Source organism: Chryseobacterium ginsenosidimutans (assembly GCF_039536845.1).
Classification (GTDB): Bacteria; Bacteroidota; Bacteroidia; order Flavobacteriales; family Weeksellaceae; genus Chryseobacterium; species Chryseobacterium ginsenosidimutans_B.
The window spans coordinates 1-57,671 of the sequence record NZ_BAAAZJ010000005.1 but is presented as its reverse complement, the minus strand read 5'-3'; the positions used below and the strand labels follow the sequence as shown (position 1 = coordinate 57,671).

At 33.9% G+C, this 57,671-nt stretch carries 57 protein-coding genes and 1 tRNA gene (1 of these 58 running past the window's edge); 34 read left to right on the top strand and 24 right to left on the bottom strand.

Going from position 1 to position 57,671, the window contains the following annotated elements:
- From ABD745_RS07220 to ABD745_RS07190, 7 genes are all read right to left on the bottom strand, one after another.
- Window positions 1-345: the start of an acetyl-CoA C-acyltransferase gene (locus tag ABD745_RS07220; RefSeq protein WP_344827395.1), read on the bottom strand. 837 nt of this gene lie to the left of the window's left edge; only the first 345 of its 1,182 coding nucleotides appear in the window; its start codon is at window positions 343-345; its stop codon lies off the left edge, out of view.
- An 84-nt stretch (window positions 346-429) separates the two neighbouring features.
- Window positions 430-2,823 carry a 3-hydroxyacyl-CoA dehydrogenase/enoyl-CoA hydratase family protein gene (locus tag ABD745_RS07215; RefSeq protein WP_344827392.1) on the bottom strand — a complete coding sequence of 798 codons (2,394 nt, stop codon included), beginning with the start codon at window positions 2,821-2,823 and terminating at the stop codon, window positions 430-432.
- A gap of 13 nt (window positions 2,824-2,836) precedes the next feature.
- Complete coding sequence (locus ABD745_RS07210; RefSeq protein WP_047402308.1) at window positions 2,837-3,286, bottom strand: MarR family winged helix-turn-helix transcriptional regulator; 450 nt, start codon at window positions 3,284-3,286, stop codon at window positions 2,837-2,839.
- Window positions 3,287-3,452: 166 nt separating this feature from the next.
- Window positions 3,453-4,376, bottom strand: a complete 924-nt coding sequence (locus tag ABD745_RS07205; RefSeq protein WP_344827390.1) for an ABC transporter ATP-binding protein — start codon at window positions 4,374-4,376, stop codon at window positions 3,453-3,455.
- 101 nt (window positions 4,377-4,477) lie between these two features.
- A complete protein-coding gene (locus tag ABD745_RS07200) occupies window positions 4,478-4,855 on the bottom strand; it encodes a GxxExxY protein (RefSeq protein WP_344827387.1) in 378 nt (125 codons plus the stop codon).
- Between the two features lie 229 nt (window positions 4,856-5,084).
- Window positions 5,085-6,056, bottom strand: coding sequence for a FecCD family ABC transporter permease (locus ABD745_RS07195; RefSeq protein ID WP_344827384.1), 972 nt, complete (start codon window positions 6,054-6,056; stop codon window positions 5,085-5,087).
- 24 nt (window positions 6,057-6,080) lie between these two features.
- Entirely contained in the window at window positions 6,081-6,641 is a 561-nt protein-coding gene (locus ABD745_RS07190; protein ID WP_344827381.1) for a TlpA family protein disulfide reductase, read from the bottom strand.
- A gap of 31 nt (window positions 6,642-6,672) precedes the next feature.
- Here ABD745_RS07190 and ABD745_RS07185 point away from each other — a divergent pair, with 31 nt between their 5' ends.
- The 3 genes from ABD745_RS07185 to ABD745_RS07175 are packed head-to-tail and all read left to right on the top strand — an operon-like array spanning window position 6,673 to window position 9,495.
- Window positions 6,673-7,797, top strand: coding sequence for a ferredoxin--NADP reductase (locus ABD745_RS07185; protein ID WP_344827378.1), 1,125 nt, complete (start codon window positions 6,673-6,675; stop codon window positions 7,795-7,797).
- A complete protein-coding gene (locus ABD745_RS07180) occupies window positions 7,794-8,411 on the top strand; it encodes an ElyC/SanA/YdcF family protein (RefSeq protein WP_047402096.1) in 618 nt (205 codons plus the stop codon). Before ABD745_RS07185 ends, ABD745_RS07180 begins: the two co-directional genes overlap by 4 nt.
- Before the next feature lie 49 nt (window positions 8,412-8,460).
- Window positions 8,461-9,495 carry a GNAT family N-acetyltransferase gene (locus ABD745_RS07175; RefSeq protein ID WP_344827374.1) on the top strand — a complete coding sequence of 345 codons (1,035 nt, stop codon included), beginning with the start codon at window positions 8,461-8,463 and terminating at the stop codon, window positions 9,493-9,495.
- Between the two features lie 6 nt (window positions 9,496-9,501).
- On the opposite strand, the gene ABD745_RS07170 is transcribed toward ABD745_RS07175, so the two are convergent.
- Both ABD745_RS07170 and tamL read right to left on the bottom strand, forming a co-directional pair.
- Entirely contained in the window at window positions 9,502-10,209 is a 708-nt protein-coding gene (locus ABD745_RS07170) for a class I SAM-dependent methyltransferase (RefSeq protein WP_344827371.1), read from the bottom strand.
- A gap of 26 nt (window positions 10,210-10,235) precedes the next feature.
- Window positions 10,236-12,833, bottom strand: coding sequence for a translocation and assembly module lipoprotein TamL (gene tamL / locus ABD745_RS07165; RefSeq protein WP_344827368.1), 2,598 nt, complete (start codon window positions 12,831-12,833; stop codon window positions 10,236-10,238).
- On the opposite strand from tamL, the gene ABD745_RS07160 reads away from it, so the two are divergent.
- Window positions 12,819-13,544 carry a TrmH family RNA methyltransferase gene (locus tag ABD745_RS07160; RefSeq protein ID WP_344827366.1) on the top strand — a complete coding sequence of 242 codons (726 nt, stop codon included), beginning with the start codon at window positions 12,819-12,821 and terminating at the stop codon, window positions 13,542-13,544. The two genes, tamL and ABD745_RS07160, sit on opposite strands and share 15 nt — an antisense overlap.
- Window positions 13,545-13,620: 76 nt before the next feature.
- Here ABD745_RS07160 and ABD745_RS07155 read toward each other — a convergent pair whose 3' ends face one another.
- The 5 genes from ABD745_RS07155 to porQ form a co-directional block, all read right to left on the bottom strand.
- A complete protein-coding gene (locus tag ABD745_RS07155; protein WP_344827363.1) occupies window positions 13,621-14,118 on the bottom strand; it encodes a phosphoribosyl-ATP pyrophosphatase in 498 nt (165 codons plus the stop codon).
- 3 nt (window positions 14,119-14,121) lie between these two features.
- Window positions 14,122-14,430, bottom strand: a complete 309-nt coding sequence (locus tag ABD745_RS07150) for a phage holin family protein (protein WP_344827360.1) — start codon at window positions 14,428-14,430, stop codon at window positions 14,122-14,124.
- A gap of 82 nt (window positions 14,431-14,512) precedes the next feature.
- Window positions 14,513-14,857 carry a YtxH domain-containing protein gene (locus ABD745_RS07145; protein ID WP_344827358.1) on the bottom strand — a complete coding sequence of 115 codons (345 nt, stop codon included), beginning with the start codon at window positions 14,855-14,857 and terminating at the stop codon, window positions 14,513-14,515.
- Window positions 14,858-14,953: 96 nt separating this feature from the next.
- A complete protein-coding gene (gene cmk / locus ABD745_RS07140) occupies window positions 14,954-15,628 on the bottom strand; it encodes a (d)CMP kinase (RefSeq protein ID WP_344827355.1) in 675 nt (224 codons plus the stop codon).
- A gap of 93 nt (window positions 15,629-15,721) precedes the next feature.
- Entirely contained in the window at window positions 15,722-16,714 is a 993-nt protein-coding gene (gene porQ, locus ABD745_RS07135) for a type IX secretion system protein PorQ (RefSeq protein ID WP_344827353.1), read from the bottom strand.
- Between the two features lie 425 nt (window positions 16,715-17,139).
- Here porQ and pyrH point away from each other — a divergent pair, with 425 nt between their 5' ends.
- Window positions 17,140-17,847: a UMP kinase gene (gene pyrH, locus ABD745_RS07130; protein ID WP_047402086.1), complete on the top strand. Its 708-nt coding sequence runs from the start codon at window positions 17,140-17,142 to the stop codon at window positions 17,845-17,847.
- A gap of 139 nt (window positions 17,848-17,986) precedes the next feature.
- Complete coding sequence (gene frr, locus ABD745_RS07125) at window positions 17,987-18,541, top strand: ribosome recycling factor (RefSeq protein ID WP_344827350.1); 555 nt, start codon at window positions 17,987-17,989, stop codon at window positions 18,539-18,541.
- 55 nt (window positions 18,542-18,596) lie between these two features.
- Here the strand turns inward: frr and ABD745_RS07120 are convergent, their stop codons facing one another.
- From ABD745_RS07120 to ABD745_RS07105, 4 genes are all read right to left on the bottom strand, one after another.
- Complete coding sequence (locus tag ABD745_RS07120; protein ID WP_344827347.1) at window positions 18,597-19,223, bottom strand: hypothetical protein; 627 nt, start codon at window positions 19,221-19,223, stop codon at window positions 18,597-18,599.
- A 99-nt stretch (window positions 19,224-19,322) separates the two neighbouring features.
- Window positions 19,323-20,783, bottom strand: coding sequence for an LptF/LptG family permease (locus ABD745_RS07115; protein ID WP_344827344.1), 1,461 nt, complete (start codon window positions 20,781-20,783; stop codon window positions 19,323-19,325).
- A gap of 121 nt (window positions 20,784-20,904) precedes the next feature.
- Window positions 20,905-21,552, bottom strand: a complete 648-nt coding sequence (gene lolA1 / locus ABD745_RS07110; protein WP_344827341.1) for an outer membrane lipoprotein periplasmic chaperone LolA1 — start codon at window positions 21,550-21,552, stop codon at window positions 20,905-20,907.
- A gap of 73 nt (window positions 21,553-21,625) precedes the next feature.
- Window positions 21,626-24,184: an FtsK/SpoIIIE family DNA translocase gene (locus tag ABD745_RS07105; protein WP_344827338.1), complete on the bottom strand. Its 2,559-nt coding sequence runs from the start codon at window positions 24,182-24,184 to the stop codon at window positions 21,626-21,628.
- A gap of 443 nt (window positions 24,185-24,627) precedes the next feature.
- On the opposite strand from ABD745_RS07105, the gene ABD745_RS07100 reads away from it, so the two are divergent.
- The 3 genes from ABD745_RS07100 to ABD745_RS07090 all read left to right on the top strand — a co-directional run bounded on the left by ABD745_RS07100 (window position 24,628) and on the right by ABD745_RS07090 (window position 29,216).
- Entirely contained in the window at window positions 24,628-27,885 is a 3,258-nt protein-coding gene (locus tag ABD745_RS07100) for a cytochrome c biogenesis protein (RefSeq protein ID WP_344827336.1), read from the top strand.
- 186 nt (window positions 27,886-28,071) lie between these two features.
- On the top strand, window positions 28,072-28,941 hold the full coding sequence (locus tag ABD745_RS07095; RefSeq protein WP_344827333.1) for an SPFH domain-containing protein: 870 nt from the start codon (window positions 28,072-28,074) through the stop codon (window positions 28,939-28,941).
- 86 nt (window positions 28,942-29,027) lie between these two features.
- Window positions 29,028-29,216: a type II toxin-antitoxin system antitoxin gene (locus ABD745_RS07090; protein ID WP_047402078.1), complete on the top strand. Its 189-nt coding sequence runs from the start codon at window positions 29,028-29,030 to the stop codon at window positions 29,214-29,216.
- A 151-nt stretch (window positions 29,217-29,367) separates the two neighbouring features.
- Here ABD745_RS07090 and ABD745_RS07085 read toward each other — a convergent pair whose 3' ends face one another.
- Window positions 29,368-29,568 (bottom strand): hypothetical protein, encoded by a 201-nt coding sequence (locus tag ABD745_RS07085; protein ID WP_344827329.1) that lies wholly within the window; start codon window positions 29,566-29,568, stop codon window positions 29,368-29,370.
- Window positions 29,569-29,705: 137 nt separating this feature from the next.
- Here ABD745_RS07085 and amaB point away from each other — a divergent pair, with 137 nt between their 5' ends.
- The 25 genes from amaB to ABD745_RS06960 all read left to right on the top strand — a co-directional run bounded on the left by amaB (window position 29,706) and on the right by ABD745_RS06960 (window position 53,909).
- Window positions 29,706-31,256 (top strand): L-piperidine-6-carboxylate dehydrogenase, encoded by a 1,551-nt coding sequence (gene amaB / locus ABD745_RS07080; protein WP_344827326.1) that lies wholly within the window; start codon window positions 29,706-29,708, stop codon window positions 31,254-31,256.
- A gap of 105 nt (window positions 31,257-31,361) precedes the next feature.
- Window positions 31,362-32,687 carry an L-lysine 6-transaminase gene (lat, locus tag ABD745_RS07075; RefSeq protein ID WP_344827323.1) on the top strand — a complete coding sequence of 442 codons (1,326 nt, stop codon included), beginning with the start codon at window positions 31,362-31,364 and terminating at the stop codon, window positions 32,685-32,687.
- A gap of 63 nt (window positions 32,688-32,750) precedes the next feature.
- Complete coding sequence (locus ABD745_RS07070; protein WP_047402074.1) at window positions 32,751-32,978, top strand: DUF2007 domain-containing protein; 228 nt, start codon at window positions 32,751-32,753, stop codon at window positions 32,976-32,978.
- A 209-nt stretch (window positions 32,979-33,187) separates the two neighbouring features.
- Window positions 33,188-33,700, top strand: a complete 513-nt coding sequence (locus ABD745_RS07065) for a GNAT family N-acetyltransferase (protein ID WP_344827318.1) — start codon at window positions 33,188-33,190, stop codon at window positions 33,698-33,700.
- A 116-nt stretch (window positions 33,701-33,816) separates the two neighbouring features.
- On the top strand, window positions 33,817-34,272 hold the full coding sequence (locus ABD745_RS07060) for a hypothetical protein (protein ID WP_047402072.1): 456 nt from the start codon (window positions 33,817-33,819) through the stop codon (window positions 34,270-34,272).
- Between the two features lies 1 nt (window position 34,273).
- Window positions 34,274-35,461 carry an efflux RND transporter periplasmic adaptor subunit gene (locus ABD745_RS07055; protein WP_344827314.1) on the top strand — a complete coding sequence of 396 codons (1,188 nt, stop codon included), beginning with the start codon at window positions 34,274-34,276 and terminating at the stop codon, window positions 35,459-35,461.
- A gap of 1 nt (window position 35,462) precedes the next feature.
- Entirely contained in the window at window positions 35,463-38,609 is a 3,147-nt protein-coding gene (locus ABD745_RS07050; RefSeq protein ID WP_344827310.1) for an efflux RND transporter permease subunit, read from the top strand.
- An 81-nt stretch (window positions 38,610-38,690) separates the two neighbouring features.
- The gene (locus ABD745_RS07045; RefSeq protein ID WP_344827308.1) at window positions 38,691-40,106 is read left to right on the top strand and encodes an efflux transporter outer membrane subunit; all 1,416 of its coding nucleotides are present in this window, start codon (window positions 38,691-38,693) and stop codon (window positions 40,104-40,106) included.
- A 199-nt stretch (window positions 40,107-40,305) separates the two neighbouring features.
- Window positions 40,306-40,379 (top strand) — tRNA-Ala (locus ABD745_RS07040).
- 37 nt (window positions 40,380-40,416) lie between these two features.
- Window positions 40,417-40,794 carry a hypothetical protein gene (locus tag ABD745_RS07035; RefSeq protein ID WP_344827305.1) on the top strand — a complete coding sequence of 126 codons (378 nt, stop codon included), beginning with the start codon at window positions 40,417-40,419 and terminating at the stop codon, window positions 40,792-40,794.
- A gap of 141 nt (window positions 40,795-40,935) precedes the next feature.
- Window positions 40,936-41,508, top strand: a complete 573-nt coding sequence (locus ABD745_RS07030; RefSeq protein WP_344827303.1) for a C40 family peptidase — start codon at window positions 40,936-40,938, stop codon at window positions 41,506-41,508.
- 150 nt (window positions 41,509-41,658) lie between these two features.
- Entirely contained in the window at window positions 41,659-42,471 is an 813-nt protein-coding gene (locus ABD745_RS07025; protein WP_047402067.1) for a 2,3,4,5-tetrahydropyridine-2,6-dicarboxylate N-succinyltransferase, read from the top strand.
- A 29-nt stretch (window positions 42,472-42,500) separates the two neighbouring features.
- Complete coding sequence (locus ABD745_RS07020) at window positions 42,501-43,670, top strand: glycosyltransferase family 87 protein (protein WP_344827300.1); 1,170 nt, start codon at window positions 42,501-42,503, stop codon at window positions 43,668-43,670.
- 6 nt (window positions 43,671-43,676) lie between these two features.
- Window positions 43,677-44,609, top strand: a complete 933-nt coding sequence (locus ABD745_RS07015; protein WP_344827297.1) for a glycosyltransferase family 2 protein — start codon at window positions 43,677-43,679, stop codon at window positions 44,607-44,609.
- Window positions 44,609-45,385 carry a polysaccharide deacetylase family protein gene (locus tag ABD745_RS07010; RefSeq protein ID WP_344827294.1) on the top strand — a complete coding sequence of 259 codons (777 nt, stop codon included), beginning with the start codon at window positions 44,609-44,611 and terminating at the stop codon, window positions 45,383-45,385. The genes ABD745_RS07015 and ABD745_RS07010 overlap by 1 nt, the downstream gene beginning before the upstream one ends.
- Complete coding sequence (locus ABD745_RS07005; RefSeq protein WP_344827291.1) at window positions 45,382-46,482, top strand: glycosyltransferase family 4 protein; 1,101 nt, start codon at window positions 45,382-45,384, stop codon at window positions 46,480-46,482. The genes ABD745_RS07010 and ABD745_RS07005 overlap by 4 nt, the downstream gene beginning before the upstream one ends.
- Before the next feature lie 240 nt (window positions 46,483-46,722).
- Window positions 46,723-47,580: an ATP phosphoribosyltransferase gene (gene hisG / locus ABD745_RS07000; RefSeq protein ID WP_344827288.1), complete on the top strand. Its 858-nt coding sequence runs from the start codon at window positions 46,723-46,725 to the stop codon at window positions 47,578-47,580.
- Window position 47,581: 1 nt separating this feature from the next.
- A complete protein-coding gene (hisD, locus tag ABD745_RS06995) occupies window positions 47,582-48,874 on the top strand; it encodes a histidinol dehydrogenase (protein WP_344827286.1) in 1,293 nt (430 codons plus the stop codon).
- On the top strand, window positions 48,861-49,886 hold the full coding sequence (hisC, locus tag ABD745_RS06990; protein WP_344827284.1) for a histidinol-phosphate transaminase: 1,026 nt from the start codon (window positions 48,861-48,863) through the stop codon (window positions 49,884-49,886). The genes hisD and hisC overlap by 14 nt, the downstream gene beginning before the upstream one ends.
- Window positions 49,887-49,888: 2 nt before the next feature.
- Entirely contained in the window at window positions 49,889-50,983 is a 1,095-nt protein-coding gene (gene hisB / locus ABD745_RS06985) for a bifunctional histidinol-phosphatase/imidazoleglycerol-phosphate dehydratase HisB (RefSeq protein WP_344827281.1), read from the top strand.
- Window positions 50,984-51,562, top strand: coding sequence for an imidazole glycerol phosphate synthase subunit HisH (hisH, locus tag ABD745_RS06980; protein ID WP_344827278.1), 579 nt, complete (start codon window positions 50,984-50,986; stop codon window positions 51,560-51,562). It abuts the gene before it with no gap.
- Between the two features lie 2 nt (window positions 51,563-51,564).
- A complete protein-coding gene (gene hisA / locus ABD745_RS06975) occupies window positions 51,565-52,278 on the top strand; it encodes a 1-(5-phosphoribosyl)-5-[(5-phosphoribosylamino)methylideneamino]imidazole-4-carboxamide isomerase (protein WP_344827276.1) in 714 nt (237 codons plus the stop codon).
- Window positions 52,279-52,395: 117 nt separating this feature from the next.
- Window positions 52,396-53,148 carry an imidazole glycerol phosphate synthase subunit HisF gene (hisF, locus tag ABD745_RS06970; protein ID WP_344827273.1) on the top strand — a complete coding sequence of 251 codons (753 nt, stop codon included), beginning with the start codon at window positions 52,396-52,398 and terminating at the stop codon, window positions 53,146-53,148.
- Window positions 53,145-53,732: a bifunctional phosphoribosyl-AMP cyclohydrolase/phosphoribosyl-ATP diphosphatase HisIE gene (gene hisIE / locus ABD745_RS06965; protein ID WP_344827270.1), complete on the top strand. Its 588-nt coding sequence runs from the start codon at window positions 53,145-53,147 to the stop codon at window positions 53,730-53,732. The genes hisF and hisIE overlap by 4 nt, the downstream gene beginning before the upstream one ends.
- A 33-nt stretch (window positions 53,733-53,765) precedes the next feature.
- On the top strand, window positions 53,766-53,909 hold the full coding sequence (locus tag ABD745_RS06960) for a hypothetical protein (RefSeq protein ID WP_344827268.1): 144 nt from the start codon (window positions 53,766-53,768) through the stop codon (window positions 53,907-53,909).
- Window positions 53,910-54,047: 138 nt separating this feature from the next.
- Here ABD745_RS06960 and ABD745_RS06955 read toward each other — a convergent pair whose 3' ends face one another.
- The 5 genes from ABD745_RS06955 to ABD745_RS06935 all read right to left on the bottom strand — a co-directional run.
- On the bottom strand, window positions 54,048-54,953 hold the full coding sequence (locus tag ABD745_RS06955; RefSeq protein WP_344827265.1) for a M28 family metallopeptidase: 906 nt from the start codon (window positions 54,951-54,953) through the stop codon (window positions 54,048-54,050).
- A 97-nt stretch (window positions 54,954-55,050) separates the two neighbouring features.
- On the bottom strand, window positions 55,051-56,223 hold the full coding sequence (locus tag ABD745_RS06950; protein ID WP_344827262.1) for a M28 family peptidase: 1,173 nt from the start codon (window positions 56,221-56,223) through the stop codon (window positions 55,051-55,053).
- 103 nt (window positions 56,224-56,326) lie between these two features.
- A complete protein-coding gene (rplT, locus tag ABD745_RS06945) occupies window positions 56,327-56,671 on the bottom strand; it encodes a 50S ribosomal protein L20 (RefSeq protein WP_047402053.1) in 345 nt (114 codons plus the stop codon).
- A 120-nt stretch (window positions 56,672-56,791) separates the two neighbouring features.
- Window positions 56,792-56,989: a 50S ribosomal protein L35 gene (rpmI, locus tag ABD745_RS06940; RefSeq protein WP_002979658.1), complete on the bottom strand. Its 198-nt coding sequence runs from the start codon at window positions 56,987-56,989 to the stop codon at window positions 56,792-56,794.
- 250 nt (window positions 56,990-57,239) lie between these two features.
- On the bottom strand, window positions 57,240-57,671 hold a 432-nt coding region (locus ABD745_RS06935; RefSeq protein WP_344827252.1), incomplete at its 5' end, for an alpha/beta fold hydrolase.

Genomic DNA, 57,671 nt, shown 5'->3' with positions numbered 1-57,671 from the left:
AATAATACAATCAGCCATTCCTGCCTGAATTTTTGCAGAAGCAATAGCAATCGCCTCGCTTCCTGATGCACAATATCTGTTTACGGTAACTCCGGGAACTTTATCTGTGTTTAATCCCATTAAGGAGATCAAACGCGCCACATTTAAGCCTTGCTCAGCTTCCGGCATTGCGTTTCCTACGATAAGGTCATCGATTCTGTTTTTGTCTAATTGCGGAAGTTCAGCCATTAATTTTTCAATTACGGTTGCCGCCATTACATCGGGTCTTGTGAATCTTAAACTTCCTTTTGGAGCTTTTCCAACGGCAGTTCTGAAACCCTTTACTATATATGCTGTCTTTGACATTTTATTCTGTTTTTTTTATTTTTTACACCGGGTTTCACCCGATGCTATTGTTATTTCGCCACTTCGTGGCTCAAAACTTGACGGTTAATTTCTCAAAGGTTTTCCGTTTTGCAACATGTACTGAATTCTCTCCAACGTTTTTCTTTCCCCACAAAGCTGTAAGAACGTTTCTCTTTCAAGATTCAATAAATATTGTTCAGTTACGATTGTGGGTTCAGAAAGATTTCCTCCGACCATTACGTTGGCTAACTTATCTGCAATTTTTTTGTCGTGTGCAGAGATGAAGTTTCCGGTTAACATCTGATCAGTTCCAACATAGAACATTCCCAAAGCATCTTTACCCAAAACTTTCACCTTTTGTTCAATCGGTTGAGTGTAACCTTGTTCAGCCAATAATTTTGCAATTTTTTTAGCTTCTGCAATCTGTCTGTTTTTGCTTACGGAAACGATATCTTTTCCTTTTTCAAGAATTCCCATGTCGTAGGCTTCGTAAGCAGAAGTTGCGACTTTACCCATTGCGATATTCATGAAAGCTTCACGAAGTCTGTTATTTTTAACATCATCACTGTGGAATTCTCTTGAAGTTCTCAAGGTCAGCTCTTTCGTTCCGCCACCGCCAGGAATTACACCAACTCCGGTTTCAACCAATCCGATGTAAGTTTCTGCTGCTGCAACCACTCTGTCGGCGTGCATTGTCATTTCGCAACCACCGCCAAGCGTCATTCCGTGAGGCGCAACAACAACAGGAATAGAAGAATAACGAACTCTCATCATCGATTTTTGAAAATAAGCAATCGCCATATTCAAATCGTCCCAATCCTGCTCGATAGCCATCATTAAAATCATCGCTAAATTCGCTCCAACAGAGAAATTCGTACCTTGATTTCCGATTACTAATCCGTCATATTCTTTTTCAGCTAAATCGATCGCTCTGTTTAATCCATCTAAAACTTCGCCTCCAAGAGAGTTCATTTTAGAACGGATTTCAAAGTTGATAATTCCATCTCCAAGATCTTCAATCGAAGCTCCCGAATTACTCCAAAGCGTTTTGTTTTTTCTGATATTATCTAAAATAATGAAAGCATCCTGCCCCGGAATTTTATTGTATTCTCCTGAGTTTTTATCAACGTAAATGCTTTGTCCTTCGTCATTAACTTTATAGAAAGTTTCTACATTTTTTACCCAGTCTGAAACTTCATAACCGGCATCTTTAGCCAACTCAATACCTTTTTGAACACCAACGGCATCCCAGATTTCAAATGGACCGTTTTCCCAACCGAAACCAGCTCTCATCGCATCGTCGATCTTGTAAACTTCATCAGAAATTTCAGGAACTTTATGCGAAACATAAGCGAACAATGCACCTAAAGATTTTCTGTAAAGCTCTCCGGCTTTGTCTTTTCCACCAATTAAAACTTTAAATCTGTCAATTGGCTTGTCAATATTTTTAGTTAATTCTAAAGTCGGGAAAGAAGATTTACCTTGAAGTTCGTATTCTAATGTATCAAGATTTAATCCGTGAATTTCAGATTTTCCTTCTGCATTTTTCACTTTTTTGTAGAAACCTTGCTCAGTTTTCGAACCTAACCATTTATTATCAACCATTTTCTGGATGTAATCAGGAAGAGCAAAAACATCATTGAAATTATTAGCTTCAGCACCGCTGTTACGAACGCCGTTTGCTACCATCACCAACGTATCTAATCCAACAACATCAGCTGTTCTGAACGTTGCAGATTTTGGGCGACCGATAACAGGACCTGTCAATTTATCAACTTCAGAAACTGTTAATCCAAGTTTTTGAACATTGTGAAGCAAATCCATCATTGAGAAAACTCCGATTCTGTTCGCAATAAACGCAGGAGTATCTTTTGCTAAAACAGTTGTTTTACCTAAAAATTTTGCTCCATAATTCATGTAGAAGTCAATAATTTCCGAATTTGTATCGTTGGTAGGAATAATCTCTAAAAGAGGAAGATATCTCACAGGGTTAAAGAAATGCGTTCCAGCAAAATAATGCTTGAAATCATCGCTTCTTCCTTCCACCAACATATTAATTGGAATTCCGGAAGTGTTTGAAGAAACTAAAGTTCCTGGCTTTCTGAACTGTTCGATTTTTTCGTAAACTGATTTTTTGATGTCAAGTCTTTCAACTACAACCTCAATAATCCAGTCTGTATTTTTTATTTTTGGTAAATCATCATCAAAATTTCCAACCTTGATTCTATCTGCAAATTTTGGAGAATAGAGTAGAGCCGGACTTGCTTTTTTCAGTTTTTCAAAGTTTTCAGAAGCGATTCTGTTTCTTACCGCTTTATCATCTTTGGTCAAACCTTTTTTCTGTTCTGCTTCAGTTAATTCAAAAGGTACGATATCTAAAAGCGAAACTTCTACGCCAATATTAGCGAAGTGAGCCGCAATACCGCTTCCCATAATTCCTGAACCAAGAACCGTTACGTGTTTGATTCTTCTTTTCATTTGATTTATTATATTATTTTTTATTATTTAAATCGACTGCAATTTTCATGATTTCAACCATTACTTCCTTGAAAGTATCCAACTTTTCTGGAGAGATTTTTTCCATCACCCGTTTGTTGAAATTAACAACGACTTCTTTAGACATGTTTCTGGAATTCAGTCCTTTATCTGTAAGTTTAATAATCACTTCACGTTTGTCTGTGGTCGTTTTCTCCTTGTAGATATATCCGTTATCTTCAAGAAGTTTGATTATTCTTGTTAATGAAGTCGGTTCGATAGCCATTTTAGGACCTAAATTAGTACTTCTTGTACCTTCTTTAGGATCAATTTTAAGAAGGGTAAGTGCCTGAACGGCCGTGGAATCATGTTCCTGAGCAAGATCTGTGTACATTTTAGAAACAGCCAACCAGGTCTGTTTTAAAATTAAATCTACATTTTCTATTTTATCTTTATTGTTGTCCATCATTTTTTGCTGTAATGGTTTTTATCAAATTTAGTAAATATTATGCATGCATAGTATTTATTAACGTTAAATTTTGTTAATAACCTGACAGTTAATTGATTAAATTGTATGATTAGCATAATACTATGCATGCATAGTATGTGAATTTAATAAAGAAAGACGAGTATTAGTAGATGGTTTTCACAAAATTAACTATTTCTTCGAAAGATTCATATTGTTGTTTGAAAGAATCATTAGAAATAACCCAAAAGTTGTTTTGGAACTCAAAATTTAATGAAGAAAGGTCTTTTTGGAAGTTTTTTTGAAGCAAAGAATACAACATTTCTTTATAAAAATCAGGTGCAATGATTTTTGGAGCAACAAAATTTTCATTGACTTGAAATAAAGAAGCATTCGTAAGTTCGTCATGTTGAAGCAAAACATCTTCCACAATTCCGGAATATAAATTATTGTCTTTTACATACCAGATTTTGTCTGCAAACTCTTTTGCCAGTCGCCAGTCGTGAGAAGAAAAAAGAATTAGTTTATTTTGTTCTTTGGCTAATTTTCGGAGTGTTTTTAGAATAATAACTTTATTTTTTTCATCTAAATGTGTTGTCGGTTCATCAAGAATAATGATAGGAGAGTTCTGTGTCAAAGCTCGACCGATAAAAGCTTTTTGAAGATTTCCGTCTGAAAGATTTCTTAATAAAGTATGTTTGTACTGATCTAAATCTAATTCTGTAATAATCTCCGAAACTTCTTCTCTGTCTTCTTTTTTAAGCTCAAAATAGAAAGGATAGTAAATATATTTCCCCAATGAAATAAGGTCTTCAACCGTATAATTCTGCGGAATAATTGATTTTGAAAAAACAACTGCGATATTCTCTGCAATCTCTTTAACGGAAAGATTTTTTGTATTTTTATGATTAATAGAAATTTCTCCGCTTAATAAGGGAATCTGATGGAGAATAGATTTGATTAAAGTGGTTTTCCCGACACCATTGTTACCAATCAATAGACATACATCTCCTAAATTCAAATTCGCATTTGCATTTGAAATTAAGGTTTGGTTGTAGCCAATGTTTGCTTGTTTGATTTGTAGGTGCATTTCTCTTTGTTGGTTTTTCGCAAAGGCGCAAAGTTAATTTACAAAAATAGTATTTTAAGGCGCAAGGAATTTGACTTTGTCAAATTTTCATACTGATTAATTTATAAAAAGTTTACGATTCTAGTTACTCCATTTTTAAAAACATCCGATTGAAAGTTTAATAATAATCCTAACTTACAATCTGTCATTTTTAAATAAGTCAAGAGTTGAGCTTTATGAGTTGGATTAATATAGTCAACAGTTTTTATTTCCAAAATCAATTTATTTTCTACGATCATATCTAATCTGAAAGCATTTTCTATTCTCAATTCTTCATAGACAATTGGAAGTAGTTTTTGTTTTTCTACAAATAATCCAGCTTTGGTCAGTTCATAAAACATACATTCTTCATAAACGTTCTCAAACATTCCGGCTCCGAGCTTTTTATGAATTTTTAATCCTGTCTCAAAGACAATCTTTGATAATTCGTTTTCTGTCATTTGTATTGTGGTTTTTATTTTATACTTTGTTGGTTTTTCGCAAAGGCGCAAAGATTGCAATCTCCAAGCTGTTTTTAAGGCGCAAGAAAATCAAAGATTCTCAGCAAGTGTTGTGCCACATTAACTCTGTAATAATTTCGCAATCCTAAATTTTATCGAAGATAAAATCCTTGCGCCTTAAAACATTATTTTTGTAAATTAACTTTGCGCCTTTGCGAAAAACCAACAGCTAAACCTTATTCTGTTTCAAAAGCATCATCAATATCACAGGAATTCCAAATATAGAGCTTATCACATTCAAAGGAATCTGAGTTTTTTCTGCAATGATTGAAAATAATAACATGATCAACATTCCCAAAAACATATTTAAAATCCATTGTTGCCAGAGTTTTGCGGGATTATAGATCAATCTGCAAAAATGCGGAACAATAATTCCTATAAATAAAATAGGTCCCAAAAATGCTGTGATTGAAGCTGAAAGCAGAGAAGAAGCAACGATTATCAGGAGTTTTAAATGATTCAAATTTACCCCAAAACCTTGTGCATAAGAACTCCCCAATGAATTTCCGATCAAAGGTTTTATACTTTTAAAACAAATAAATGATCCTATTAAAACTAAAATTGATAAAACAATAATCTGATTTCTCGTCACCATATTATTGGCTCCGAAAGACCATAAAATATAATTCTTTAAACTTTGATTTTCAGCGTAAAGCTGTAACATAGAAACAAGAGCTCCGGCAAATGCAGAAACCAAAAATCCAAAAATAATTAAATATGATTTATCCTGAAATTTATTTGAAAATGATAATAAAATGAACATCAGCAGTAGACTTCCAATGATGGCAGACAAGCTCAGAAAGCTGTTTTGCAGAAAATCGGGAAGGAGAATATCAGAAGAAAAAAATATATAAAAAGCCACCGATAAGCTTGCCACAGAAGTTATTCCCAAAATATCCGGTCCGGCTAAAGGATTTTGAAAATATTCCTGCATCAAAAAACCGGAAGTCGGAATTGAAATTCCTGCCAAAAGCATTACCAAAACCCGATTAACACGGATTTCAGCAATCTGACTGTTTATTGATTCACTGAAAAAATCATCTATATTTAAACTTAAAAATCCTGTATTCAGGTTAGTGATCGCAGTAAAAATAATGGCGATTATGAACAGAAAACACAGGATTTTAAATTTATTTGGCATTATTCAGAAATAATTCTGTAAAATTTATTTTAAGAATGAATTAATCTTTTCATTCAATATTTCTTCAGACATTGATCCTTCAATTTCGTCTGTTTTATTACCTTTTCTAAAGAACGTAAAAGGAATTCCGTTTCCTTTCCAACTACTAAAATTGCTGAAAAAATTCTGATCAATTTTAGAATCATCAAGTAAAACAATTTTATCTGCCAAACCACTTTCTTTTGCAAAAACAGGAACTTCAGTTTCCCAAGCGGGTTTGTTGTAAATATTCACGAATGTAAATTTTACTGCTTTTCCGTCCAATTCCTGAATTTTTTTCTTAAAATGAGGAATTTCCTGCATACAAGGTCCACACCATGTTGCAAAAAAATTGGTAACATATAAGGTATCGTTGCTTTTTGCTAAATCTTTAGATAATTCTTGTGGTGAAGTCTGCTTTAAATTAATTTTAGAAGCTTCAGGCTGTTTTGTTTCCACTGTAGAAATAGTGTCGGAAGAACCATTCTCTTTTTCAATTTTTTGATTTTCCTTTTTGCAGGCAGAAACCGCAAGTAAGACCAACGTGGATAAAATTATCTTTTTCATAATTATTTTTTATCTATTTTTGAATTGAAGTATGGAACAACAAATCTATAAGGGGAAACTGACACAGTTTCACTGGCTAAAAATAACGAAAAAGGAAGAACTGACCAAAAATACTTTTTCTCTGGAGTTTGAAATTCCGGAGAATTTACACGAAAATTTTAAATTTGAGGCGGGACAGTTTGTAAGTGTGAAATTTCAATCGCATAATGAAGACGTGATTAATGATTATTCAATGACGTCGGCTCCTTATGAGAAAAAAATAGCATTAGGAATTAAAATAAATTCCGCTGATGGTGCAGCTTCACAGTTATTTAAAAATTATAATGTCGGAGATGAATTATTGATAAGTGAACCAAGCGGAAGGTTTACTTTAATTTCAAAACCTAGCGAGTTCAGAACGATTGTAGGTTTTGCTGCAGGAATAGGAATTACTCCGATTTTAAGTCATTTTAAAAATATTCTTCATAACGAGCCCCGAACAAGACTATTTCTATTTTTTGGAAATAAAAGTTCAGAGGATTTAATTTACAAGGAAACTTTGGACAATCTTGCGAAAACTTATGGTGAGAGATTACAGATTTTCTATTTCTTTTCTCAGGAAAAAACCACGAACAATTTTTTTCACGGAAGATTGGATGCGAAAAAATTAAATTTAATTATCAATCAAATTCTTCATTTGGATGATACTGATGAAGAATCTACTATTTGGGATGCTGTTGATGATGTTTTAATTTGTGGGAAAGGTGAAATGATTAAAACTCTAGCCAATGCATGTTATGATCACGGAATTCCAAAGAAAAATATACATTTTGAGCTTTTTGAAGAATTTAATGACGATATTTATCCTATTGAAAAAGAATTTCCTTTAGTAAAAAATATTGCTGTAGAGCTTCGGGTTTTTGGAAAAGAATATTTTGCAGAACTTCCTACGAATGAAGAGAAAATTTTGCAACAGTTATTAATTCAAAAACTTCCCGTACCTTATTCGTGTAAATCCGGGATTTGCGGAAGTTGTGAATGTATTTTGGAAGAAGGCGAAGTTGAATTGCTCGAAAATGAGTATTTAACGGAAAAGGAAGAAGAAAAAGGACATATTCTAGCTTGTATGTCTATTGCAAAAAGCAAAAAAATAAAGCTTAATTTTGATCTTAGTTGAGAATTATAAAAAACATATTTAACCTGATATTCATATCAATAGAAATAACCGTTCTGTTGATATGTCTTGCCAATGCATGGGTTTTTGCATTGACAGACGGAAGAACTTATACCAAGATATCGAAGATCCCTCCACGGGAAATTGCACTTGTTTTAGGAACTTCACCAAAGATGAGATCAGGTTTATCCAACCCTTACTTTACGAAAAGAATGGATGCTGCAGCTCTGCTTTATCATCATGGTAAAATAAGAAAAATCCTTGTAAGTGGCGAGAAGAGTAAAGGTTATGATGAACCGGCAGCCATGAAAAATTACCTCATCTATCAGGAAGGTGTTCCTGAAGACATCATTATTGAAGATCCTAAAGGTTTTAATACCTATAAAAGCATTTTGCGCTGCAAAGATGTTTACAAAAAAGATAATGTTATCATTGTATCACAAGGGTTTCATAATCTTCGGGCGTTACTTTTTGCAAGAAATAACAGCATGAATGCATTGGGCTTTGATGCTCAGGATGTTACAAAGCCGGAAAGTTATTATAGGAATCAATTCAGAGAAATACTTGCGAGAACGGTCGCTGTTGTGTATTTTGCTCTGGGTATTTCGCCTGATTAAAATGGCATATATCTTTCATTATATTTGATACACACACTTACAACGCTATATGGATGTTAAAAAATTTTATACCATTGAAATCGCTGATAAAGAAAAGTGGGAAAAAATTGTAAAATCCTGCGTTTTTTATGATATTTACCATACCTATTTTTATCATTCTCTTGAAAGTTCTTTTCCTTCAGTTTTATTTGTTTCGGAGTTTGATAATGAGATGATTGCATTTCCTTTTAAAGTGCGCAATATAGAAGATACGGGTTATTTTGATCTTACTTCGGTATATGGATATTGCGGACCTATTGCCAATAGAAATTTTAAAGAATTATCTAAGGAACATTTTGCTTTTTTTCATGAAGAATTTTCGAGATTTTGCGATAAAAATTATATCGTTTCAATCTTTTCAAGATTACACCCTTTATGTGATTACAGTACTTTTTTTACCGATTTCGGAGAAGTAGCGGGTATTAATAAGACGGTTGTGATAGATTTGGTTCAATCTTCAGAATCCCAGATAAAGCAATACCGAAAATCTACCAAATATGAGATAAGATATCTCAGAGAGAGAAATTTCACGATTATTGAAACTAAAAATCCTGCTGATATTGATAATTTTATTGAAATGTATTACAAGACGATGGAAAAAGTCCGTGCATTTGACAGGTATTATTATGACCGAGATTATTTTCATGGATTTTTAAATAATGAAGATTATGAAATTATCCTTTTAATGGCTGAACAAAATGGCAAATTTGCTGCTGGGGCAATATTTACGGTCGTAGGAAATGTAATGCAGTATCATTTGGCAACAACAGCAGAAAATAGCATAAAAGATGCTCCAATGAAGCTTATTTTGGATGAAGCACGGATAATTGCAATGAAAAAAAATCTCCATTTTCTACATCTCGGAGGTGGTTTTGCCGGAAGAGATGATGATAATCTTTATCTTTTTAAATCGGGATTTTCTAAAAACAGACTGCAGTTTTCAGTTTGGAAGCATATTGCAAATAAGGAGCAATATAACAAACTTGTAGCTTATATGAATATCTGGAGAACCGTAAATAACTTTTTCCCGCTTTATAGAAATTAATTATAATTAAGAATATAATAAAATACTCATTCGATAGGAATATTCATTGGTCTGATCAAAAATTTTAATTTTTAAATTAAAATTTTCAGCGATAGTAATGAATTCGGATTTTGTCCACCAACGACCCATTCCACTTAAAAAAACATCACCTGACCGGATGGCTTTTTCATAATTTGCTTTTCTTTCAGGTGTATTGTAAAAATTCCATTTATTTTCATCATTAGGAATGTTTGTAAGGTAGAATTTGAAATCTTTAGAAATTGTAGAGATTCTTTCAATGATTAATTCAACATCTTTTGGTGAAAAATAGGCAATCGCATCATTTATTAAAAACTTCTGAATAGTGGGTAGTTCATTTTTAAATATCCTAGTGAAATCTTCTTTACCATTTCCAACAGCATATTCAATATTGCGGTTAGATTTGAATTTTAAAGCATTATCAATAAGTGATTTAGTGAAATCAAAAGCATAAATATACTCTACCATATGAGATAATGGAAAAGTAAATAATCCATTCCCACAGCACATTTCTAAAAGGATATCTGTTTTTTTGAGCTCCAGCTTTTCAGTAATATCCATTACAATATTTTCAAAAACTTCTTTAGAAATAGGGGCTCTGTTTGCTGTTTTCCCAACCTGAATATAGAGATCATCTTCATTTGTAGCTTCACCACCTGCGTAGTTTTCCCAAAATTTTCCCCACTGATCACTCATGTTACTTAGTTTTTTTAATTATTGTTTTAGAAAGGATAACCAAACGCAATATTCAATGTAGGTTTGAAAGGCTGGAAGTCTTTTATTCTCCATCTGTCGCCTTCAGGTTTGTTAGGATCGTACATTTTATAGGCTAAATCTAGTCTTAATGTGATATAGGCTACGTTTACTCTTAATCCGAATCCGCTTCCGATTCCCACTTGTCCTAAAAATTTATTAAATTTAAATTCATCTCCATATCCGTCATTATAATTTTTAAGACTCCAGGTATTACCGATATCGGTAAAAAGTGCTCCTTCATACATATCGCTGAAAGGAACTCTGAATTCTATATTGGTCGTTAATTTTAAATTATCTGTCATGTAAGTACGAACTCTTTCATCAACCTGAGAATCTGCAGGACCAAGACCTCCAAAAGCAACCCACGCTCTGATATCATTAGAACCACCATTAAAATATGATCTGATTACAGGCATATTTGAAGAATTTCCATAAGGAATTCCGACACCGACAAACTGACGAAGAACCAGGGTATTGTTATTAAATTTAAAATATTTTCTGATATCAAAATCAAACTTTACAAACTGAGCATAAGGAATTCCGAAAATTGTTCTTTCCGGACTTGTTACAATTCCTCCGTCATTTCTTTTCTGGTTAAAAATACTGAAAATATTTCCTGCCAATTCTACTTTTCCATTGAAATAGAAGGCATTCGGATATTCTTTTTTTCCAATTTCATTATAAACAAAATTATAAATCATGGAAGAAATCAACACATCCTGAGTTTGTCGGTCCTTATTTACCAAAGTTCCGACAAATGCTGTGAAACGATCGACACCTTGCTGATCTAAACCTTGCAGGTAAGCTGTATCTTCTGTAATCTTCTGTGAAACCTCATCAATAGTCAATTGTCCTGAACTAAACTGTTGAGCAATCGCCGGATGGGAAGTAAAATAATCTGTAAAAATTTCTCGTCTGATGGCATCATCATTTACGAAATAATCGTAATAGGCAGACTTATTTTTTGTTAAACTCAGCTGTGTATTAAACAAAGTAAGTCTATGAGAAACTTTGTCATTTACATTTGCTAAATAATTCAGACCTGTATTGAAATTTAGCCTTCCTAAACCAATATTGTTCTGAACCGAAGCTCCTAAAACAATCGATGAAGTAGGGCTGTATCTTTTGGGAAGTAATTTATAATAATCAAAAGGCAACAATAATCTTGGGAAATTAAGAGAAGCCTGAGCAGATAATTCATAAGCCAAAATTCTCTTGCTGATATCTTTTGTACTTCTGATAGAACCAAATGTTCCGGCAACGCTCGTAGAAAGGTTTTCTGCGCCACCAAAAATATTTCTAGTCGTTAGATCAACAGAAGGGGAAATTCCCAAATTCAAAAGCTGGGAATAATTTACATCTGTTCCTACTTTTAATTCGTATTTTGGAAGAGGTTTAAGGATATACATTACATCTACGATACTGTCGTTTGGACTTACTCCGCCACCATGTCTTAAGGAATCTCTTGATTTAAGGATACTGAAATTATTCATAGCCAAAAGATTTCTCTTCGTAAGATCGAATTTCTTTTGATCATACACCTGCTTGTGTCCGGATGCAATTGCTCTCCAGATTGCGCGGGAACTATATTTATTATCCACTTTATGGAATCGGATGCCTCTTAGACTGTCTTTTATTGTATTTTTAGGATAATCACTCATTTCATCAACAATGGCGACATCAATATTTCCTATTGTAGAAACTTTGTAAGGTCTGTCCAGAGAATCCTTGTGAATTTCGAGCGTTAGAGGGACCTGTTTTCTGCTTTTAATAGAATCGGCAACAAAATATATTTCATCTCCGAAATTATTAAACTTATAATAACCATAATCTCTCATAAGGTCATTAATCCTTGTTAATTCTTTTTCAAGAACCGTCTGATCAAGAATTTGCCCTTGTCTTACCAAACTTTGATGCAGCTTTTGCTGATAAATATTTTTAACAGTCGGATCTGTAATATTGTAATAATATTCTTTAATATAAGTAGGATCTTTGTGCGTAACAAAATAGCTAACCGTTGCTTTTTTTGCAGCAGAATCAAGATCTTGTTTAAATTTTACTTCTGCATCCCAATAACCGCGATATGTCAATCTTTTTTCAACGGATTCTGCGCCTTTTTCTGTTTTTGTCTGATCCAAAATAACCGGAGCGGAACCCCAACTGTGATATAATCTGTCAAAAAAGAGACTTTTCCCTACGCTACTTTTCATATTGTACTTTACGAAAAGAGAATCTCTTAATTTTTGATCCCTTAATTCATTAGGATACGTCATGTATTCATTAAGAAGAGTATCATACTTTGGATTAGCTGCATTGTATAACCATAAACTCAAAGGCATGAAAAGAAACTGCCTTTTATTAGGCTTTTGCTGTACATAACCTTTCAGTTCGCTGTCGAAAGAAGTTTTTTTATCTTCAAACTCAAAATTGTTTTTTACAAGCAGATATTCGCCATCCGGAACTTTTTTTGTGGTACTACAAGCATAAAGGAGACCCACAAATGTTGCAAATGATATAATTTTATAATATTTTTGAGGAGAATTCTTATAATGCTTACAGCTCATACAATAAAAGTTTTACAATCTTTAGATAAAAAGAAGTTCAGACAAAAATACAATTTGTTTTTGGTTGAAGGTAATAAAATCATTTGTGAACTTCCCGATTCTAAGTTTAAAATTAAAGAAATATTTTCTACCGATCCGCAAAAATTGGACCGTACCGATGTACCTATAACTCATATCTCTGAAAATGAGTTGAAAAAAATTAGCTTTCTGCAAAATCCTAAAGATTCTGTAGCTGTCTGTTATATAAATCCGGAAGAAAAATTAGAAGATAAAAATATTCAGTTGGTTTTGGATGGTATTCAGGATCCGGGAAATCTGGGGACAATTATTCGGCTTGCAGACTGGTTCGGAATTGAACAGATTATTTGCAGTGAAGATACCGTTGATTTTTATAATCCAAAGGTAATTATGGCAAGTATGGGATCTTTTACAAGAGTAAATATCGCATACACAAACCTGATTGAATATCTTTCACAAACAGAAAATATAAATGTCGGAACCGATATGGACGGGGAAAATATTTATGATTTTAAAAAGCCTGAAAAAATCAATTTAATTTTAGGAAACGAAGGAAACGGAATGCGTCCGGAAACAGAAAAATTAATTCAAAAAAGTATCATGATTCCAAGATTCGGAAAATCGCAGTCTACAGAAAGCCTGAATGTTTCTATGGCGGCAGGGATTATTTTAGGGCAACTCTTCCGAGTTTGAGTGTAATAGGGTTTTAGAGTGGGAGTGTTTGGTTTTTTTTAACCCTAAAATCTCCGACTCTAAAACTCTAAAACAATTAGATAAGTTGCTCCATACTTGAAACACTTTTGTTTTTTTGATAAGTTTCCAGTTTTTTTCTTACAAGCCTCAGTGCCATAGGAGCGAGGTAGATCATTGCTGCACCAATTAATTTCTTCTTCCAGTTTGGGCTTTTCATATTTTTTTTGGCATAATTTCCAACCAAAGTTGTTACTGCGAGATTAATCATGATATCGACTGCATCTCCTTTAAAGGCAGAACTCGCAATACCTATTGCTGTATTCTTACTAATCAGAGCATCTTTGATTTCAGATGTTATTTGTTTTGCAATAACATCTTTTCTGAGAACAACTTTTTCGTCACCGTCATCATCTACTTTTTCCTGCAGATACTGATCTGTTAAACCATTGGTAAATGCACTCAAACTTTCTTTCGTATTTTTGAATGTCAGAAGATCTTCCAAACCGTCGATTTCTTCTTTCAACAGTTTTTTCTTTCTTCTTAATTCTTCTAAGCTCTCATAGTTTCTGCCCATAGTTTAATGATTTAAAAATTTAATAACCTGATCTGCCACATAATTTACGATTTTCTTTTTAAATATCATAATAATGATCATTACCAAAAGATAAAAACCTGCAACAATCAAAAATCCATAGGATTGATCGCCCATGGCTCTTCCGAGAAGAAATGCGATCCCAAAGTTGAACAGAATAATGAAAAAACCAAAGGCAACAAGCAATACAACAAGATAGGCGATAACTCCGGCTGAAAGAGAAGACTTTTCTGTGGCTTCAATTTTGAGGAGATCTATCCTTTTCGTCGCGTATTCTTTAATAGTTTCAATCATTGTTTTTTTTTAAAGTTACAAAAAAAGGAACTTTCATTTATAAAGTTCCTTCTCATAATTTACCTAAAAAATAAATCATTTATTATTTTAGATCATTCAGTTCCGATTCTACGTTTTTTACTACGTCTGCAGTTTTAGAAACGATCTGATCTTTGTATTTGTCGTATCCGTCTTTCACTGTATGAGCTACGCTATTTGCTGTTTCCTTAAAAGTAGAAGAGATATTACCATATTGGTCTTTCACTTTTTCAGAAACTTCTCCGTATTTATTTTTAGCCTGATCCTTAAGATCACTTGCTTTATCTTTTATCTTCTTTCTGGTTTCCTTTCCTTCTTCCGGAGCATAAAGCATTCCTAAGATGACACCCGCTGCAGCACCTGCAAGAAGTCCTGCCAAAATACCCGCTGTATTGTTTTTTTTAGACATTTTCGTTTTTTTTAATAGTTAATAAATATTAGTCTTTACTTGCGTTGAAATGTACAATTAATATACCAAAGGAGGTAAATGTCCTATTAAAAATTGTTAAATCTTTTTGATGTGAGATAAAATAGTCTCGATAGTTTCCTGCTTTGTAAGGGTGGTATTATCAATTACAATAGCGTCTTCAGCCTGCTTCAATGGGGCTATTTCCCGCTCACTATCAATCTTATCACGTATTATAAGGTTTTCCTTTACCTGCTGTTCGTTGGCTTCGATCCCTAAACTTATCAATTCGTTATAACGTCTTTTTGTACGTTCGTCGATACTTGCTGTCAGGAAAAATTTATAGTCCGCATTTGGCAGAACTACTGTCCCGATGTCACGTCCGTCCATTATTATGCCACCTTTTTCTGCCAAAGAGCGTTGAGATTGAAGTAAAAAATCTCTCACTTCTTTTTGTTTTGCGACCAAACTTACATTGTCGGAAACTTCATTTGTCCTGATTGCTTTTGAAATATCAATATGATTAAGAAAAAGAACTAATTCTCCATGATTATTTTTAAACTCAAGCTCAATATTATCAAAAGAAGCAAATAACACTTCCAAATTGATAGATCCGCTATCATTAAGACATTTCTGAAGCGCAAACCATGTCACTCCTCTGTAAAGTGCACCTGTATCCAGATGAATAAGTCCAAGCTTTTTGGCAATAACTTTGGAGATTGAACTTTTTCCGGTAGACGAATAGCCATCAATAGCAATTACAGGTTTTTTCATACCGCAAATTTCAAGAAATTTTCTTAAAAATCAAGAAACCTCAAGAGTTTTTCTTAAGGTTTTTTATTATTTTGTATTAAATTTTAGTTTGAATTAATATCCTGCGTGACTCGTAAGATCCATTGAAACTCCTATTTGATTGACATTAGAAGAATTATGATACCTCACATGAGCATAATCTATACGGAATCTTGAAATTTTAATTCCGAATCCTGCAGAAAGTCCTGAGAAATTTCTTTGATCCGCTACAGCCAGTTCATTTCCTCTTTTTACGTTATACCCCAATCTGATATTGAAGCCTTTTTCCGGGAACAATTCTGCGCCAACAGAGAAGTGATCGGCAATTTTTCTGCCAACATTTACTTCCTGCCCGTTCACATTATATGGAGAAGAGATATCGAATTCCTGCAAGTCGTGTGCTGTAATCGTAATGGCTAAAGGAATAGCTTTTAAAATTTTCGTATATCCTAAATCTATTCTAAAGGGAAGATTTTCTCTCGTACCATTAAAAGTTTTAAACTGATATCCGAAATTTCTTATGATGACAGAAGCAGTTTCTTTATTCTTTTTATTATAGTAGGTTACTCCAAGATTTCCTGAAATAGCAGAAGAAGTATAAGTGTCAATTTTTGAAGTGATAAAGTTTATTCCACCACCAATTGTCCAGTCTTCTTCGAATTGGTAGGCATATCCCGCTCCAACAGCAACATCAGAAGCGTTAAATGTACCATTTTCGAAACCACTGTCATCTGTTCTCGGAATATCTCCATAGCTCATGTATCTTGCATTGATCGTAGCCATATGGCCATTATCAAAGTCTTTCGCATAGGCAATAGTTCCGTATTTAGAGTCTGCAAGGTAAGCCGTTGCATTTACAGAGAGTTGGTTATCAGAATCTTTATTCAACAAAGATGGGTTTGCAATAGCAAAGGAAACATCATGATCTCTTATGGAAATTGCATCACCGCCCAAAGCAGCCTGTCTCGCAGAAACAGGAAGGTTTAAAAACGGGAAAACATTTGTTCCTGTTTGTGCATAAGAAACAATTCCTGATAGAAATAATGAAAAAATGACAATTTTCTTCAATTCAGTTTATTATTAATGCAAAAATAACCCTTTTTCGTACTTTTCAAAATATTTCTCACATTATTTATATTTAAATTTTAAGTTTTGTAAAAATGTGTGTTTATTATTAACATCTCTAGGTTTATTTTGAATAATAAGAAGAATTAGAAAGCCTATTTTATCAATTAATTTAAGTTTGACAAAAAAATGAAAGGTTTCAGGAGCTTCAGGCCGATAAAGCTAACTAAGCATAATATCAGAGGTATCAGCTTCAGAAAAGTCGAAAAGTTCATAGAAAAAAATAAAGAAAGCCTTTATTAGCGGTATAAAAGAGCATATTCAAAATTTATAATCTATAATATAAAATCAATATTATTAATGATTATATTTGCAAAATCAAATTCCGGAGAAATTGATAGAGCTAGTAAAGTTATTAAAAATTAAAAATGAAATATAAAAGAATCCTTCTGAAACTTAGTGGTGAGGCCTTAATGGGGAACAGACAATATGGTATTGATACCGAAAGGCTTGAAGAATATGCGGCTGAGATTAAAAAAGTGGTAGAAAAAGGCTGTGAGGTTGCCATTGTAATTGGAGGAGGAAATATTTTCCGTGGTGTGGCAGGTGCAGCAAAGGGGATGGACAGAGTACAGGGAGATTATATGGGAATGCTTGCAACCGTAATCAACGGAATGGCTTTACAAGGTGCTTTGGAAGATGCAGGAGTGAAAACAAGATTACAATCTGCTATCGAAATGGATAAAGTTGCCGAACCATTCATCAAAAGAAGAGCCGTAAGACACCTTGAAAAAGGAAGAGTAGTAATCTTCGGAGCGGGAACAGGAAACCCATATTTCACAACGGATACTGCTGCAACACTAAGAGCCATTGAAATCGATGCCGACGTAATTTTAAAAGGAACAAGAGTAGACGGAATCTACGACAGCGATCCTGAGAAAAACGAAAATGCAGTAAAATATAATTCATTATCTTTCGACGAAGTTTATGCTAAAAATCTTAAAGTAATGGATATGACAGCATTTACACTAAGTCATGAGAACAAATTGCCGATCATTGTTTTTGATATGAACAAAGATGGTAATTTAGAGAAAATAGTAGACGGAGAAAATGTTGGTACTTTAGTAGATTTGTAATTATAGGGATTAGGTAATAAGATTTAGGAATAGTTTTAATTAAAAGATTAAAAAATTCATAGATTCAGAAATTACTTAATTACCATTACTTATTGCTAATTATTTATAAATGTGTAACTTATCAAATTTTTATTATATAATGGAAGAATTAGATCTTATAGTAGAATCTGTAAAGCAGGACATGGAAGCAGCTATTAAGCACTTGGATCATGCATTTCAAAGAATCAGAGCGGGACGTGCGTCTACGAGCATGGTTCAGGATGTAATGGTAGAGTATTACGGAGCTCCGACTCCCCTTAATCAGGTTGCCAATGTTTCTGTACCGGATGCGATGACAATCTCTATTCAACCTTGGGACAGAACAGCGATCAACGCTATTGAAAAGGCTATTATTAATTCTAATTTAGGTTTTGCGCCTTCAAACAACGGGGAAAATATCATCCTTAACGTTCCGCCTTTAACGGAGGAAAGAAGAAAAGAACTTGCAAAACAGGCTAAAGGAGAAACTGAAGATACAAAAATCGTTGTGAGAAACGCAAGACAAAATGGTTTGAAAGAACTTAAAAGACTTGAAGGTGTTTCTGAAGACCTTATCAAAGGAATAGAAACAACTATTCAGGAGCTTACAGACAAACATGTGAAAGCTTGTGATGATCATCTTAAAGTAAAAGAAGCTGAAATTATGAAAGTATAATTTTCAGTTTTTGAAAATAAAAAAGCGGTTTCATTTTTGAGATCGCTTTTGCTTTTTAGAGACATCGGATTTTGCCTTTTTTATCTTTATTTTTGATGATGGATTGATAATTTTTCATCAGGTCTTTCACATCACATTTTTTTTCTTTGTTGGGAACTTTTTCAGGATCTGTATTTTTTCCAACCGATCGTATTGTGAAATTTTTCTCCAGACACAGGATCGGATTTTCATTTTGAAGATAAATTCTTTGTTGAGTAATGCTGTCTTTTGTAACAGGTTTTTCAGCAGTTCCACCGTCAAATTGCCATACGGTATCATCCTTAAAGATGAAAAATACATTGTCATTTTTCACATAATATTTCGTTACCGAAGAAAAATGACTATCTGCAAAAAAATGTTTTACCATTTTAAGTTTTTTATTTTCATAATAAAAATGTACTTCTCCTTCCATTTCTTCACAGTTGTAATCGAAACCCGTTGAATCGAGCTTTTTGGATAATAATTTATCATTTAAAACGGCAAATTCTTTCTTTATTTGATCGATATTTTGAGGAGTTTCGCTCGACTGAACAGAATCATTTTTAACAGTCATGCTTGATGTTGTGTTTTGAAGATTGGCAGGCTTTTCTTTTTTGCACGAAATAAACAACGCAAAGCACAGTGTAGTAAGTATAATTTTCATATTTTGAATTTGGTTGGATCAATGATACAAAAATATTTTCAGATCAAAAAAAGCAGTTCCAAAATTGAAACTGCTTTCTTAGTATCTTTTAATTTAAAACTACTGATATCTCTTGTGTTCTTTATTTTTAACAAACAAGTTTATAATAGGTTTGAATAAAGCTTTATATTTTTCAGCATCAAATAGCTGAGAATCTGTAAGTGCTTTATAGGTCATCCAGATTCCAAAAGGGAATAAGACAATATTCGGAATCCACGCTGCCAAATAAGGATTTAATTTCCCTGACCAAGCCATGTTTTCGGTACTTACGTTGATGACATAGAAAATGATGAAAATTACGATTGCTATAATTACCGGAAGTCCCATTCCTCCTTTTCTGATGATTGATCCCAAACTTGAACCAATGAGGAAGAAAATGATGCAGGTAAAAGAATAGGTCACAATTCTTTGCTGATAAATAACTACTTTGCTGTAGTATTTTATTCCCGGATCAATCTCATTAGCTTTACCATCAACTGTACTTTTCAGGTTGTCTAATCTTTGATATGCATTGTTAAGTATTTCTAATCTTTTCTCACTTTTTACAGTGTCCAGCTTTAAAAGTTGTTTTGGTTTTGTTTTAGCCCTGTTCTGTTTCATATCCATATAAGTTATCACAGAATTGGTCTGATTTAAAACATCATTATTTACATTCGTAAAAAATTTATCGTTATCCTTTTTGGTTTTATCAATGGTTTTATCCAGCTCATTGAAAGTCTGAAAACGGTAATCATCGGTGATTTTTTCTTCTTCAATCGCTTTATTAATGATTTCGCTTACATCAAAATGAGAAACCAGAGAATCAAATTTAATGACCTGATCAGGTTGTTTCAAACGTACATTTTCACCTCTTCCGGCAAAATTATCGTCATAAACATACCCATTATAAAGAACCAGTTTTAAGTAATTTGAATTAGCTGCAGGTACAAATCTTCCTTTTTCTGCTAAAATCGTCTGTTGGTTTTCATAAGTAGTTGCTTTTTTATGAACAAAAACTCCTTCAATATTTTCGGCATTTTCACCGTAAATTTTATCAAACTTTACCATGTTTCCCGGAATCTGATCGATAAATTGTCCCGGTGTGAAATTCAGGGCTGGTTTTGTCTGGGCAATATTGAAAAGCATATTTTTCGCCTTCCTCTGAAAATCCGGAATAATATTATTGGAGAAAAAGTAGAGCATGACTGCCATAATCACACTTACACCCAACAGCGGAACCATTACTCTTGTCAACGAAATTCCGGCGGCTTTCATAGCTGCAAGTTCGTACCGTTCTCCAAATTCTCCGAAAGACATGATGCTTGCCAAAAGAATGGTAAGCGGTAAAACCATACTGATAACGCTTACTCCGAGGTAGAAAAGCAGTTTAACGATTTGCCATGTGCTTAATCCCTTTCCCATAAACTGTCCCAGCTGAACCCAGATAATGTTTACAATAAAGATGAAAAACAATACGCTGAATATAAAGAAAAACGGTCCAAAGAAGGTTTTTATGATATATCGGTCTAGTATTTTTAACATTCGCCAAAATTAATCAAAAAGCTACAAAGTTTTCTTTGTAGCTCTTATATTTTATGAAATTTTTATAATTCAACTAAAAGATGAAAGCGCAAAACTGCGATTTTTCCTTTTTATATTTTGTTTACAATTCTGTAATCAGGTAATTTTTGTATTTAGTCTTATCAAAAACAAACATTCCCGAATCCAAAGTCTGATTTTCTTTGTAATCTTTAATGGCAATTACAGCAACATCTTTATTGTTTCCGTGCTGTTCTAATTTTACCATTTGTTTTTTTACTGAGTCTACGAAAAGATAAACATATTTAATTCCGTTTGATTTTACAGGAGTTAATTTAATGAAATCTGCATTTACTCCGTTTACATTTTTCTTACCTTCATAAGTTACATTGTAATCATTTCTATAACTCGAAAGATAATTGATAGGGGAGAACATAGAGCTGCTACCGTTTGGTTTTGCAACCGTTACCTCCATATCTTCTGTATTGATATTATAGATTTTGCTTCCGTCGAAGATCTGTTCTGTTTCCATGATCTTCAATTTATATTTATCTCCCGCTGAATAATAAATTCCGGGTTCGGTTTTGGTAACTTTTCCGTTTGTTCCGTTCCCGAAAGAAAATTTGAAGTAAGAATTCTTTTTAGAATTGTAATTTGCTGTAATATCGTCTAATATTTTTTTTGCTTTTGCATCAATTTTCTGAGCATTTGTAAAACCTACCGCTCCAACAACCAAACTACTTACTATAATTTTTGAAATAATATTTTTCATTTTTTTCATTTAAATCTTTAATCTTTAGACTTCCTCAAACGCTAAAAGTTAAACTAAATTGTTTGTTTATCCCTTAACTGCGCAGATCTTCCAAAAACTGTTCCAAAGAATGAAGATCGCTAATAAGAACTTCTCTTGCTTTTGCTCCATTGAATCCTCCAACAATTCCGCTTGCTTCCAACTGATCCATAATTCTTCCCGCTCTGTTGTATCCTAATTTCAACTGTCTTTGAAGCATAGAAGTCGAACCTTGCTGAGTTGAAACGATAATTCTTGCAGCTTCTTCAAATAATGCATCTTTTTCATTAGGATCAAAAGTTCCGACCGTACTTGTAGCTTCCTCAGAAACATATTCAGGAAGAAGGAATGCCGAAGCATAACCTTTCTGTTCACCGATAAATTCTGCTAATCTTTCCACTTCCGGAGTATCAACAAAAGCACATTGAAGCCTTAAAATTTCATTTCCGTTAAAATAAAGCATATCACCTTTACCAATAAGCTGATCTGCACCCGTAGAATCTAAAATCGTTCTTGAATCCACACTCGAAATTACTCTGAAAGCTGCTCTTGCAGGGAAGTTGGCTTTAATCATACCAGTAATTACGTTTACGGAAGGTCTTTGTGTTGCAACAATTAAGTGAATTCCTACCGCTCTGGCTAGCTGTGCTAATCTTGCAATTGGTAATTCAACTTCTTTTCCGGCTGTCATAATCAAATCTGCAAACTCATCAACGACTAAAACGATATAAGGTAAATAACGGTGTCCGTTTTCAGGATTTAATTTTCTTTCCTTGAATTTGCTGTTGTATTCTTTCAGGTTTTTACAGAACGCATTTTTAAGTAAATCATATCTCTGATCCATTTCCACGCAAAGAGAATTCAGTGTGTTGATTACTTTATTGGTATCTGTGATAATGGCATCATCCGAATCCGGAAGTTTAGCCAGATAATGTCTTTCAATTTTTGAATATAATGAAAGTTCCACTTTTTTAGGATCCACCATTACAAACTTCAATTCACTCGGATGTTTTTTGTAAAGAAGAGACGTAAGAATGGCGTTAATACCAACCGATTTACCCTGACCTGTTGCTCCTGCCATCAATAAGTGAGGCATTTTTGATAAATCCGCCATGAACACTTCATTGGAAATCGTTTTACCGAAAACCACCGGCAAATCCATATCAGTATTCTGGAATTTATGAGAAGCAATCACGGAACGCATAGAAACCATTGTCGGATTTTTTCTCGGAACCTCAATACCGATCGTTCCTTTTCCGGGCATTGGTGCAATAATTCTGATTCCTAAAGCCGAAAGGTTCAAAGCAATATCATCCTGCAGTTTTTTAATTGCCGATACTCTGATTCCCGCTTCAGGAACAATTTCGTATAACGTAACTGTTGGCCCGATCGTGGCTTTAATTTCGGCAATTCCTACATTAAAGTTTTTCAGTAATCCTACAATTTTATTTTTATTTTCCTCTAATTCTTCTTTATTAATAGAAATTTCCTCATTTCCGTAATCTTTCAAAAGCTCAACCGGGGGCATCTGGAATTTTGCCAGATCTAATCTGTGATCATACAGACCATGTTTTTCAATTAAGTCCTGAGATTTTTTGTCTGCATCATCCAAAACATCAATAACAGGAGCAACTTCAATATTAAATTTGATATCTTCCTGAGCCGAAGTAGTTGCTGAAGCTATAGGTTTAATATCAAAAGCCTGTTCCGGACTTGAAGTCGGAATGCTTGGTTTTGTTTTAAGGTTTAAATTAACTGAATTTGAAAAATCATTTTTTTCTTCCTCAAAAGAAGTCTGATTCGGAGTAATAATTGTATTTAGGTCTGTAGAAACAGGAACTTCCGGAAATCCTTTCGGTACGCTTATTGGTTCTGGTTCCATAACTTTTACGGTTGGTTTTTCTACAACTTCGGTTACTGTAATTTTTGATGGAGTTTCTTCAGTTTGTTCTATTTCTTCGATTAATTCTTCATCTGCTTCAAAATTTTCATCAGAACTTGGCATCATAGATTTTACCTTCCCAATAGTACTTTCGTTGATATCATTAAGTTTAGATTTAATTGAGCTCGGACGAAGATTGAATTCTAAAATAAAATATAAAAGAATACTTGCTGCCAAAACCAGCCAAAGACCAACTGTTCCGATCAAAGCATTTAAAGAATCCATAATCTGATAGCCGTAAACACCACTCAAAACACCACCTTCTCCTTTTGTAAAGGCTGCTCCGAAGAAAATAGGAAGCCAGCAAATGAAGAATAGAGAGTGACCGACTGTTTTCCAGGGCTTGAAGGTTTTCTTTTTCAGGATGATCGTCCCGAAAACCAAAAATAAAAATGCAATTATAAATGAAGCAACACCAATGCTTTCGAAAATAAAGATATTCCCAAGCCAATCGCCAAGTTTACCAAAAAGATTAGAAGATTTTATACTTTTATCGAGCAGTGTTCCTGCCTGACTTTGATCTGCCTTCCAATTCATTAGATATGAGACAAATGAAAAAGTAAGAACCACAGAGAAAAGTATAAAAGTAAGCCCGAAAAATACTCGCTGCTTAGATAAAAATTTGCCTTTTTCAGACGCTTCCTGTTGTTTGTTTTGTGTGTTTTTATCCATAATATCAATGTGGGCAAATTTAATATTTTTTCAACATTAAATAAATGCTTTTTTGTTGAAAAGAAGTGTTAATTTTTCCCTAATTTTAAAGAAAATCAGTTTCTGTGATTTAATTTTGAATGATTAAAAATATTTAAAATAAAACAAATTTCAATTAAAAATATTCTATTTCTTTTGTCCTGATTTTTCTCAAATACATTATCAAAATAAAAAGTCTGTATTTTTAAGAGATATTCTCGGTAAAATAGATCTTCTCAATCAGCAATATAGCTTTTATTGATTTAAATTGCGGATATATTTGATTTTAAATTTTCCTCAATAAAAATAAGCTTATTAAGAATGTTTCAAAATAGCATTTCTCGTCTCCAAAGTGATAAAAAACAGCTTTTTTTAGCTCTGTTATAGTTTATCATCCTTATTTTTGCATGTCAAGTAAATAAATCATGAAGAAGCTCCAGGATATTATTATCTCAACCAGGACAATGGCTGTATTGTTACTGGTATTCGCATTTTCGATGGCATATGCCACGTTCTTAGAAAATGATTACGGAACACCTACAGCAAAAGCTTTAATTTATGAAGCATGGTGGTTTGAACTGATTATGGTTCTGCTTATTTTGAATTTCATAGGAAATATCGGAAGATACAGACTTTGGAAAAGAGAAAAATGGCCGGTTTTAGTTTTTCACCTTGCATTTGTATTAATTTTCATTGGTGGTGCGATCACACGATACATCAGTTTTGAAGGAACAATGCACATTAGAGAAGGGGAAACGTCTAACGAAATCGTGACCGACAAAAATTTCCTTAAAATTCAGATTGAAGAGAAAGGCGATGTTCTTAATTATCAAGATATTCCTTACTTAATGTCTCCTTTGCATAAAGATTTGGAGGCAACTTACGACTTCCACGGAAAACAGGTGAAAGTTGTCGCTAAAGAATATATTCAGAGAAAAAAAGACAGCTTGGTTGCTGAGCCCAACGGTACCGAATATCTTCATTTGGTTTCTACAGGAAACACAGGAAGGCAGAATATCTATATCAAGCCGGGTGAAACGAAGTCTATTAACGGAACTTTGGTGACATTCAACAGGGCGATTGAAGGCGCGGTAGAATTCAGAAATGAAGGCGGAAAATTAATGATTAAAACTCCTGTTGATGCAAGCTACATGACAATGGCAACTCAGGCAACGGGAAATACCGTAAAAGACGAATTTCAACCTTTGGCTTTAAGAAGTTTATATTCAATTAATGAATTAAAATTGGTTGTTCCTGAAGGTCTTAAAAAAGGAAGATTAATAGCAATCGAAGGCGACAGAAAGAAAGATCAGGCTGTTCCTGACGTATTGACAGTTGAACTTCAGGGTCCAAAAACCAAGCAATTGGTTGATCTTTCAGTTGAAAAAGGAAATCCTAATGCTTACAAACAGGTAACTATGGATGGCTTGAACATTATGGTTGGTTTCGGTCCTAAAATTTACAATACACCTTTCGCACTAAAATTGGATGATTTCGTAATGGAAACCTATCCGGGAAGTACCTCTCCGAGTGCTTATGAAAGTCATATTAAAATCATTGACGGAGGAAAACAGACTCCTTTTAAAATCTATATGAATCACGTTCTTAATCACGGAGGTTACCGTTTCTTCCAGTCAAGTTTTGATCCGGACAGAATGGGAACAGTACTTTCTGTAAACCACGATTACTGGGGAACTTTAATTTCTTATATCGGATACACTTTATTGTTTGGAGGATTGTTCTTTATCTTCTTCTGGAAAGGAACTCACTTCTGGAAATTAAATAAAATGCTGAAAGACGTTAATAAGAAAAGAGCGGCAAGTATTATTTTATTGCTTTTAAGTTTAGGCTTAAATGCTCAGAAAATTGAAACTCACGGGACGACGGACGGAAGCAGAGAACACATTCATGTAGAAGGTGAAGTTCACAATCATACTCCGGAAGCGACTCAGGCTCAACAACCGCAACAAAATTCTTTGGCTGCTCCGTTGACAAAAATGAAGAGCATTTCTCCTGATGAAATTATTGCTAGAAATAAGATCAGCAAAGAGCATGCGGACAAATTCGGATATCTTTTGGTTCAGAATTTCGAAGGAAGAATTGTTCCGATTAACACTGAAGCTTTAGATGTTTTAAGAAAATTATATAAAAAAGATGAGTTTAAAGGAACAGACGGAAAGTCTTTAACGGCAAACCAATGGTTTCTTTCAATTAATACAGATACTCCGAGCTGGACGATGGTTCCGATGATTAAAGTAGGAACGAAAGGAGGTGATGAGCTGAAGAATAAAACAAAAGCAGACGACGAAGGGTACACTTCTTTAATGAATCTTTTCCCTGCTGATGCCAACGGAAATCTTACCTATATATTAGAACACGATTACAATACGGCATTCCGTAAAAAACCGTCTGAGCAGACAAATTATGATAAGGAAGTAATTTCTGTTAACGAAAGAGTTCAGATTTTTAATGAATTTTTCAGTGGTCAGTTTATGAGAATTGTTCCTGTGAAAAATGATGCGAATCACACTTGGCATTCTTGGCTTGATCAAAAAATGGAGCCGGATATGGAATCTCAACAGGTAATGGGACCTTATTTTGCGGAAGCTTTACAGGCTCAAAAATCAGGTGACTGGAGCAAAGCAGATTCTGAATTAGTAAAACTTTCAGACTATCAGCAAAAATGGGGGAAAGCAGTTGTTCCTTCAAAATCTAAAGTTGATCTTGAAGTTTTCATGAATAAGGTAAATCTTAACTTCAAATTATTAATTTTCTATACATTAATCGGAGGATTATTATTGATTTTAGGCTTTGTTGAATTATTTAAGCCTAAGAAAATTTTAAATAAGATAATTAAAGTTATTGTTGCTCTTGGCGTTTTCGCATATTTATTCCATTTCCTTGGCTTGGTGGCAAGATGGTATATTTCCGGCCACGCACCGTGGAGTAACGGTTATGAAGCTATTATCTTTATCTCTTGGGTTGGTATTACGGCCGGATTGATTTTATATAGAAATTCAAACGCCTTGATTCCTGCAGCAGGATTTATGGTTGCTGTAATTATGATGGGATTTGCACATGGAGGTTCAGCGCTTGATCCACAGATTACGCCGCTTGTTCCTGTATTGAAATCATATTGGCTGATCGTTCACGTGGCAATTATTACGTCGAGTTATGGGTTCTTTGCCCTGTCGATGATTATTGCGGTGATCAGTCTGGTATTCTATATTATTTCAAATAAAGAAAATTATAAAATTCATCACGACACGACATTAAAGGAATTGGTAATAGTTTCTGAAATGTCTTTAACAATTGGGTTATTTGCATTGACGGTAGGAAACTTCTTAGGAGGAATCTGGGCAAACGAGTCTTGGGGAAGATACTGGAGCTGGGATCCAAAAGAAACCTGGGCATTCATCTCAATCATGGTTTACGCATTCGTATTACACATGAGATTGGTTCCGGGATTAAGAAGTAAGTGGGCATTCCACGTTGCGACAATGTTTGCATTCTGCTCAATGGTAATGACGTATTTTGGAGTAAATTATTACTTAAGCGGACTTCATTCTTATGCAGCAGGAGATCCGGTTCCGGTTCCGGCCTGGGTATATATCGGACTTGGAACGATGGCACTTTTATCAGCAGCTTCTTATTTTAAATTTAAAGCTTTGAATAAAAAATAAATTTAAATTTTATACATAAATACAATCCCTGAAATTAATTTTTCGGGGATTTTTTATTAAAATTATAACCATTAAAAAAATAGAGATATTTAATAAGGATAAAAAAACTCATCATTTATAATTCATAATTCAAAACTTACTCATATCTTTATGATATCAAATTAATATCAAAATAAAAATCATATCATGGAAAAAGTTTTAAAACCAATGTCAGGTTATCTGGCTTTAGTTATTTGTTTAGTATTGTTTATTGCATCTGTCTACTTATTTATTACAGGCGCAGGTACAGAGAATATTACAAATATTGTCTTGGCAGCAGTATGCTTTATTGCATTTTTCTTTTTTATTAAAGGCTTAATGATTATTCAGCCGAACCACTCAAGAGTTCTGAATTTCTTTGGGAGATATGTCGGAACTGTAAAAGACAACGGGTTGTTCTTTATTAATCCTTTATATTCTTCACAGAAAATATCGCTCCGTTCCGAAAACCTTCAGGGGCAGACTTTAAAAGTGAACGATAAAATGGGGAATCCTATAGAAATTGCAGTCGTAATGGTTTGGAAAGTGGGAGATACTTACAAAGCAGCTTTTGATGTGGAACGTTATTCAGATTTTGTAAAAATGCAGAGTGAGGCAGCAGTACGTCATCTGGCAATGAGTTTTCCTTATGACAATCTGGAAGATGATCATGCTCCGATTACTTTAAGAGAAGGCGGCGATAAAATCAATTCGATTTTAGAACAGGAATTGACAGATCGACTTTCAAAGGCAGGAATTGTCATTCAGGAAGCAAGAATTTCACACTTGGCTTATGCATCCGAAATCGCAGGGGCAATGCTTCAGAGACAACAGGCAACAGCAATTGTAGCAGCAAGAACCAAAATTGTGGAAGGTGCTGTCGGAATGGTAGATTTAGCCTTGAAAAAGCTTTCAGCAGAGAATATTGTTGAACTGGATGATGAAAGAAAAGCAGCAATGGTAAGCAATTTAATGGTTGTTCTTTGTGGCGAAAAAGCAGCACAGCCAATCTTAAATGCAGGGACTTTGTATAATTAAGATTAACTAAAACAACTTTGCATAAAGTCATCAAAAACTTAATAAACTTTATGTTAAAACAAAAATAAGTCAAGAAATAGAAAAAAATGAAATCAGAAAAAACTCAAAATCCTTCCGAAAACAAAGGCAAAAAATCTTTTGTCCTAAGGATTGATGAGTCCACTTACAAGCTTCTGGAAAAATGGGCAAATGACGAATTCCGAAGTGTAAATGGACAAATTGAGTATTTGCTACATCAAAAACTGATGGAATCGGGAAGAAAGAAAAAAGAATAAATTTTATTCATTATTGTTGTCATTCCGACAAAGGAGAAATCTATTTGAAAGTATAGATTTTTCACTTCGTTTCATTCTGAATGACAAAACAGGTTTTACTAAAAACAAAAGCAGAGAAATTTCTCTGCTTTTGTTTTTATATATCAATTAATTATTCAAATATTCCTGTAAAGTAGCCTGCAATTATATTCCATGCATTTTTTCCTAAGAAATAAATAAGTGTAGAAGAAATGATGCCTTTCACGGTAAAGAATATAATTCCACCGATCCCGAATTTCTTTACCAGCCTTTTCCATCTTGGGCTTTTCTTTTCCTCAGCAGCAGGTTCGTTTATCGTCTTATTATTTTCCATTTCTGAAATTCAAATGATTACCATACAAAGATAAGCATGTTTATAATTAGTCCAAATAAAAAACACGTTAAAAAAATTAAAATTTTGCAGTTCACATAATATTTTTATCTTTAGAGGAAACGAAAAGTAGAATTTTTATGTCTAAAAAAGTAAAGGATTTTGGGATTGAAAAAACGCTCAAAAATCTAGGAATTAAAGATGAAAATAAAGGTACTTCTGTAGGCGGAAAATACTTTGCATCAGGAAAAGTTATAGAAAGTTATTCTCCCGTGGATGGAAACCTGATTGCCAAAATAAAGACTTCCGGCGAATCTGATTATGATAAGGTAATCGAAACAGCTCAAAAAGCATTTCAGGAGTTCAGAGCCATTCCGGCGCCTAAAAGAGGGGAAATCGTAAGACAGTTAGGTCAGAAATTAAGGCAATATAAGGATGATTTAGGCAAGCTTGTTTCTTATGAAATGGGTAAATCTTTACAGGAAGGTCTTGGTGAAGTTCAGGAAATGATCGATATCTGCGACTTTGCAGTTGGAGTTTCAAGACAACTTCACGGGTATACAATGCACTCGGAAAGACCTGGTCACAGAATGTACGAGCAATATCATCCGCTTGGAGTAGTTGGAATTATCACGGCATTCAACTTTCCGGTAGCAGTTTGGGCCTGGAATACAGCTTTAGCATGGATTTGTGGTAACGTTACCATCTGGAAACCATCAGAAAAAACACCGCTTTGTGCCATTGCCTGCCAAAATATCATGAATGAAGTGATCAAGGAAAACAATCTTTCTGAAGGAATTTCAAGTGTATTGGTTTCTGATCATGAAATCGGACAAAGATTAGTGGACGATAAAAGAGTTTCTTTGATTTCTTTCACAGGTTCAACAAGAGTCGGAAGAATGGTTTCTTCTAAAGTTGCTGAGAGATTCGGGAAGTCTATCCTTGAATTAGGAGGAAACAACGCAATCATTATTTCTAAAGATGCAGACATCGACATGTCGATTATCGGAGCTGTTTTCGGAGCTGTCGGAACTGCAGGACAAAGATGTACTTCAACAAGAAGATTGATCATTCACGAAAGCGTTTATGATGAAGTGAAAAGCAGATTGGTAAAAGCTTACGGTCAATTAAAGATTGGAAATCCTTTGGATGAAAACATGCATGTTGGACCGCTTATCGATACAGATGCAGTAAATATGTATGAGGAAGCGATTAAAAAAGGTAAAAAAGAAGGCGCAAAATTCATCGTTGAAGGTGAAGTTTTAAAAGGAAAAGGATACGAATCTGGTTGTTATGTAAAACCATGTATTGCAGAAGTTAAAAATTCTTACGAAATCGTTCAGCATGAGACTTTCGCGCCCATTTTATATTTAATTAAATACGAAACTTTAGAAGAAGCAATCGCCATCCAGAATGATGTTCCCCAAGGATTATCGTCTGCGATTATGACGCAGAATTTAAGAGAAGCAGAATTGTTCCTTTCTCATGCAGGTTCAGACTGTGGGATTGCCAACGTAAATATCGGAACTTCCGGTGCGGAAATCGGTGGAGCTTTCGGTGGTGAAAAAGAAACAGGAGGCGGCAGAGAATCCGGTTCAGATGTTTGGAAATACTATATGAGAAGACAAACAAATACGATTAACTATACAGCAAACCTTCCTTTAGCACAAGGAATTAAATTTGACCTTTAAAAGTTTTAACTTAATTTAAAACACCAAAAGATTTAGATATGGTCAATTATAAAATTCTAAATCTTTACAATTTAAATACAATCAACCCTAAGATTTTTATTTAATATGGAACAAACAATTGATATACAAGCAAATAAAGTTAAAGATACAATAGGTAGACATGTTCTTGCGGACGGTTTCGATTTCGTGATGGATATTGAAAAATCTCACGGATCTTGGCTTTATGACAAGCTTACAAATAGAGAATATTTAGATATGTTTTCGATGTTCGCTTCGGCGTCTATTGGCTACAATCATCCTTATTTAGTCGAAAAATCGGCTTGGCTAGGGAAAATGGCTGTCAACAAACCGACATTGGCAGATATTTATTCTGAGGAATATGCACACTTTTTAGAAGTTTTCGAAAGAGTAGTTATTCCCGAAGAATTACAGTACGCTTTTTTTATTGAAGGTGGAACTTTAGGTGTTGAAAATGCCATGAAAGCATGTTTCGACTGGAAAACACGTAAAAATTTCGAAAAAGGTCTCGATATTGAAGCAGGAATCTGTATTCACTTCAGACAGGCATTCCACGGAAGGAGTGGGTATACTTTAAGTTTAACAAATACTTCTGATCCAAGAAAATACCAGTATTTCCCGATGTTCGACTGGCCTAGAATTCTAAATCCTAAATTGCATTTTCCAATCACGGAAGAAAATTTAGAAGAAACTATTAAAAACGAAAGATTGGCCTTATTGAATATCGAAGAAGCAATCTTAATGAACCCTGATAAAGTAGCTTGTATCATTATTGAGCCGATTCAGGCTGAAGGTGGTGATAATCATTTCAGGGACGAATTTTTATTAGGTTTAAGAAAAATCTGTGATCAGAATGAAATCCTTTTAATTTTTGATGAAGTACAGACAGGTATCGGAATCACAGGAAAAATGTGGGCTTTTGAACATTTTACTGCAAAACCGGACATCATTTCTTTTGGTAAAAAAGCACAGGTTTGCGGAGTTCTAGCGAATAAAGAAAAGTTTGATGAAGTTCCGAATAATGTTTTCAGAGAGAGCTCAAGAATCAATTCTACTTTCGGAGGGAATTTTATCGATATGCTTCGTTTTCAATTGGTAATGGAAGTCATTGAAAAAGAAAATCTTGTAGAAAATGCAAGAGTGGTAGGTAACTATTTATTGGAAGGCTTAAAAATATTAGAACAAAAACATCCTGAAAAACTTTCAAATGCAAGAGGAAGAGGGTTGATGTGCGCGATTGATCTGCCAACTCACGAACAAAGAAATCAGTTAAGAGAGGAGCTTTTCCATGATGGTTTATTCATCTTAGCATGTGGAGATCAGTCACTTCGATTCAGACCGCATTTGAACGTTACCAAGGAAGAAATTCAACTTGCCTTGGACAAAATTGAAAATAATATTAATAAAATTTAAAACTCAAAATTTGTAATTTTCAAAAAAACGTCATATATTTAGATACTCAAACGGGATCGAAATATGGAAAGAAGTACAAGAGTATCAGTTTTTGAAAGCGACAAATCAGCAGAAATTCAGTTAATTAAGTCTAAATTGGATGATGCACAAATAAAAAATTCAGTTGAAAATAATTACCTTACATTTACGACTACGCCTACGGCTACATCGTTAAAGTTAATGGTTAAGTTAGAAGATGAAAAAAGAGCCTTCGAGGTTATTGATGCTTATCTTCAACAAAATGAAAATTAATAAAAAACAATTTCATAATTTTAAATTTTACTACTTCGAACCGAAAATTAATTTTAATTAGTTTTCGGTTTTTTTAATTAAATATTTAAAAAAATTAAAAAATTCAAAGATTTAGAAATTAAGATAAAATTTGATTATCATTAACCAGTTTATTAAACCTAAAATAATTTCTAAATCTTTGAATTTTTTAATTTCATAATCAAAGAACAATGAATTCAGAAATTAAACTAAGAAAGGCAGAAATTGAAGACAGAGATATTATCTGGAACATTTTACAGCAGGCAATTGAAAGAAGAAGACAGGACGGAAGCACCCAATGGCAGCAGGGATATCCCAATTTGGATACTGTAGAAAGTGATATTGCAAAAGGATTCGGATATGTTCTTACAGTCGATGGTGAAATTGCGGTTTATACAGCTTTGATCTTGAATGACGAACCCGCTTATAGCACCATTGAAGGAGCCTGGCTAAGTAACGGAGAATTTGTTGTGGTTCATCGAGTGGCTATTGATGAGAAATTTGCAGGACAGGGATTGGCAAAAAAACTTTTCGGTCATATTGAAGACTTTACACGAGAGCAGGGAATTCAGAGTGTAAAAGTAGACACTAATTATGATAATATAGCAATGCTGAAAATCTTAGAAAGCAAGGGATATTCTTATTGTGGAGAGGTCTTTCTTGCCGGAGGAATGAGAAAGGCTTTCGAGAAGATTATAATTTAGGCAAAAAGTTAAATCCATTTCCATTGAATTTTAAAACGCTAGGTATTTATAAACTCTATTAAGTTTGTTCGTTTAGTTCTGAACTAATTTCTATTTTTGCTTCAAATTTATATACAATGCATAAGAGTATAGAAATTGATGAAAAAATTTTTCAGGATGCCGTAAAATTCTATGGCACCGTTTTCAATCTACCTCCATTAGCCTCAAAAATCTATGCTTATCTTCTTTTCGATTATGAAAAGGCAGGTATAACTTTTGATGAGTTTGTGGAAGTGCTTTCTGCGAGTAAAAGCTCGGTTTCTACAAGCATTTCTTTATTGCTAAACGCTCAGCTTATCGTAGATCACAACAAGATGGATGAACGGAAACGGTATTTTTTCATCAATGACGAATATAAGAGAATAAGATTTGAAAAAATAGTTCAAAAGATGCAAGACGAATTAAAACTACTGGATGACTTAGACAATTTTAAAAAAAATCAGGAAGATGGATACAACGAAAAAATTGAAGCTTACAAAGCTCTTTTAAATAAAAACATAATAAATATTCAGGAATCTCTTAATAAACTATAAAATGAATAATAAGCTAGTTATACTTTCTATTGCAGGACTTTCTTTAGTTGCCTGCAAAAAAGAAGCTCCAAAGCAGGACGGTGCAAAACCATATCCTGTGGTAAATGTGGAGTCAAAAAATATAGTAGGCTATCAGACTTTTCCTGCTACCATCGAAGGCAGGGTAAATAATGATGTTCGTGCTAAAATACAGGGATATATCACTCAGGTTTTGGTGGATGAAGGACAATATGTAACAAAAGGACAGCCTTTATTTCGTCTTGAAACAAACATTTTAACTGAAAATGCTGCTGCCTCCAAAGCCGGAATCGGTGCAGCAGAATCTAATATTGCAGCTGCTCAGGCTGCTGTAAATGCGGCTAATGTGGAAGTAAATAAACTGAAACCACTTGTTCAGAAAAATATCATCAGTAATGTTCAGCTGCAGACAGCTCAGGCAAATTTAGCCCAGGCTCAGGCTCAGTTACAACAGGCAAGAGCAGGTAAAAGTCAGGCAGTTGCCAATTATAAAGGAGTAGAAGCAAACATCGAATATTCTGTGATTCGTGCGCCTATTTCCGGAGTTATCGGAAAGCTTCCTTTAAAAGTGGGAAGTTTGGTTGGTCCGACTGATCAGACTCCTTTAACAACAATTTCAGACACTTCTCAATTGTTCGCATACTTTTCAATGAACGAAAAAGAATATTTTGACTTCCTTGAAAAATCTCCGGGTGCATCATTACCTGAAAAAATTAAAAATCTTCCACTGGTAGAATTACAATTGGCAAACGGAAGTATTTATTCTGAAAAAGGTAAAATTGAAGCTATTACAGGACAGATAGATAATACTACAGGGACGATTCAGTTCAGAGTAGGTTTCACAAATCCTCAGAAATTATTGAGTAATGGAAACAGTGGATCTATCAGATTGCCAAAAACTTACGATAACGTATTGGTAGTTCCGGAAAGTGCTACTTACGAACAGCAGGGTATCGTTTACGTTTACAAAGTAGAAAAAGGCGATACAGCGAGAAATGTTGTCGTAAATATAATCGACAGAATCGACAATTTGGCGCTTTTAAAATCTGGTGTAAACAAAGGTGAGATGATCGTTGCTGCAGGAATCGGAGGACTAAAACCGGGAACCGCCATAAAGCCGAAACCAATAAAAATGGATAGTCTTGTTCAATCTATAAAACCGAAATTCTAAAATGATTAAAAATTTTATAAACAGACCGGTTTTATCCACCGTAATCTCAATCTTGATTGTGATTCTCGGGGTATTGGGATTGATCTCGCTACCGGTCACACAGTATCCGGACATTGCACCTCCAACAGTAAGCGTTTCAGCAAACTATACCGGAGCGAATGCGGAAACTGTAATGAAAAGTGTTGTAGTACCTTTGGAAGAACAGATCAACGGGGTGGAAGGAATGGACTACATTACTTCATCTGCCGGAAATGACGGTTCTGCACAGATTCAGGTGTTCTTTAAACAAGGAATTGATCCCGATATTGCAGCGGTAAACGTTCAAAACCGTGTTACCAGAGCGACACCGTTGCTTCCGAGTGAAGTTACGCGTTCAGGGGTTGTTACTCAGAAACAGCAGACAAGTGCCTTGATGTATATGTCTTTCTATTCTGAAAATAAAGATCTTGATGATGTATATCTTCAGAACTTCTTGAATATCAATATTATTCCAAACTTAAAAAGGATTAATGGAGTTGGTGATGCCAACGTTTTCGGAGGTAAAAACTATTCTATGAGAGTTTGGCTTGATCCATCAAAAATGGCAGCCTACGGAGTAACTCCAACAGACGTTACCAACGCGATCAACGAGCAGAGTAGAGAAGCTGCGGCTGGTTCTATCGGACAAAACAGTGGAAGCTCTTTCGAATATATCATTAAATATGTTGGTAAATTCAACGAGAAATCACAGTACGATAATATCATCATTAAATCTCTTGCAGACGGACAAAATCTGATGTTAAAAGATGTTGCTAAAGTAGAATTGGCAGGTCAGTCTTACACAGGAATCGGGGAGAATGGCAACAATCCATCCATCAGTATGGGGCTTTTCCAGACACCGGGTTCTAATGCTCAGGAGATTATTAGAAATATTAAAGCATATCTAAAATCCGCGGAAGGAAGCTTTCCTAAAGGGGTAAAATATACATTCAACTTTGATACCAACGAATTCCTGGATGCATCGATCGAAAAGGTTGTTCATACCTTAATTGAAGCATTTATCTTAGTATTTATCGTTGTATATATTTTCTTACAGGATTTCAGATCTACGTTAATTCCGGCAATTGCGGTTCCGGTTTCGATTGTGGGGGCATTTTTCTTCCTGAATTTATTTGGATATTCATTAAACTTATTAACATTGTTCGCATTGGTTCTTGCCATCGGTATCGTGGTGGATGACGCGATTGTCGTCGTCGAGGCGGTTCATGCCAAGATGGAGAATGGTATTTCTGATGCCAAAAAAGCGACAGTAGAAGCGATGGATGAAATTACTGGAGCAATTATCTCAATTACACTGGTAATGGCGTCTGTATTTATTCCGGTAACATTTATTACGGGGCCAACGGGAGTTTTCTACCAACAGTTTGGTATCACATTGATTGTGGCGATCATTATTTCTGCAGTTAATGCATTGACATTGAGCCCGGTTTTATGTTCATTATTCTTAAAACCTCACGATGCGCATCATACAGAATATAAAAATCTTAATTTGCTTCAAAAGTTTTTCTATAAGTTCAATATTGCCTTTAGAACTACAACAGAACGTTACGGAAGAGGATTTGTGTTTTTATTGAGACATAAATGGGTTACATTAATCATCTTTGCGGTTACAGGATGTATCTTGTATTGGGCAAGTACAACCATGAAAAAAGGTTTTGTACCTACAGAAGACAGAGGAATTATCTTTACAGACGTTCAGCTTCCTCCGGGAGCTTCAATGGAGAGAACATACAATGCATTGAAAACACTTCAGGCAAAAGCTTTAAAAGTTCCGGGAGTACAAAACGTAACAATTTCTACGGGTAGAGGTTTCTTATCCGGAAACGGTAGTAATAACGGTCTTGCTTTCATTAAATTAAAGCCATTTGATGAAAGAAAAAAAGACGGACAGACTTCTGAAGATATCACTAAAAAATTATTCGGAATTTCAGGAGCAGTTCCTGATGCTAAAGTAGTATTCTTCCAGCCGCCGAGTGTACCTGGTTTTGGTAACAGTGCCGGTTTTGAGATGGTACTTTTGGATAAATCAGGAGGTGAATATGCCGATTTAGATAATAAAACAAATGAATTCATCGGGAAATTGATGGAAAGACCTGAGATTGAATTTGCTCAGACTTCTTTCAATACAAAATATCCTCAGTTCGAAATGCAGATCAATGTTCCTTTGGCAAAACAAATGGGAGTTTCTGTGAGTGATATCCTGGCTACAATGCAGGGATATATCGGAGGTATTTACACCGCTGACTTTACGAAATACGGTAAACAGTTCAGGGTAATGGTTCAGGCTCTTCCGGAAAACAGACAAAACATTAATAATCTTAATGAATTGTATGTGAAAACCGGTTCAGGAGCAATGTCGCCAATTTCTCAGTTTGTTACTTTAAATAAAGCATACGGACCACAATCTGTAAGCCGTTATAATCTATTTACTTCAGTAAAAATTACAGGTGCAAACTCGGCAGGATTCAGTTCCGGTGATGCAATTACAGCTGTTCAGCAGGTTGCTCAGGAAACTTTAAATCAAAACTACGATGTAGAGTTTACAGGTTTAACAAGAGAAGAATTGAATTCAGGATCACAAACGGTTTTAATCTTTGCATTAAGTTTAATTTTCGTTTATTTCATTCTTTCGGCTCAGTACGAAAGTTATATTTTACCATTGGTGGTTGTAATTTCTCTTCCTCTTGGGGTAATGGGAGCTTATTTCGGACAAAAAATTATGGGCTTGGAAAACAATATTTATTTCCAGATTGCCCTGATTATGTTGGTCGGATTATTAGCAAAAAATGCAATCTTGATTGTTGAATTTGCCGTGCAGAGAAGACATCACGGTGAAACGATTGTAATGTCTGCTATCAATGCTGCAAAAGCGAGATTAAGACCAATTTTGATGACGTCATTTGCATTTATCTTCGGTTTATTACCATTGGTTTTGGCAAGCGGAATCGGTGCGGTTGGTAACAGATCAATTGCAACAGGTGCTGCAATCGGATTATTGATAGGGACTATTTTAGGACTTTTTGTAATTCCTGTTTTGTATGTAATTTTCGAATATTTACAGGAGAAAGTGAAACCTCTCAAGGAAAAAGAAATCAATTTAGCAGAATAATTAATTAGAAGCTAGAAGTTAGATTTTAGAAACTAGACTAAAACTAACTTCTAACCTCTAAATTCTAACTTCTATTATAACATGAAGAGTATTTTAAACATCATAAAAGGAATAACATTTTCAGTCGCAGTTCTTGCAGCCGTATCATCTTGTATGGCGAGAAAAGAATATCACAGACCGGATAATGTTGCAGACGAAAAGCTGTACCGTACAGATATGCTTCCTGCTGATAGTACCAATATCGCGAACGTTTCATGGAAAGAAATTTTCACAGATCCGATACTTCAGGGGCATATTTCGAAGGCTTTGGAAAATAATCTGGATATAAGAATTGCCTTACAGAGCATTACTTCTGCGGAAGCTTATTTGAAGCAAAGTAAAGCAGCGTACCAGCCAACTGTAACTGTTGGTCCGGGTTATACTTTCCAGACACAGTCTTTGAATACACAGACCGGACAATTATTCGGACAGAGACGTTATATCAACCAGCTTGATATTACGGCAAGCATCGGATTTGAAGCCGATATCTGGGGAAAATTAAAAGCTCAGGAAAAAGCTCAATTGGCAACCTATTTAGGAACCGTTGCAGCTCATAAAGCTGTGAAAAGTGATCTTATTGCTTCAATTGCTTCCTCATATTATCAATTATTGACTTTTGATGAGCAAAAGAAAATTATCACACAAACGATTGAAGTTCGTGAGAAAAATTTAGAAACAACAAGAGCTTTAAAAACTGCAGGAACATTAACGGAAGTTGCCGTTCAACAGAGTGAAGCTTTGGTTTATAATGCAAAATCTTTATTAATTGACATTGATACTCAGATTCAGTTATTGGAAAATACAATGAGTTTATTGATGGGAGAGCCTTCTCATTCGATTGAAAGATCAACATTGGAAAGTCAGAATGTTCCTATTGATTTAAAATTAGGATATCCTGCTCAATTATTGGCAAACAGACCGGATGTAATGAGAGCGGAATACAGCTTAATGAATGCTTTTGAATTAACTAATTCTGCAAAAGCACAGTTTTACCCTACTTTAAAAATTACAGGAAATGGAGGAATTCAGTCGCTTGATATTGATCATTTGTTCAGTGTTAATTCATTGTTTGCAAGTGTTGTAGGAGGATTGGCTCAACCGATTCTGAACAGAAGAACCATTAAAACGAACTATGAAGTGAGTTTGGCAAATCAGGAAACGGCTTATCTGAATTTCAGAAAAACAGTTCTTACAGCTGGAAAAGAAGTTTCGGATGCAATCAGAGTGTTCTCGGTGCAGGATCAGTATATAGAATTAAAACAGAAAGAACTGTTAAACTATAAAAATTCTGTAGATTATTCTCAGGAATTGGTAAACTATGGGATGGCAAATTATCTTGAAGTATTGAATGCAAGCGTAAATTCTTTAAACGCAGAATTGAATATCGCCAATGCACAATACAGCAAAATGAAAGCAGCAGTAGAGCTTTATCAGGCTCTCGGAGGCGGTTGGAAATAATTTTCAATATAAAGTTAATCGAAAGGGCGCATGTTAATTTATTTTAGCATGCGTTTTTTGTTTTTGTATGAAAAGTTCCTTAAACAATAAAAGATATATAGATAATTACTATAGTTTTTAAAGAAAATTTAACAAAATGTTTGTATATGTAGTTTAAATACTTACTTTTGTACGGCTTCGGAAAATACGGATCAACGAAGGGGAATTAGCTCATCTGGCTAGAGCGTTAGACTGGCAGTCTAAAGGTGACGGGTTCGATCCCCGTATTCTCCACGAAATTTGTTTAAGTGATAAAACTACTTATAAAACTATGAAGAAAATATTTTTACTTTTATTGACTGCCTTTTTGTTCATCGGTTGTAGCAAAGATGAAGATACGATCTACGATTTCATCGGAACTTGGGCCGGAACTTATGAAGGTACCGAAAAAGGAGACTGGAACATCGTTGTAGCAACTGATGGAAAAGTAACAGGAACAATGCATTCTGATCAGACTACTGAAAACTACAATATTTCAGGATATCTTAGTGAATCAGGAGAATTGAACGCAACGATCGGTTCACCTGCAGACGGAGAATTCAAAGGAACTTTAACAAGAGAAGATAAAAAAGGATCGGGAAGCTGGACAAACGCAGTTCCAACACCTGTAAGAACCGGAACTTGGAAAGGTGAAAAAACTTCAAAATAATAAGATTTTTACATTATAAAAAAAAGCTGTCCTATTGGGATGGCTTTTTTTATTTAAAATTTTGTACTATAAGCTCTGTAAACTTAAACTTTAAAATCATATTTTATCTATATTTGTAATTGTAGTAAAAATCAGAGAAATATGAAGGACAGATTATTTTGCAGAAAACAAATTATAAGAAAGCTACTTGTTTTGTCGGTTGCATCAATAATTACTATTTCCTGCGGAAGCTCAAAAAGTGTTGCCACAAAGAAAAATACAGGTTCTAAAACAGTTGTAAAAACTGAAAATCTCAGAAAACTTGACTCAAAATTTGACGGAAAAGTTTCAAAATCAATCAACGATATTCTGAAAGACGCCGAAAAATATATCGGAACTCCCTACAAATTCGGGGGAAATACTTCGTCAGGTTTCGACTGTTCAGGATTTACCGTAAAAGTTTTTGAAGAAAACGATTTTAAACTTCCAAGAAGATCTTCCGATCAGGCCGAAACCGGAGAAAAAATTGATATTAAAGATGTAAAACCAGGAGATCTTTTGTTTTTTTCAACAGCTGGAGGAAGCAGAGTTTCTCATGTAGGAATTGTTCATGATATTGGGAATGACGGAGAAGTAAAATTTATTCATGCTTCTACTTCAAAAGGTGTAATTATTTCTTCTTTAAACGAAAAATACTGGAACAATGCTTATCTTCATGCTCAAAGGGTTTTGTAATTAAGTCTTTTCTTTATCATTTTTTCCAGCTTGTCATTCAGACAAAGGAACTTTACTTTATAAAAATTTTATACTTAATCAAAGCTTGCAATAAAAAGGTTTTGCTGAACTTTTTTGTATCTTTGGCGCGAATAATTTTAAACTAGAAACATGTCGTTACAACAAACAATTGAAAACATTTGGGATAATAGAGATCTTTTGCAGAATGAGGATAGTAAAAAAGCAATCAGAGAAGTTGTTTCTTTATTAGATTCCGGAGAACTTCGTGTTGCAGAGCCTACAGAAAACGGATGGCAGGTAAATGAGTGGGTGAAAAAAGCTGTGGTAATGTATTTCCCAATTCAAAAAATGGAAACCATTGAGGTAGGTCCTTTTGAATTTCATGATAAAATTCCTTTGAAGAGAAACTATGCTGAAAAAGGAGTGAGAGTTGTACCTCATGCGATCGCCAGAGAAGGATCTTTTGTAGCTTCTGGAGTGATTTTGATGCCTTCTTATGTAAACATTGGTGCTTATGTAGATTCAGGAACGATGGTTGATACTTGGGCAACTGTCGGAAGTTGTGCGCAGATCGGTAAGAACGTTCACTTGAGTGGCGGTGTTGGAATCGGTGGTGTTTTAGAACCGCTTCAGGCTGCTCCGGTTATTATTGAAGATGATTGTTTCATCGGATCAAGATGTATCGTTGTAGAAGGTGTTCACGTAGAAAAAGAAGCAGTTTTGGGAGCAAATGTTGTTTTAACGGCTTCAACTAAAATTATCGACGTTACAGGAGATACTCCAATTGAAATCAAAGGTAGAGTTCCTGCCCGTTCAGTTGTAATTCCCGGAAGTTATACAAAACAATATCCGGCTGGAGAATATCAGGTTCCATGTGCTTTGATCATTGGTCAGAGAAAGGAATCTACAGATAAGAAAACATCTTTGAATGATGCGTTGAGAGATAATAATGTTGCTGTTTAAGATGACTATTTTAAACTAATACTACTATTTTGAAAGAAAAATTTCTTAAAATACTATTAAACCCTAAATATATATTTGGGGTTTATCTTATTATATCAATTGTTACGGCGATTTCGAAATATAATAGAGGAGCTTACGCGATTAATAATTATCTGATTTTCAAGAGTGTATTTTTTAATACGATTAATCAGAAAAACTTATTTATACATTATCCGGATCTGTTTTTTGACTTAAATCATTACGGAGTTTTTTTCAGTGCGTTAATCGCTCCGTTTGCTTTAATGCGCGATTGGCTGGGAATTTCTCTTTGGAATATTGCCAATACTTTAATCTTCATTTATGGGATTTATAAGCTTCCGTTTTCAGATTCAAAAAAGGCAATTTTCGGGTTGCTTTGTCTGCAGGAATATATTACAGCAGCATTAAGTTTACAGTTTAATGTAGCTTTAACAGGACTTTTATTACTATCCGCAACCTATATTTACGAAAGAAAAGAAGTAAAATCTGTAACGGCAATTTTAATAGGAGTATTTGTAAAAATCTATGGAATTGTAGGACTTACACAGTTTTTCTTCATAAAAAATAAAACAAAATTTATTCTTTCAGGATTAATTATTGCTATCCTGTTTTTTGCTTTACCAATGGCATATTCAAGTCCGAAATTCGTTGTTCAGTGTTATTCGGATTGGTTTCAGTCGCTTGTAGAAAAAAATAATGAAAATCAGGTTCTTGGAAACATGCAGGATATTTCATTGATGGGCTTTTTCAGAAGGATTTTAGGAGATGCTTCGATTTCAAATTTAGTATTTTTAGCGGCAGGCTTACCACTTTTTGCTTTGCCTTACATCAGAATTAAACAATATAAAAATTACGCATTTCAATTAATGATTCTGGCTTCAACTTTACTGTTTTTGGTATTGTTCAGTTCAAGTTCAGAATCTCCGACGTATATTATTGCAGTTGTGGGAGTTTTGATCTGGTTTTTTCTTCAAAAAGAAAGATCACCATTGATTATTGGTTTATTAATTTTCGTAATTATTTTTACTTGTTTTTCGACCTCGGATTTATTTCCAAAATTTGTAAAAGAGAATTATATCAAAAAATATTCTTTAAAAGCTGTACCTTGCATTGTAATTTGGTTGAGAGTAACGTATGAACTTTTAACTAAAAATTTTGAAAAAGATTACAGTCTGAATTAATACTATATGAAGAAAATTTCCATCGTCATTCCTGCCCATAACGAAGAAGGAAACGTTGCTTTGGTACATCAGAAAATTAAAGAAATTTTTGATGGTTTAAGCAATTATGATTTTGAAATTATCTTTGTAAATGATGGCAGCCGTGATAATACCCAACAAAAATTAGAAGAGCTTTCCCAACAATACAGCGAAGTAAAATACATTGAATTTTCAAGAAACTTCGGACATCAGCCTGCCGTAAAAGCAGGAATGGACAATGCCCATGGGAATGCGGTTATTTCAATGGATGGTGATTTGCAGCATCCGCCGGAACTCATTCCTGAAATGATTGAAAAATGGGAAAAAGGATACGATATCGTTTACACAGTAAGAACTTATCCTAAACAAATTTCTTACTTCAAACGAAAAACCTCAGATTTTTTTTATAAAATTTTATCAAGCTTATCTGACGTTGATTTAACAAAAGGTGGCGGTTCCGACTTCAGATTAATGGACGCAACTGCGGTCGAAGTCATGAGAAGTTTTAATGAAGATGATTTATTTTTAAGAGGTCTGACAAGCTGGATGGGCTTCAAACAAACCGGAATAGAATTTACTGCCAATGAAAGATTGACAGGAGAAAGCAGTTACAATCTCAAAAAAATGATCACTTTTGCATTTACGGGAATAACAGCTTTCAGTGTAAAACCACTTTATATTGCGGCTTATTTAGGCTTTTTATTCTCCGGAATTTCAGTTGTTGGCTACGGTTTGTATGTTTTGTATGCATTCATTGCAAAAACCGAAATTTCAGGTTGGGCATCATTAATCATGACAATTGTTTTCTTCGGAGGATTACAATTGATTATTTTAGGAATTATAGGAATTTATTTAGGTAAAATCTTTAAACAGGTGAAAGAAAGACCTAATTATATCATAAAAAATAAAAATTTTCAATAATGGTTTTATTAAGTTTTGACATCGAGGAATTTGATATGCCATTAGAATACAAAGGAGAAATTCCTTTTGAAAAGCAAATCTTAATCTCACAAAACGGACTCGAAAGAATTTTAGATATTCTAAAAAAGTATAACGCAAAAGCTACTTTTTTTTCAACCGTGGTTTTTGCAGAAAACAGCAAACATTTAATCGGAAGATTATTAAATGAAGGTCACGAATTGGCTTCTCACACATGGTTTCATTCAGATTTTGAAGAAAGACATCTAAAAGAGTCAAAAGACAGGTTAGAAGAATTATTTTCCACAAAAGTGACGGGTTTAAGAATGCCGAGAATGATGCCTGTAAGCAAAAATGCTGTAGAAAATGCAGGATATTCTTACAATTCGTCAATCAATCCCACTTATCTTCCGGGAAGATATAATAATTTGAAAGTTTCCAGAACATATTTCAAAGAAGGTAAAGTGACGCAGATTCCTGCTTCAGTTTCTCCGAATTTCAGAATTCCTTTATTTTGGTTGAGTTTTCATAATTTTCCGTTGCCTTTTTATAAAAAACTGGCTTCTGATACTTTGAAAAAGGATAATTATTTAAATATCTATTTTCATCCTTGGGAATTTGCAGAAATTAAAGATGAAGCATTCAAATTACCCGGATTTACTGTGAAAAATTCAGGAAAAGATATGGTTGAGAGATTTGATGAATTTATTTCATGGTTAAAAAGTAAAAATTATTCATTCGGAACATTTCAGGAATTTCAAAAACAGATAGAATCATGAAAATTGCTTTCGATGCCAAACGGTTTTTTCATAATACCTCAGGGTTAGGCAACTATTCTAGAGATCTTGTACGAATTTTAGCAAAATATTTTCCTGAAAATGAATATATTTTATTAAATAAAAATAAATCAGAAAGAGGATCTGATATTTTAGAAAACCCCAACGTTCATTTTGTTGAAACATCCAAAGGAAGCATGTCCCGTCAATTCAAAATGGGAAAAGATGCACAAAAACAAAATGCAGATATTTTTCACGGATTATCAGGAGAATTACCTTTGAAATGGGACAAGAAACCCATCAAAAAAATTGTTACTATTCACGATTTGATATTCGTAAGATATCCTCAATATTATTCTTTTTTTGATAGAAAAATTCATCTTTGGAAATTCAAAAAAGCAGCCAATTCTGCAGATAAAATTATTGCCATTTCAGAACAGACAAAAAGAGATATTATTCAATTTTTAAAAGTGCCGGAAGATAAAATCGAAGTAATTTACCAAGGTTGCCATAAAGCTTTTAAAGAACAACAATCCGATGAATTAATTCTGAATACAAAGCAAAAATTCAACCTTCCTGAAAGATTTATTTTAAACGTCGGGACGATTGAAGACCGCAAAAATTTATTGAATATTGTTAAAGGAATTAACGGTACAAATATTCCTTTAGTTGTCGTTGGAAAAAAGACAAAATATTTCCGAAAAATTGAAGATTTCATAAAAAAAAATAAACTTGAAAAGCAAGTTTATTTTTTGGAAGGTGTTTCGATGGACGAACTGGCTGTAATTTATAAATTAGCGGAGATTTTTGTGTATCCAAGCTTTTTTGAAGGTTTTGGAATTCCTGTAATAGAAGCACTTTTTTCCAAAACTGTTACGATTACAAGCAATACAAGCTGCCTTCCTGAAGCGGGCGGACCGGATTCTGTTTATGTAGATCCTAATAATTATTTAGATATTCAGTCGAAAATAAAATTTTTATGGGATAATGAATCGGAAAGGAAACGCCGTGCTGATAAGAGTTTTGAGTTTGTTCAGAAGTTTAATGACGAACCAATTGCCAATCAGTTAATGAATCTTTACAAAAAAATATTGCAATAAAATTAAAAATAAGCTCTACATTTGTACCATAAAATTTCAACAATGAAACCGATTTTTTTAACACTACATCATTATTATCATCATCTCTGTTAGGCGGAATTGATTGATATGTTTTGTGTTAAGAATCAAAAATATTTAAAACCGTCTGAGTAAATAGACGGTTTTTTTGTTTTTAAAATTTATCCCGGGAAATTTTTCAATTCAACCAGTTTTTATTTGCTCAGACTCAACAAAAGTAAAATGAGTAAATTAAAAATTGCCATACAAAAAAGCGGACGGCTTTACGAAGAATCTCTTCAACTTCTCAAAGACTGCGGGATTTTCATCAACAACGGAAAAGATCAGCTGAAAGTTTCTGTAGAAAATTTTCCTGTCGAAATTATGTATCTGCGAAATTCCGATATTCCTCAATATCTGGAAGATGGAGTAGTTGATATTGCTATTGTCGGCGAAAATCTTTTAGTAGAAAAACAAAAGAATATTGAAATTATTCAACCTCTCGGATTCTCAAAATGCAGAGTTTCATTAGCCATTCCAAAAGAAATTGAAACTGATGATATCATGTATTTTCATGGTAAAAAAATTGCTACCTCTTATCCGAATACCCTTAAAAATTTTCTAAGTAAAAATAATATCTCTGCCGATATTCACGTGATTTCAGGTTCTGTTGAAATTGCTCCAAACATCGGATTGGCCGATGGAATCTGCGATATTGTAAGCTCCGGAAGTACTTTATTTAAAAATGGTCTGAGAGAAACCGTAACACTTTTAAAATCGGAAGCAGTTTTAGCAAAGACATCTCATTTAGATAAGGAAAAACAATTCATTTTGGGGAAATTTCTTTTCAGAATCAAAGCTGTTCTGATGGCAAAAAATTCAAAATATATCTTAATGAATGTCCCGAATGACAAAATTGGAGATATTTCTAAAACACTTCCTGTTCTTAAAAGTCCGACCGTAATTCCTTTGGCAGAAGAGGGTTGGAGCAGTATTCATTCCGTAATTAATGAAGAAAGATTTTGGGAAGTTATCGACGAACTGAAAGATAACGGAGCGCAGGATATTTTAATAATTCCAATCGATAAAATGGTGATTTGATATGAAAATTAATAAATTTCCCGATAGAAATACTTGGTCTGAATTGATAAAAAGACCTGTTTTAAGAAAAGAAGAACTCACTGAAATTATCGCTGATATTTTCAAAAAAGTTAAGGAAAATGGAGATCAGGCTTTAATTGATTTTAATAGAAAATTCGATAATGCCGAAGTTGAGAATAGTAGAGTTTCTGATGAAGAAATAGAAAATGCAGAAAAATTAATCGGTGAAGAACTGAAACTAGCCATTCAGCAGGCAAAAGGAAATATTACAAAATTTCACGCTTCCCAAATTACTGAAATTGAAAAGATTGAAACAACAAAAGGAGTTATTTGCTGGAGAGAAAATCGCGCGATTGAAAAAGTTGGAATTTACATTCCGGGCGGAACAGCACCTTTGTTTTCTACAGTTTTAATGCTTGCCATTCCTGCGCAATTGGCTGGTTGTAAGGAAATTATTTTATGCAGTCCGCCGGATAAAAACGGAAATATTAATCCTGCAATTCTTTATACGGCAAAACTTTGCGGAGTTGGTCAGATCTTTAAAACAGGAGGTGCTCAAGCCATTGCAGCCATGACATTCGGGACAGAAACGATTCCGAATGTTCACAAAATTTTCGGACCTGGAAATCAATATGTTGTTGCGGCAAAAGAATACTGTCAGAAATTTAATATTGCTATCGATATGCCTGCAGGCCCGAGTGAAGTACTCCTAATAGCCGATAAACAGGCTATCCCGGAATTCTGTGCGGCTGATTTGCTTTCTCAGGCAGAACACGGAAGTGACAGTCAGGTGATTTTTCTTTCAACAGATGAGAAAATTTTTAACCAAACGATTCAAGAAACAGAAAAACAAGTAAAAGAACTCCCGAGAAATGAAATGGCAAGAGAATCTTTGAAAAACAGTCATTTTATTTTGTTTGAGAATAGTACTGAAGCCTTAGAATTCAGCAATTTGTACGCTCCGGAACATTTGATTTTAGCTTTGAAAGATTTTGAAAAATATATTCCGAAAATTCAAAATGCAGGTTCGGTTTTTCTTGGAAATTATTCGTGTGAAAGCGCCGGAGATTATGCAAGCGGAACCAATCATACGCTTCCCACGAACGGATTTGCAAAGAATTACAGCGGAGTTTCTTTAGACAGTTTTGTAAAGAAAATCACTTTTCAGAATTTATCAAAAGAAGGGCTTCAAAACTTAGGAAAAACAATAGAAATCATGGCAGAAGCAGAAGGTTTATATGCTCACAAAAATGCCGTATCCATCAGATTAAAACAAAAAAATGAAAGAATTTAATATCAATAATTTAGTCAGAAAAAATATTCTGGAACTGCAACCCTACATCAGTTTTAGAGATAATAATGAATTTGAAAATCCGATTTTATTGGACGCCAACGAAAGTCCGTTTGGTGAATACAACCGTTATCCGGATTCTACACAGAAAAAATTAAAGCAAAAACTCTCAGAAATAAAATATATTTCACCCGATCAAATTGCAATCGGTAACGGAAGTGATGAATTGATTGATTTAATTATTAAAGTTTTTTGTGAGCCCAAAAATGATTCAATTTTAATGATGAATCCTTCATTTGCCATGTATGGATTTTACGCTTCCATTAATGAAAATAAGCTTGTAAAATTAAATTTAAATGAAAACTTTGAAATTGTAAAAGAAGATTTTTTACATATTATAAAAGATAATCAGTTAAAAATATTCTTTTTGTGTTCGCCTAACAATCCCACAGGAAACAGTATTGTTGATATCGAATTTTATATTAAAAACTTCAACGGAATTGTAGTCGTTGATGAAGCTTATATTGAATTCTCAGGAAAAAAATCATGTATTGAATTACTTGAAAAATATCCGAACCTTATTGTTCTTCAAACCTTTTCAAAAGCTTGGGGAATGGCAGGAATCAGAGTTGGAGTGGCTTATTCATCTCAAGAAATTATTAAGTTAATCAATATTGTAAAAGCTCCTTATAATATTAATTCTTTAAGTTTAAATAAAATAATAGAAGTAATTAATATACATGAAAATACAAATAGATATGTAGAAAATACTTTAATTGAAAAATCTTGGCTAAAAGATGAATTTCGAATGATAAATTGTATTAAAAAAGTATATCCAACCGATGCGAATTTCTTTTTGATCGAGTTTGAAAATGTAGAAAAAATTTATGAAAGATTATTGGAAAAAGAAATTCTGACAAGCAAAAGAAGTCCTCAAATTCCGGATTGTATCAGAATAAATGTAGGAAACAGAGAAGAAAATATCCAGTTAATTCAGGTTTTAAAAAGTATCTAATCATGAAAAAAGTATTATTTATAGATAGAGACGGAACATTGATCATTGAGCCAAAAACAGATTTTCAGGTAGATTCTTTAGAGAAATTGGAGTTTTATCCCGGAGTTTTTCAAAACCTTTCAAAAATCGCCAAAGAACTAGATTTTGAATTGGTAATGGTTACCAATCAAGATGGTTTAGGGACGAAAAGTTTTCCTTACGAAGATTTTATAAAACCTCATGAAAAAATACTAAAAGCTTTTGAAAATGAAGATGTTATTTTTAATGACATTCTGATTGATAAAAGTTTTGAACACGAAAATCTACCTACCAGAAAACCAGAAACAGGGATGTTCGGAAAATATATTTACGGAGATTATGATCTTGGAAATTCTTTTGTGATCGGAGACAGACTGACAGACATTCAGTTAGCAAAAAATTTAGGTTCAAAAGTTATTTTTATCAGTAAAATTCCCAATGATGAAGCCGATGTAACAACCGAAAGCTGGAGAGAAATTTATCAATATTTAAAACAGATTCCGCGAAAATCTAAGATATCAAGAAAAACGAACGAAACAGATATCGAAATTGAAGTTAATCTCGACGGCAGCGGGAAATCTGAAATTTCAACAGGTTTATATTTCTTCGATCACATGCTTGAACAGATTTCGAAACACGGAAATTTAGATTTAAAAATTAATGTTAAAGGAGATTTGCAAGTCGATGAGCATCACACGATTGAAGATACCGGAATTGTTTTAGGAGAAGCTGTTCTGAAAGCTTTAGGAAAGAAAAAAGGAATTGAAAGATATGGCTTTTTACTTCCGATGGATGATTGTCTGGCGCAGGTTGCTCTCGATTTTGGAGGAAGATCCTGGCTTGTCTGGAATGCCGATTTTAAAAGAGAAAAAGTAGGAGATGTTCCGACGGAAATGTTTCAGCACTTCTTTAAATCTTTCACTGATTCTGCTAAATGTAATGTAAATATTAAAACTGAAGGCGAAAATGAACACCACAAGATAGAATCTGTTTTTAAGGCATTTGCTAAAGCTATTAAAATGGCTGTTAATCAATCAGATCAGAATTTTAATGTACCATCAACCAAAGGAAGTTTATAAATGATTGCGATTATAAAATACAACGGCGGAAATGTCAGTTCTGTGCAAAATGCATTGAACAGATTGAATGTCAAATCGATTATAACCGATGATTTTGAGGCGATTCAAAAGGCAGATAAAGTTATTTTTCCGGGAGTTGGTGAAGCATCTTCTACGATGAAAATTTTAAAGGAAAAAGGTTTAGATCGGTTAATTCCGAGTTTAAAACAACCTGTTTTAGGAATTTGCCTCGGAATGCAATTGATGTGTAAAAACAATGAAGAAGGAAACACTGTCGGAATGGGGATTTTTAATATCAATGTGAAAAAATTTCCTGCCAAAGATATTGTACCCCACATGGGTTGGAATACGATTTCAGGCTTTAAATCTCCTGTTTTTTCTGGAATTGAAGAAAAAACGGATGTGTATTTTGTTCACAGTTTTTATTGTGAATTATCAGAACATACAACTTCTGTCTGCGATTATATTTTGCCTTTCAGTGCGTCGTTGCAGAAAGATAATTTTTATGCCATGCAGTTTCACCCTGAAAAATCGGGAGAAATTGGAAGTCGGTTATTACAAAACTTTTTAAAACTTTAAAGATGAAAATTATTCCAGCCATTGACATCATCGACGGAAAATGTGTACGTCTTTCAAAAGGAGATTACGATACAAAGAAAATTTATAACGAAAATCCAGTGGAAGTTGCCAAAGAATTTGAAGATTTTGGAATAAAATTTCTTCATTTGGTCGATCTGGATGGTGCTAAATCTAAGCATATTGTCAATCAGAAGGTATTGGAAAATATTGCGCGAGAAACATCTTTACAAATCGATTTTGGAGGTGGTTTGAGAAGTTTGGAGGACATTGAAATTGCCTTTAATTCTGGTGCAACACAAATTACAATCGGAAGTATTGCGGTTCAAAATCCTGAGTTTTGTTTTGAATTAATTGAAAAATACGGTTCAGAAAAAATTATTCTGGGAGCAGATTGCGAAAATAAAAAAATAAAGACTTCCGGGTGGCTGGAAAAAAGTGATAAAGATGTGATTGATTTTATTCTTCAATACGAGCAAAAAGGGGCAAAAAATACAATCTGCACCGATATTTCAAAAGACGGAATGCTGGAAGGTCCTTCAACGGATTTATATAAAGATATTTTATCTAAAACATCCATTCAATTGGTTGCGAGTGGTGGAATTTCGGGTATTGAAGATCTCTATAAAATGAAAGAAATCGGATGTTCCGGAACGATTATCGGAAAAGCCATTTATGAAGGCAGAATCACATTAAAACAATTATGTAATTTTTTCTAAACCACAAAAGATGCAAAAGCATTGAACACATTGGAAATCTTTAATTTACACAATGAGTCCCGAAGGGACGATTTACTAAAAGATAGGGTAAAGTCCTATCAAAATTAAAATATAAAAATGCTAAAAAAAAGAATAATCCCATGCTTGGATATAAAAGACGGAACAACAGTAAAGGGAATCAATTTTAAAAGACTGAGAAATGCCGGAAATCCTATTGAACTGGCAAAAAAGTATGAAACTGAAGGAGCTGATGAATTGGTTTTTCTGGACATAACAGCAACCATTGAAGAACGAAAAACTTTTATTGAATTGGTAAAAGAGATTGCAAAAGAACTCAGTATTCCTTTTACGGTCGGAGGCGGAATTTCTACAATTGAAGATGTCAGAAAGCTTTTGGAAGCAGGAGCAGACAAAATCAGCATTAATTCTTCGGCAGTTAAAAATCCGCAATTGATTTCTGATTTGGCGAAAGAATTTGGAAGTCAATGCATTGTTGTTGCGATAGATACAAAACTCATCAATAATTCGGACTGGGTTCACATTAAAGGTGGAAGAGAAAAAACAGATTTGAAAACATTAGATTGGGCAAAAAAAGTGGAAGAACTTGGTGCAGGAGAAATTCTTTTAACCTCAATGGATGGCGACGGTACGAAAAGTGGTTTTGATTTAAGAATAACAAAATTAATCTCTGAAAATGTAAGTATTCCTGTCATTGCTTCTGGTGGCGCAGGAAAAATTAAAGATTTTGAAGATGTATTTAATAAAACTTCGGCGACAGGCGCTTTAGCAGCAAGTATTTTTCATTTTGAAGAAGTAAAGATCCAAAATTTGAAAAGTGAATTAAAATCTAAAAAAATTGCCATACGATGAATATAAATTTTAATAAAAGTAAAGGTTTAGTTCCGGTCATTATTCAGGATGACATAACATTACAAGTCTTGATGTTGGGTTATATGAACGAAGAAGCATTTGAAAAAACAAAAATTGAAGGAATTGTAACGTTTTTCAGCCGTTCCAAAAACAGACTTTGGACAAAAGGTGAAGAATCCGGAAATTTTTTAACAGTAAAAAGTATTGATATTGATTGTGATCAGGACACAATTTTGATTAAAGTTATTCCTGAAAATATAGTTTGTCATACAGGAAGTTTCAGTTGTTTTGGCGATAAAAATTCTAAGGGATTTTTATATGAATTGGAAGGAAAAATCAACCAGAGAATTGATGAAAAAGTTGAGGATTCTTATACTTATTCTTTATATCAGAAAGGGATTAATAAAGTGGCTCAAAAAGTAGGAGAGGAGGCTGTGGAATTAGTGATTGAAGCAAAAGATAACAATGATGATCTGTTTAAAAATGAAGCGGCAGATTTACTTTACCACTATTTAATTTTATTGAAAGCTAAAAATATCAGTTTAGAAGATATTGAGGAAACTTTGATGTCGCGTGACAAATAAGCTGTACTTTTATATAAATTAAAAACTAAAATCATGGCAAAAGACAAAAAAGAAAATCCTGAATTGCCCAAAAGCAAAGAAATAAATGATCCGAAGACTATTTCCGAAAAAAGCGGCGGTCACGGAGGAAAAGCAAATCCCAATGAGACTGCTAAAGGGGGTACAAGAGGAGGGTAAGACATTATATTTATAGAGATTTCGGCGGGCAAAGCCCGCCGAAATCTCTCATAATTCAATTAAAATTTTTCTTATAATCGGTTTATCTTTGTTCTTAAGCTCCGTTTATAAGACTTTAGTTTATAAAGTATATTTTATTTATTTTGCAACGGCAAAATGCTGTAATGCACCGATTGTAGCCTTCCCGATATTAAAAACATACATCACATCTGTATTGGCGAAGGTGTCATCAGTTGTGTGTGGAAGATCACTTCTAAGATATTCAAAAAAGCCGGTAATCACTTCACCTTTCTTCTCAAAAGAAATATAATCGCTGTGTTCTGCAGGATCAATTTTTACCTGCAGAGGAGAGTAAAGCGTTGTACATGTCATTAATTCTTTGGTGATTTGAGTTGAAGCAGCATTGTTTTTAGATGATCCTCCCTGGTCTTCATCACAAAAAACGGTATCATTAAACATCCCTTTTTTCCCACCAACCTGATCAAGATTAAATACCATTTTTATATCAATCTGGCGAATTTTATTTTGAAAAACGACATCATTTGCATAATGCTTGCTTCCGTAAAGTCCCTGTTCTTCGCCTGAAAAATGTATAAATTTGATGGAATATTCAGTAGGAATATCCTTTAAAATTTTTGCTACTTCGAGCATAATAGAAGTTCCACTGCCATTATCATTAACTCCGGGACCATTAATGCTGTCGAAATGTCCGCAAATAATCACATATTTATCAGGATAAACTGTTCCTTTTTTTGTTATGATAAGATTTTTTGATTTTAACCTTCCTATAGAAAAAGGATCTTCTTCAATTTGATCTTCAGAATAGCCGACGGATAAATATTTGTTTTTTATCCATTTCAGAGCATTGTCATTTTCTAGAGAGCCAGTTGTTTTAATTCCAAGCTTTTCAAATTCTTTTAAATTTGATATAATATCTTCTTTCTTTAGCATGTTTACCCGATCCTGATAAGACTGAATAAATTTCTGTGCATTCAAACTTAAAGCTGATAAAGAAAAGAACAGAAGTGTAGTGATTTTTTTCAATTTAGTAATGGTTTATAGTTTTAATAATTTAACAAAAATAACAATAAAAAAATCCCGAGCAAATGCTTAGGATTTCTATATTTAAAATATATTGAAATTATTTTCCAATAATAATTTTTCTTACAGCTATTTTATCATTCGCTTTAATTGTACACAAATAAGCACCATTTACCAAACCGGAAACATTGATTTTTGTTTCGTTTTCTTTGTTTAAAATCAAACGGCCATTCAAATCTGTAATTTCTAAATTGAAGTTTTTCACATCTTTAGGAAGCTCAATATTCAAGAAATCTTTCGCCGGATTTGGATATATTTTTATTGATTCTAAAGTATTTGCAGCTGTTTCATTTGTACCTAAAAGACTTGTTGCCACAGCAAAATGCTGTAATGCTCCGACAGCCGCTTTTCCTACATTAAACACATAAGTTGGATCTACATTCGCAAAAGTATCATTTACCGTATGTTCATTATAGCTTCTTACATTCTCATAAAACCCTGTAATAATGTCCCCATTAGCTTCAAAAGGCATGTAATCCGATGAGTATGCATTAGACATTACGGTTTGTAAAGGTGAGTACAATGTTGTACAAGTTGCCAGTTGCTGTGTAAATGAAAGAGAAGCCGCGTTATTTCCTGTTTGCCCGCTTTGATCACTTTCACATTTTATAGCCGTATTTACATTTCCTAACTTTCCTCCAACCTGATCAATATTAAATACCAATCGTACATTCAGTTGACGTGTTCCGTTTAAGAAAACAACATTATTTGCGTAATGGTTACTTCCCAATAAACCTTGTTCCTCTCCGGAAAAGTTAATGAACTTGATAGAATATTCTGTCGGGATATCCTTTAAAATTCTCGCAGCCTCCAGGATAATTGAAGTTCCGCTTCCGTTGTCACTTACTCCGGGACCGGTAATTGTATCATAATGCCCACAAATAATGACGTATATGTTAGGATAAACCGTTCCTGTTTTAGTTATTATTAAATTTTTTGCATTTACATTACTTCCAAAAGTGAAAGGGTCTTCACTCATCTGGCTTGCCGTATATCCATAAGATAGGTATTTGGATTTCAGCCAGTTAAAAGCATCGGTATTGGCTGTTGACCCTGTCGTTTTTACACCAAGGTTTCCAAATTCCTGCAGTATTGTCGTGATATTGGTTTGGGAAACCAGATCTGCCCGGTTTTTATATGCCTGAACAAGACTTTGCGCCTGTAAGCTGTATGCTGTTAATGAAAGAAATAGAAAAGTAGTTAATTTTTTCACTTTTAAAGAAAGTTTTAAGCATTTAATAATTAGCAAATGTATATAATAAAAAAATCCCGAGCAAAAAAACCCGGGATTTATATTGATAACAAAAAATTCTACATTATTTTACTTGATCAACAACAGCTTTGAAAGCTTCAGGGTGATTCATTGCTAAATCTGCTAAAACTTTTCTGTTTAGTTCGATGTTGTTCTTTTTAAGAGCTCCCATAAACTGAGAGTAAGACATTCCGTGTACTCTAGCTCCCGCGTTGATACGCGTGATCCAAAGTGATCTGAAGTTTCTTTTCTTCTCTTTTCTACCACGGTAAGCATATTGCATTGCTTTTTCTACCGCGTTTTTAGCTACAGTCCAAACGTTCTTTCTTCTACCGAAAAAACCTTTAGCTTGCTTTAAAACTTTTTTTCTACGAGCTCTTGAAGCTACGGAGTTTACTGATCTTGGCATAATTTAAATTGTTTTTTTGAAATGTGCGGTAATTGTTTCATTACTCTTAGGTGCTCCATTTCAGGGTTAAATTTTTGAATTTGTTTGAATTCTTATAAACCGAATATAGATTTATAAAAACTACTTAATTGCTAATTGACGTTGAACGCTTTTTTCGTCCACTTTAGCTACGTAAGAAGTAGTAGTAAGATTTCTCTTCTGCTTAGTTTCTTTCTTAGTTAAGATGTGGCTTTTGTAAGCATTTTTTCTTTTGATCTTACCAGAACCGGTAAGAGCAAAACGCTTTTTAGCACCTGATTTCGTTTTTAATTTTGGCATTGTTTTGCTTTTTATTGTTTTGTTATCAATATCTGTATTGGTTTCCTAACGATGTTTAGGAATAATAGTGTGCAAAATTACAAAAAAAAAACGAGACGCGAAAGGAAATTTTAAAGAGTAGAAAGGGGAAAGAAAATATAGTTTCGACTTTAAAATAAATCGTACAGAAAAAATATTTCTATTTAAAAAAAGAATAAACTGCGGGAGAGATTTTTTCACCCGCAGTTTATCTTTAAATATATAAGGGAAATTAAGATTCAATAAACTCCAAAAGATCTTTATTAATAATATCTGCGTGAGTTGTCGGCATTCCGTGAGGGAAACCCGGATAAGTAATTATTTTTCCGTTTTTCAATAATTTAATTGATTTTAACCCTGCGTTTTGATAAGGAACAATCTGGTCATCTTCTCCGTGAAGAACCAAAACAGGAATATCAACGGCTTTTAAATCTTCTCTGAAATCAGTTTCAGAAAACGCTTTGATGCCATCGTAATGAGCGACAATACCTCCCATCATTCCCTGTCTCCACCAGTTTCTTTGGATTCCCTCTTTCACATCTGCACCTTCTCTGTTGTATCCGTAGAAAGGGAAAGTCAGGTCGATGTAAAACTGTTGTCTGTTGTTTAATGTCTGATCTCTGATGCCATCAAAAACTTCCATTGGAACTCCATCAGGATTGCT

Excerpts from the sequence above, each read along its gene's own strand:
- ABD745_RS07215 (WP_344827392.1), bottom strand. The coding sequence starts at position 2,823 with ATGAAAAGAAGAATCAAACACGTAACGGTTCTTGGTTCAGGAATTATG.
- ABD745_RS07210 (WP_047402308.1), bottom strand. The coding sequence starts at position 3,286 with ATGGACAACAATAAAGATAAAATAGAAAATGTAGATTTAATTTTAAAA.
- ABD745_RS07205 (WP_344827390.1), bottom strand. The coding sequence starts at position 4,376 with ATGCACCTACAAATCAAACAAGCAAACATTGGCTACAACCAAACCTTA.
- ABD745_RS07200 (WP_344827387.1), bottom strand. The coding sequence starts at position 4,855 with ATGACAGAAAACGAATTATCAAAGATTGTCTTTGAGACAGGATTAAAA.
- ABD745_RS07195 (WP_344827384.1), bottom strand. The coding sequence starts at position 6,056 with ATGCCAAATAAATTTAAAATCCTGTGTTTTCTGTTCATAATCGCCATT.
- ABD745_RS07190 (WP_344827381.1), bottom strand. The coding sequence starts at position 6,641 with ATGAAAAAGATAATTTTATCCACGTTGGTCTTACTTGCGGTTTCTGCC.
- ABD745_RS07185 (WP_344827378.1), top strand. The coding sequence starts at position 6,673 with ATGGAACAACAAATCTATAAGGGGAAACTGACACAGTTTCACTGGCTA.
- ABD745_RS07175 (WP_344827374.1), top strand. The coding sequence starts at position 8,461 with ATGGATGTTAAAAAATTTTATACCATTGAAATCGCTGATAAAGAAAAG.
- ABD745_RS07170 (WP_344827371.1), bottom strand. The coding sequence starts at position 10,209 with ATGAGTGATCAGTGGGGAAAATTTTGGGAAAACTACGCAGGTGGTGAA.
- ABD745_RS07160 (WP_344827366.1), top strand. The coding sequence starts at position 12,819 with ATGCTTACAGCTCATACAATAAAAGTTTTACAATCTTTAGATAAAAAG.
- tamL (WP_344827368.1), bottom strand. The coding sequence starts at position 12,833 with ATGAGCTGTAAGCATTATAAGAATTCTCCTCAAAAATATTATAAAATT.
- ABD745_RS07155 (WP_344827363.1), bottom strand. The coding sequence starts at position 14,118 with ATGGGCAGAAACTATGAGAGCTTAGAAGAATTAAGAAGAAAGAAAAAA.
- ABD745_RS07150 (WP_344827360.1), bottom strand. The coding sequence starts at position 14,430 with ATGATTGAAACTATTAAAGAATACGCGACGAAAAGGATAGATCTCCTC.
- ABD745_RS07145 (WP_344827358.1), bottom strand. The coding sequence starts at position 14,857 with ATGTCTAAAAAAAACAATACAGCGGGTATTTTGGCAGGACTTCTTGCA.
- cmk (WP_344827355.1), bottom strand. The coding sequence starts at position 15,628 with ATGAAAAAACCTGTAATTGCTATTGATGGCTATTCGTCTACCGGAAAA.
- pyrH (WP_047402086.1), top strand. The coding sequence starts at position 17,140 with ATGAAATATAAAAGAATCCTTCTGAAACTTAGTGGTGAGGCCTTAATG.
- frr (WP_344827350.1), top strand. The coding sequence starts at position 17,987 with ATGGAAGAATTAGATCTTATAGTAGAATCTGTAAAGCAGGACATGGAA.
- ABD745_RS07120 (WP_344827347.1), bottom strand. The coding sequence starts at position 19,223 with ATGAAAATTATACTTACTACACTGTGCTTTGCGTTGTTTATTTCGTGC.
- ABD745_RS07115 (WP_344827344.1), bottom strand. The coding sequence starts at position 20,783 with ATGTTAAAAATACTAGACCGATATATCATAAAAACCTTCTTTGGACCG.
- lolA1 (WP_344827341.1), bottom strand. The coding sequence starts at position 21,552 with ATGAAAAATATTATTTCAAAAATTATAGTAAGTAGTTTGGTTGTTGGA.
- ABD745_RS07105 (WP_344827338.1), bottom strand. The coding sequence starts at position 24,184 with ATGGATAAAAACACACAAAACAAACAACAGGAAGCGTCTGAAAAAGGC.
- ABD745_RS07100 (WP_344827336.1), top strand. The coding sequence starts at position 24,628 with ATGAAGAAGCTCCAGGATATTATTATCTCAACCAGGACAATGGCTGTA.
- ABD745_RS07095 (WP_344827333.1), top strand. The coding sequence starts at position 28,072 with ATGGAAAAAGTTTTAAAACCAATGTCAGGTTATCTGGCTTTAGTTATT.
- ABD745_RS07090 (WP_047402078.1), top strand. The coding sequence starts at position 29,028 with ATGAAATCAGAAAAAACTCAAAATCCTTCCGAAAACAAAGGCAAAAAA.
- ABD745_RS07085 (WP_344827329.1), bottom strand. The coding sequence starts at position 29,568 with ATGGAAAATAATAAGACGATAAACGAACCTGCTGCTGAGGAAAAGAAA.
- amaB (WP_344827326.1), top strand. The coding sequence starts at position 29,706 with ATGTCTAAAAAAGTAAAGGATTTTGGGATTGAAAAAACGCTCAAAAAT.
- lat (WP_344827323.1), top strand. The coding sequence starts at position 31,362 with ATGGAACAAACAATTGATATACAAGCAAATAAAGTTAAAGATACAATA.
- ABD745_RS07070 (WP_047402074.1), top strand. The coding sequence starts at position 32,751 with ATGGAAAGAAGTACAAGAGTATCAGTTTTTGAAAGCGACAAATCAGCA.
- ABD745_RS07065 (WP_344827318.1), top strand. The coding sequence starts at position 33,188 with ATGAATTCAGAAATTAAACTAAGAAAGGCAGAAATTGAAGACAGAGAT.
- ABD745_RS07060 (WP_047402072.1), top strand. The coding sequence starts at position 33,817 with ATGCATAAGAGTATAGAAATTGATGAAAAAATTTTTCAGGATGCCGTA.
- ABD745_RS07055 (WP_344827314.1), top strand. The coding sequence starts at position 34,274 with ATGAATAATAAGCTAGTTATACTTTCTATTGCAGGACTTTCTTTAGTT.
- ABD745_RS07050 (WP_344827310.1), top strand. The coding sequence starts at position 35,463 with ATGATTAAAAATTTTATAAACAGACCGGTTTTATCCACCGTAATCTCA.
- ABD745_RS07045 (WP_344827308.1), top strand. The coding sequence starts at position 38,691 with ATGAAGAGTATTTTAAACATCATAAAAGGAATAACATTTTCAGTCGCA.
- ABD745_RS07035 (WP_344827305.1), top strand. The coding sequence starts at position 40,417 with ATGAAGAAAATATTTTTACTTTTATTGACTGCCTTTTTGTTCATCGGT.
- ABD745_RS07030 (WP_344827303.1), top strand. The coding sequence starts at position 40,936 with ATGAAGGACAGATTATTTTGCAGAAAACAAATTATAAGAAAGCTACTT.
- ABD745_RS07025 (WP_047402067.1), top strand. The coding sequence starts at position 41,659 with ATGTCGTTACAACAAACAATTGAAAACATTTGGGATAATAGAGATCTT.
- ABD745_RS07015 (WP_344827297.1), top strand. The coding sequence starts at position 43,677 with ATGAAGAAAATTTCCATCGTCATTCCTGCCCATAACGAAGAAGGAAAC.
- ABD745_RS07010 (WP_344827294.1), top strand. The coding sequence starts at position 44,609 with ATGGTTTTATTAAGTTTTGACATCGAGGAATTTGATATGCCATTAGAA.
- ABD745_RS07005 (WP_344827291.1), top strand. The coding sequence starts at position 45,382 with ATGAAAATTGCTTTCGATGCCAAACGGTTTTTTCATAATACCTCAGGG.
- hisG (WP_344827288.1), top strand. The coding sequence starts at position 46,723 with ATGAGTAAATTAAAAATTGCCATACAAAAAAGCGGACGGCTTTACGAA.
- hisD (WP_344827286.1), top strand. The coding sequence starts at position 47,582 with ATGAAAATTAATAAATTTCCCGATAGAAATACTTGGTCTGAATTGATA.
- hisC (WP_344827284.1), top strand. The coding sequence starts at position 48,861 with ATGAAAGAATTTAATATCAATAATTTAGTCAGAAAAAATATTCTGGAA.
- hisB (WP_344827281.1), top strand. The coding sequence starts at position 49,889 with ATGAAAAAAGTATTATTTATAGATAGAGACGGAACATTGATCATTGAG.
- hisH (WP_344827278.1), top strand. The coding sequence starts at position 50,984 with ATGATTGCGATTATAAAATACAACGGCGGAAATGTCAGTTCTGTGCAA.
- hisA (WP_344827276.1), top strand. The coding sequence starts at position 51,565 with ATGAAAATTATTCCAGCCATTGACATCATCGACGGAAAATGTGTACGT.
- hisF (WP_344827273.1), top strand. The coding sequence starts at position 52,396 with ATGCTAAAAAAAAGAATAATCCCATGCTTGGATATAAAAGACGGAACA.
- hisIE (WP_344827270.1), top strand. The coding sequence starts at position 53,145 with ATGAATATAAATTTTAATAAAAGTAAAGGTTTAGTTCCGGTCATTATT.
- ABD745_RS06960 (WP_344827268.1), top strand. The coding sequence starts at position 53,766 with ATGGCAAAAGACAAAAAAGAAAATCCTGAATTGCCCAAAAGCAAAGAA.
- rplT (WP_047402053.1), bottom strand. The coding sequence starts at position 56,671 with ATGCCAAGATCAGTAAACTCCGTAGCTTCAAGAGCTCGTAGAAAAAAA.
- rpmI (WP_002979658.1), bottom strand. The coding sequence starts at position 56,989 with ATGCCAAAATTAAAAACGAAATCAGGTGCTAAAAAGCGTTTTGCTCTT.